At 58.4% G+C, this 47,539-nt stretch carries 39 protein-coding genes; 15 read left to right on the top strand and 24 right to left on the bottom strand.

The genetic code is table 11. The annotated features are described in order from the left end of the window. Window positions 1-1,248 (top strand): 3-phosphoshikimate 1-carboxyvinyltransferase (aroA, locus tag ABSG47_RS05960; RefSeq protein ID WP_424167694.1); only part of this gene is annotated, 1,248 nt, incomplete at its 5' end. Between the two features lie 64 nt (window positions 1,249-1,312). On the opposite strand, the gene ABSG47_RS05955 is transcribed toward aroA, so the two are convergent. Then, window positions 1,313-3,391 (bottom strand): TolC family protein, encoded by a 2,079-nt coding sequence (locus tag ABSG47_RS05955; protein ID WP_424167691.1) that lies wholly within the window; start codon window positions 3,389-3,391, stop codon window positions 1,313-1,315. 394 nt (window positions 3,392-3,785) lie between these two features. Between ABSG47_RS05955 and truA the strand changes: the two genes are divergently transcribed. Both truA and ABSG47_RS05945 read left to right on the top strand, forming a co-directional pair. Further along, complete coding sequence (gene truA / locus ABSG47_RS05950; RefSeq protein WP_424167688.1) at window positions 3,786-4,637, top strand: tRNA pseudouridine(38-40) synthase TruA; 852 nt, start codon at window positions 3,786-3,788, stop codon at window positions 4,635-4,637. Between the two features lie 32 nt (window positions 4,638-4,669). Then, a complete protein-coding gene (locus ABSG47_RS05945; protein WP_424167685.1) occupies window positions 4,670-5,944 on the top strand; it encodes a M20/M25/M40 family metallo-hydrolase in 1,275 nt (424 codons plus the stop codon). A gap of 31 nt (window positions 5,945-5,975) precedes the next feature. Here ABSG47_RS05945 and ABSG47_RS05940 read toward each other — a convergent pair whose 3' ends face one another. Continuing rightward, the gene (locus ABSG47_RS05940) at window positions 5,976-6,569 is read right to left on the bottom strand and encodes a TetR/AcrR family transcriptional regulator (protein ID WP_424167682.1); all 594 of its coding nucleotides are present in this window, start codon (window positions 6,567-6,569) and stop codon (window positions 5,976-5,978) included. Between the two features lie 74 nt (window positions 6,570-6,643). Here ABSG47_RS05940 and ABSG47_RS05935 point away from each other — a divergent pair, with 74 nt between their 5' ends. From ABSG47_RS05935 to ABSG47_RS05915, 5 genes are all read left to right on the top strand, one after another. Then, window positions 6,644-7,840, top strand: coding sequence for an FAD-dependent monooxygenase (locus tag ABSG47_RS05935; RefSeq protein ID WP_424167680.1), 1,197 nt, complete (start codon window positions 6,644-6,646; stop codon window positions 7,838-7,840). A 240-nt stretch (window positions 7,841-8,080) separates the two neighbouring features. Beyond that, window positions 8,081-8,875 carry a hypothetical protein gene (locus ABSG47_RS05930; RefSeq protein WP_424167677.1) on the top strand — a complete coding sequence of 265 codons (795 nt, stop codon included), beginning with the start codon at window positions 8,081-8,083 and terminating at the stop codon, window positions 8,873-8,875. Between the two features lie 18 nt (window positions 8,876-8,893). Beyond that, complete coding sequence (locus tag ABSG47_RS05925; protein ID WP_424167674.1) at window positions 8,894-9,400, top strand: hypothetical protein; 507 nt, start codon at window positions 8,894-8,896, stop codon at window positions 9,398-9,400. Between the two features lie 37 nt (window positions 9,401-9,437). Continuing rightward, window positions 9,438-11,180: an amidohydrolase gene (locus ABSG47_RS05920; RefSeq protein WP_424167672.1), complete on the top strand. Its 1,743-nt coding sequence runs from the start codon at window positions 9,438-9,440 to the stop codon at window positions 11,178-11,180. 217 nt (window positions 11,181-11,397) lie between these two features. After that, complete coding sequence (locus tag ABSG47_RS05915; protein WP_424167670.1) at window positions 11,398-12,309, top strand: DMT family transporter; 912 nt, start codon at window positions 11,398-11,400, stop codon at window positions 12,307-12,309. Between the two features lie 757 nt (window positions 12,310-13,066). Here ABSG47_RS05915 and ABSG47_RS05910 read toward each other — a convergent pair. From ABSG47_RS05910 to ABSG47_RS05870, 9 genes are all read right to left on the bottom strand, one after another. Further along, entirely contained in the window at window positions 13,067-13,951 is an 885-nt protein-coding gene (locus tag ABSG47_RS05910) for a uracil-DNA glycosylase (RefSeq protein WP_424167668.1), read from the bottom strand. Window positions 13,952-13,953: 2 nt separating this feature from the next. Continuing rightward, a complete protein-coding gene (coaBC, locus tag ABSG47_RS05905) occupies window positions 13,954-15,210 on the bottom strand; it encodes a bifunctional phosphopantothenoylcysteine decarboxylase/phosphopantothenate--cysteine ligase CoaBC (protein WP_424167665.1) in 1,257 nt (418 codons plus the stop codon). Between the two features lie 111 nt (window positions 15,211-15,321). Further along, complete coding sequence (gene rpoZ, locus ABSG47_RS05900; RefSeq protein WP_424167662.1) at window positions 15,322-15,549, bottom strand: DNA-directed RNA polymerase subunit omega; 228 nt, start codon at window positions 15,547-15,549, stop codon at window positions 15,322-15,324. Between the two features lie 10 nt (window positions 15,550-15,559). Further along, window positions 15,560-16,342 (bottom strand): guanylate kinase, encoded by a 783-nt coding sequence (gene gmk, locus ABSG47_RS05895; RefSeq protein ID WP_424167660.1) that lies wholly within the window; start codon window positions 16,340-16,342, stop codon window positions 15,560-15,562. Window positions 16,343-16,382: 40 nt separating this feature from the next. Beyond that, complete coding sequence (locus ABSG47_RS05890) at window positions 16,383-17,282, bottom strand: YicC/YloC family endoribonuclease (protein ID WP_424167657.1); 900 nt, start codon at window positions 17,280-17,282, stop codon at window positions 16,383-16,385. Window positions 17,283-17,304: 22 nt separating this feature from the next. Beyond that, a complete protein-coding gene (locus tag ABSG47_RS05885) occupies window positions 17,305-19,155 on the bottom strand; it encodes an ABC transporter ATP-binding protein (RefSeq protein WP_424167654.1) in 1,851 nt (616 codons plus the stop codon). 87 nt (window positions 19,156-19,242) lie between these two features. After that, the gene (locus ABSG47_RS05880; RefSeq protein WP_424167651.1) at window positions 19,243-21,417 is read right to left on the bottom strand and encodes an alpha-ketoacid dehydrogenase subunit alpha/beta; all 2,175 of its coding nucleotides are present in this window, start codon (window positions 21,415-21,417) and stop codon (window positions 19,243-19,245) included. 113 nt (window positions 21,418-21,530) lie between these two features. After that, window positions 21,531-21,974, bottom strand: a complete 444-nt coding sequence (locus tag ABSG47_RS05875) for a hypothetical protein (RefSeq protein ID WP_424167648.1) — start codon at window positions 21,972-21,974, stop codon at window positions 21,531-21,533. Between the two features lie 42 nt (window positions 21,975-22,016). Then, window positions 22,017-22,460 carry a hypothetical protein gene (locus ABSG47_RS05870; protein ID WP_424167645.1) on the bottom strand — a complete coding sequence of 148 codons (444 nt, stop codon included), beginning with the start codon at window positions 22,458-22,460 and terminating at the stop codon, window positions 22,017-22,019. A gap of 115 nt (window positions 22,461-22,575) precedes the next feature. Here ABSG47_RS05870 and ABSG47_RS05865 point away from each other — a divergent pair, with 115 nt between their 5' ends. The 4 genes from ABSG47_RS05865 (at window position 22,576) to ABSG47_RS05850 (ending at window position 29,347) form a co-directional block, all read left to right on the top strand. Further along, entirely contained in the window at window positions 22,576-23,601 is a 1,026-nt protein-coding gene (locus ABSG47_RS05865; RefSeq protein ID WP_424167642.1) for a mechanosensitive ion channel family protein, read from the top strand. Between the two features lie 92 nt (window positions 23,602-23,693). Beyond that, window positions 23,694-24,020, top strand: coding sequence for a PadR family transcriptional regulator (locus tag ABSG47_RS05860; protein WP_424167639.1), 327 nt, complete (start codon window positions 23,694-23,696; stop codon window positions 24,018-24,020). Between the two features lie 9 nt (window positions 24,021-24,029). Next, window positions 24,030-26,672, top strand: a complete 2,643-nt coding sequence (locus ABSG47_RS05855) for an ABC transporter permease (RefSeq protein WP_424167636.1) — start codon at window positions 24,030-24,032, stop codon at window positions 26,670-26,672. Between the two features lie 8 nt (window positions 26,673-26,680). Next, window positions 26,681-29,347: an ABC transporter permease gene (locus tag ABSG47_RS05850; protein ID WP_424167635.1), complete on the top strand. Its 2,667-nt coding sequence runs from the start codon at window positions 26,681-26,683 to the stop codon at window positions 29,345-29,347. A 6-nt stretch (window positions 29,348-29,353) separates the two neighbouring features. Here ABSG47_RS05850 and ABSG47_RS05845 read toward each other — a convergent pair whose 3' ends face one another. Continuing rightward, window positions 29,354-31,534: a thioredoxin domain-containing protein gene (locus ABSG47_RS05845; protein ID WP_424167632.1), complete on the bottom strand. Its 2,181-nt coding sequence runs from the start codon at window positions 31,532-31,534 to the stop codon at window positions 29,354-29,356. A gap of 276 nt (window positions 31,535-31,810) precedes the next feature. On the opposite strand from ABSG47_RS05845, the gene ABSG47_RS05840 reads away from it, so the two are divergent. Then, on the top strand, window positions 31,811-32,701 hold the full coding sequence (locus ABSG47_RS05840; RefSeq protein WP_424167630.1) for an FkbM family methyltransferase: 891 nt from the start codon (window positions 31,811-31,813) through the stop codon (window positions 32,699-32,701). Window positions 32,702-32,753: 52 nt separating this feature from the next. Here ABSG47_RS05840 and ABSG47_RS05835 read toward each other — a convergent pair whose 3' ends face one another. From ABSG47_RS05835 to ribD, 11 genes are all read right to left on the bottom strand, one after another. Further along, window positions 32,754-33,305: a glutathione peroxidase gene (locus ABSG47_RS05835; protein ID WP_424167627.1), complete on the bottom strand. Its 552-nt coding sequence runs from the start codon at window positions 33,303-33,305 to the stop codon at window positions 32,754-32,756. A gap of 250 nt (window positions 33,306-33,555) precedes the next feature. Next, window positions 33,556-33,807, bottom strand: a complete 252-nt coding sequence (locus tag ABSG47_RS05830) for a hypothetical protein (protein ID WP_424167624.1) — start codon at window positions 33,805-33,807, stop codon at window positions 33,556-33,558. A 614-nt stretch (window positions 33,808-34,421) separates the two neighbouring features. Next, a complete protein-coding gene (locus ABSG47_RS05825) occupies window positions 34,422-35,396 on the bottom strand; it encodes a hypothetical protein (protein WP_424167621.1) in 975 nt (324 codons plus the stop codon). 6 nt (window positions 35,397-35,402) lie between these two features. Continuing rightward, complete coding sequence (locus tag ABSG47_RS05820) at window positions 35,403-36,005, bottom strand: hypothetical protein (RefSeq protein WP_424167619.1); 603 nt, start codon at window positions 36,003-36,005, stop codon at window positions 35,403-35,405. Next, window positions 36,002-36,637, bottom strand: a complete 636-nt coding sequence (locus ABSG47_RS05815; RefSeq protein WP_424167616.1) for a hypothetical protein — start codon at window positions 36,635-36,637, stop codon at window positions 36,002-36,004. The genes ABSG47_RS05820 and ABSG47_RS05815 overlap by 4 nt, the downstream gene beginning before the upstream one ends. After that, entirely contained in the window at window positions 36,634-37,380 is a 747-nt protein-coding gene (locus ABSG47_RS05810; RefSeq protein WP_424167613.1) for a fimbrial assembly protein, read from the bottom strand. The genes ABSG47_RS05815 and ABSG47_RS05810 overlap by 4 nt, the downstream gene beginning before the upstream one ends. Beyond that, window positions 37,380-38,297: a hypothetical protein gene (locus tag ABSG47_RS05805; RefSeq protein WP_424167610.1), complete on the bottom strand. Its 918-nt coding sequence runs from the start codon at window positions 38,295-38,297 to the stop codon at window positions 37,380-37,382. Before ABSG47_RS05805 ends, ABSG47_RS05810 begins: the two co-directional genes overlap by 1 nt. Then, a complete protein-coding gene (locus ABSG47_RS05800) occupies window positions 38,297-39,931 on the bottom strand; it encodes a GspE/PulE family protein (RefSeq protein WP_424167607.1) in 1,635 nt (544 codons plus the stop codon). Before ABSG47_RS05800 ends, ABSG47_RS05805 begins: the two co-directional genes overlap by 1 nt. Before the next feature lie 4 nt (window positions 39,932-39,935). Continuing rightward, entirely contained in the window at window positions 39,936-41,126 is a 1,191-nt protein-coding gene (locus tag ABSG47_RS05795) for a type II secretion system F family protein (RefSeq protein ID WP_424167604.1), read from the bottom strand. A 124-nt stretch (window positions 41,127-41,250) separates the two neighbouring features. Continuing rightward, complete coding sequence (locus ABSG47_RS05790) at window positions 41,251-41,925, bottom strand: riboflavin synthase (protein WP_424167601.1); 675 nt, start codon at window positions 41,923-41,925, stop codon at window positions 41,251-41,253. A gap of 9 nt (window positions 41,926-41,934) precedes the next feature. After that, on the bottom strand, window positions 41,935-43,083 hold the full coding sequence (gene ribD / locus ABSG47_RS05785) for a bifunctional diaminohydroxyphosphoribosylaminopyrimidine deaminase/5-amino-6-(5-phosphoribosylamino)uracil reductase RibD (protein WP_424167598.1): 1,149 nt from the start codon (window positions 43,081-43,083) through the stop codon (window positions 41,935-41,937). A gap of 626 nt (window positions 43,084-43,709) precedes the next feature. Between ribD and ABSG47_RS05780 the strand changes: the two genes are divergently transcribed. Continuing rightward, window positions 43,710-44,051, top strand: a complete 342-nt coding sequence (locus ABSG47_RS05780) for a PadR family transcriptional regulator (RefSeq protein ID WP_424167595.1) — start codon at window positions 43,710-43,712, stop codon at window positions 44,049-44,051. Between the two features lie 2 nt (window positions 44,052-44,053). Beyond that, complete coding sequence (locus tag ABSG47_RS05775; RefSeq protein ID WP_424167592.1) at window positions 44,054-46,720, top strand: ABC transporter permease; 2,667 nt, start codon at window positions 44,054-44,056, stop codon at window positions 46,718-46,720. Window positions 46,721-46,741: 21 nt separating this feature from the next. On the opposite strand, the gene ABSG47_RS05770 is transcribed toward ABSG47_RS05775, so the two are convergent. After that, the coding region (locus tag ABSG47_RS05770) for an SGNH hydrolase domain-containing protein (RefSeq protein WP_424167590.1) at window positions 46,742-47,539 on the bottom strand (798 nt) is incomplete at its 5' end.

Below are 47,539 nucleotides of genomic sequence, written 5' to 3'. Positions count from 1 at the left end.
AGCCTGCGCCTGCCCGGCGACAAGTCCATCAGCCATCGTTACGGAATGCTTGCGGCGTTTGCCGAAGGCACCTCGCGCTTTACGAATTTTTCGACCGGTGCCGACTGCGCCTCCACGCTGGCGTGCATGCAGGCGCTGGGCGCGAAGGTGACTAAGCTCGGCGAAGGCGCAGTGGAAGTGACAGGCGTTGGCGGCCGCGTAACTCCCAGCAGTGAGCCTCTCGACTGCGGCAACTCCGGTTCCACTATGCGCATGATCTCAGGCCTGCTTGCCCCGCAGGAAGGCACGTTCACGCTCATCGGCGATGCTTCCCTTTCGCGCCGCCCCATGGAGCGCATTCGCAAGCCGCTGGCTGAGATGGGCGCCAGGCTCATGCTGACCGAAGGCCACGCACCGCTCGTGATTGAAGGCACGCGGCTCAACACCATTGACTACACAACTCCCGTGCCAAGCGCACAGGTAAAGAGCTGCATTCTGCTGGCGGGCCTGCAAACTGCGGGAACAACGACCGTGCGCGAGGCCATCCGCACGCGCGACCACAGCGAGCTGGCCCTGCGCGCCTTTGGAGCAGAGGTCAAGCGAGCCGCGGATAGCGTTTCGATCTCCGGGCCGCAGAAGCTGCATGCCATGGATGCAGCAGTGCCGGGAGATATTTCCTCGGCGGCATTTTTCCTTTGCGCGGCGGCGTTGTTTCCCGGCTCCAGCCTGGTACTGGATTCGCTGGGGCTGAATCCGACACGCGCCACGCTGCTTGACGTGCTGACCGCTCTCGGCGCGCACATTGCAGTTCTGAATCTCGAAGAGAAAAACGCGGAGCTGGTAGGCACGGTGCAGGTGACGGCTCCGCCAGACGGACTGCGCTCGACAACCGTCAGCGGCAGTCTCGCGGCTCAGCTCATCGACGAGCTTCCTGTGCTGGCGGCCATTGCGCCGTATACGAGCGGCGGCATCCGCATCCGCGATGCAAAAGAGCTGCGCGTGAAGGAGTCGGACCGAATCGCACTCGTCGCTCAGAACCTGCGTGCAATGGGCGCAGAGGTAGAAGAGTTCGAGGATGGTTTGGACATTCCCGGAGGCCAGACGTTGCACGGAGCCACAATTAACTCCGGCGGCGACCACCGCATTGCGATGGCATTTTCTGTTGCGGCGCTACGCGCGGAAGGCAACACGCTGATTCAAGGCGCGGAGTCAGCCGCCATCAGCTTCCCCGAGTTCTTCAACCTGCTGGATCACGTGGCGGAACGATAAGCACATTGCAAAGTAAGTAAAAAGCCCGGCGCAAGGCCGGGCTTTTTGTCGTGCTTCGGTTAGCTTATTGCGCTGCGCCGTTCGGCTTGACGGGTACAAGGCCGGGAATCACAGGAGCCGTGCCGATCTGGCCTGTAGCGGCATCCTGCAGGTTGATGCCGTAGTGGTCCAGCGTCGATGCCAGAATCTGGTAAAGCGCGGCGCGGTCCTCTGCGTAGGTAAGGTTTGCATTGATGAGGTTATATTCCGCTGTGGCCAGATTGTGCTGCTGCTGCAGAACGGTGGTCGTGGTGGAGGCGCCAAGGTGAAGTTTCTTCTGCTCGGCATCCAGGCTCTGGCGAGCGTAGTCCGTAGCAGCTTGCGACGCCAGCACCTGCGCGCGGTCATTGGTGAGAGCATACTTCCGCTGGATGACCTGCATACGAATCTGTGTGTAAAGCTGCTCCAGATGCATCTCAGCCTGACGATATTCAATCAGCGAGCGAGCCTGATCGGCCTGGGCCGTGCGGTTGCGGAGAGGAACATTGAAAGTAACTGCCACACCCTTATCGGGCGAACTGCTGTTGCCAAGATTCTGAAGAACATCTCCATAACCGATCGTCGGCACAGTTCCGGGCGCGCATGCAGAGTTGGTCCCGCTTGGAGCAAAAAGGTTAATGCAATCGGGGCTTTGTGCACCGCCATAAGCGCTGGCGCCGTAGAAGGCTTCGAGATTGAGAGTCGGCAAAAGCGCATTGCGGGCGCCTTTAAGCGTAATCTCATCTTTCTTGATGGAGAGCGCTGCCTGCTCAAGCTCCGGCCGGTGCGCGAAGGCCTGCTGTGCAAGATCCTCCGGCGTCATACCCTCCTCCGGCAGCACGTCCAGACTCACCCTGTCTGTGGGAATGATGGGCGCGGCAACGAGTGCAGGATCGCTGAGGCTGCGCGCAATGGCCTGTTTCAAAGTCAGCTGTTGATAATTGAGGTCATTCTGCGCGCTGACGAGTGCCTGTTTGTCAGTCGCAACAGTGGACTGTGCGTTGACCACATCGAGGGGCGCCATCGTGCCAATCTCAAGCTGCTTCTGCGTATCGTTCAACACCTGCGAACTATAGTCAAACTCGCGCTGTTTCGCCTGCACGTTCTCGTAGTCTGAGACCACTATCCAGTAGATATTCTCCACCTGGTTGACGGTGGCTAGAATCTGCTGGCGGAAGGTAGAGTCTGTGATGCTGCGATCAATCTTGGCCTCATAGATGAAGCGGTTATTGATCCACAGACCGGCACCCTGCAGAAGCGGCTGCGTCACCGTAGCCCGGAATTGAGAATAGAGCTCCGGGCTGTAGTAGTTGAAGTAGCTGTTGGAAGTGATGCGCTGGTTGTTCCAGGCAATTGCAAGCGTGGTGCCCGTCGAAAAGCCCTGATTGTAGGTGAAATTATATTGGTCAGTGTTGGTCGAGGCGGCTGGCTGCAGGTCGCTGACTGCCGGCGACTCCGCTCGTTCCAACTGGATGGTGCCTGCAACGATTGGATCACGATTTGTAGGCGTAGGCCCTGCACCGTCAGTGGTGAGAACAACGCCCGAAGGGCCAGCCGTGGCTCCCGAGACACTACCCGGCGCGCCCGAGGCGCTCAACGTTTGCGAGGTTCCACCAATGGTGTTCTGCAGCACCGTAGAGCCGACTCCGCGAAACTGCGCCCCGGACTTGGTGCGGGCAATGTCGATATCAGCGATATCGAGATAATAGCGGCCGATGGCGATGTCGTAGTTGTTCTCAAGCGCCAGGGCAATGGCATCCGAGAGACTGAGATAAATCTTACCGTCCCGCATCAGATCGTTCAGCCGCGGCGAGTTCGAAAAGTTGGCCTTTTCCACCGTGGTGGGCAAATACGGCTTGATGGGATTGCCCAGGATACCCGCGTACGGCTTGGTGAAATCGCGGTTGGAATGGCGCAGCCAGTTGGGCGCTGTGGGCACCGGAGGTGGTTCCTCCGGGAGCGCGGACCGTTGCTTGTCGGTGGGAGTCGTCTGTTGGACCTGAGCTGCCTGTTGAGCGTATCCACCGGGAATCCCGGAGGCAAGAGTCAGCATTATGAGAGCAAAAGCGCGCAGCCTGGCCTGGGGCTGACGACGTTCAGACACACCTGTACTGTGCAAATCCATGATTCCTCTCTACAAATCAGTTAGGCATGTGGGGTGCCATTCATCTAAAGATGGCTGAAGGGCGTCTCCAGCCGCAAAAAATCTCCTGCCTGAGCGCCAATGTGCGTTCTTGATAACGCTTCAGCGCCACATCCGGCCCGCCGTCCGAGTATGACTTCCCTCATCCATACGCGCCGCGCCCGCGATTCGTTCCCGGAAATTCGCGGCCTGCCAGCCAAAAGATGCGGATAGTTGAGTATACCGTAGGGTGAATCGGACTCCATGCGAACTCGGGGCAGGGCCATTTTTCCTCAGTTCGCGGAGTGGGGAGCGACACATACCCGGATATATACGAGCGACAAACGGCAAAGAGATGACGAAAAAGGGCGTTGCCCCTGTCGGATAACCTGTAAAAGTGACTCCTGGCACACAAAACTGGAAGCTCATCGTGGCCTATGACGGCACCGATTTTCGTGGCTGGCAGGTGCAGCCCGGGCAGATGACCGTCCAAGGCGAGTTGCAGGCCGCCCTGGGCCGGGTCACGGGTGAAAATCCGCTGCCGCAGGGCTCCGGACGCACGGATGCCGGAGTACACGCGCTGGCGCAGGCAGCCAGCTTCGCACTCCAGGCCGGCATTCCCCCGGAAAACCTGCTTCTGGCGCTCAACCGCACGCTGCCTGACTCCATCCGCGTGGTCTCAGCCGTGCATGTCCCGGCGGATTTCCACGCCAGGCACTCCACCATAGCCAAGACCTACGAGTATCGCGTCTTTGTGGAGCGGCGCGCTGGCGAACCTCGACGGATCTGCCCGCCGTTTCTGGCACGCTACGTTTACTCCTACCCCTGGCCGCTCTCACTGGCCGCGCTCAACGATGCCGCACAGCGCTTCGTCGGCACGCATGATTTTCTGAGCTTTGCCGCCACGGACCCCGACGCATCGAGCCGGGATCAATCTACGCGTAGCGAAGAGTCCGCTATAGAGGACGAAGACGGCGAGCCGCAGAAGAACACCATTCGCACCATCTGGGGCTCCGGCTGGCATGAGCAGCAGACGCCGGACGGCAATCTGCTCGTTTATCGCGTGCGCGGCAGCGGTTTCCTGCACCACATGGTCCGAAACCTGGTAGGCACCATGCTCGACGCAGGCCGCGGCTACACGCCAGCCGAAGCGATTCCAGAAATGATTGCGGCCCGCGCCCGAGCCGCTGCCGGACCAACCGCTCCCGCGCGCGGGCTGTTTCTGCATTCCGTCGAGTATCCGGAGTGAGCAACCGCTCCTGCTAACCTTCCAACAGGACCATGCCTTCCTCTCCCGCAACTTCGGCCTTTGCGCGCGTTACCGCGCTGGCCGCGGTGCGCGCCGTGCACAGCGCTTTCACCTGGCTTCACGCCAATCCCAAAACCATCCTCGATTGGCAAGCTCAAATCTGCGAGGTTCCCGCACCTCCTTTTGCCGAGCAGGAGCGCGCCGCATGGCTTGCCCAGCGCTTCACGGAGATCGGGCTCGACGCAATTCAAACCGACGAGATCGGCAACGTGCTGGCATTCCTTCCCGCGCCGCACCTTGACCCAGCCAGCAGCGGCGCTATCGTGGTTCTCTCGGCGCATCTTGACACTGTCTTCCCTGCCGGAACTCCGCTCCACGCCGTACTCACCCGCGTCGATGATCAGGATCGCCTGGAAGTACCCGGAGCAGGAGATAACGGCGCGGGCCTAGCAGGATTGCTCGCATTAGCCGCAGCTCTCGTACACTCCGGCGTGCAGCCGCCCGCACCGCTTTTGTTTCTCTGCAACGTAGGCGAGGAGGGCGAAGGCGATCTGCGCGGCGTGCGCCACTTTTATGCGCACAACCCACTGGCCCAGCGCGTCGCCGCCCATATCGTGCTCGATGGCGCAGGTGCGGATGGCGCGGTGACGCAGGCCCTGGGCAGCAGGCGCTTCCGCGCTACGGTTACAGGTCCCGGCGGCCACAGCTTCACGGATGTGGGCACGCCGAATCCCATCGTCGCGCTGGCCGAGGCGCTCACCGAACTCTCCCGCACACCTACAGGAGATGCAGGCAAACCGGGAGCGCCGCGCACCACATTGAACATTGGAACCATGCATGGCGGCACCAGCGTCAACTCCATTCCGGAAAACGCTGAGGCGACAGTCGATTTCCGCTCCACCAGCGCGGACGAGTTGCTGCGGCTGGAGGTGGCCCTCCATCGCGCCGTGGAAGACGCCATAGACCGCACCAACCGCAACCGGCGCTCACCGAGCGGAAAGCTCTCCTTCGCGATCGCAAAGATCGGCGACCGCCCCGCCGCGCGCTTGCCGGAACAAAGCGCACTCCTCGACACATTGCACGCCGTGGATCGCCATCTGGGGTTGATGACCACGCCGCGACTTGGATCGACAGACGCAAATCTGCCGCTATCGCTCGGCATTCCCGCGCTTTCCCTCGGCGCAGGCGGCGAAAGCGGCGGCGCGCACACGCTGGCGGAGTGGTACTCGCCTCGCAACCGCGAAACCGGCCTCAAACGCATCCTCCTGCTCATGCTGGCCATGACCGATTGGGCCGCAGACCAGTAAGCAAACACCTTCATCGGCTTCCGGCGTTCCTCTATGAGCTCAGCAGTTTGTCCAGAATGATCCGCACCAGTCCTCTCACAAAATCCCATTGCTGCAGTTCCTTCGGAATCTGCGACATGGAGTGAACAGCGGCATTGATCGCCGATATGGCAATCCAGGTCAAGATGGGATCGAGTTCTGGAACAAACGCAGTGCCCTTTGCTTGAATTTTTCGAGTCGCGCTCTGCGCCGGACCCAGCAATTTCAGGCGTTCCAGGTTTTGGTAGACGACGCCTCGCACCTGGGCATCCTCTCGATGAACTGTCATGAGCGCTTCCACAAGTTCATTTACCAGGACACTGTTCTTCTGACGCTTGCGGGAGGAGTCTTCAAATATCTGTCCAAAAAGTTCCGCATCCCGCTGCATGAACATCAGAGAAAGATCAGCCAGGATCGCATCCTTGTTCGGATAGTACTTATATAGCGTTCCAATGCTGATTCCAGTCTTCCTCGCGATATGATTCGTAGGCACTTCGCCAAATGGCTTCCGGTTCAAAAGGTGAGCAGTTGCCACAAGAATGTCTTCTCTCGTCTGCCGGGAACGTGCCTGTTGCGGCGTCTTTCGCGGTCGAATCGTTTTCTTCATGCTGTCTCTCAGGTCAATTTAAAAGCGAGCAGACAAAGCGAGCTATTACTCGCTATTCTTCTTAGAATTAAAACATGAACATAGCGACACCCCAGTCGGAATCAAAAACATATTGCGATGTACTGATCCAGGGTGCAGGCATCGGCGGCCTGACCCTTGCCATCGCCCTGGAGCAGCGGGGCTACAAGGTCAAGCTCATAGAGCGATCAAGCGGGCTCGCAGAAGTAGGAGCCGGCATCTGGATGGCCGCGAATCCCATGCAGGTATTCGATCGGCTTGGTTTCGCACAGCAGGTTGTCGAAGCAGGATGGCCTGTAAAGCGGCTGCGGTTGCAGGACTCGAAATCAGGCGACATTCAAACTACGGATATGTCCGCTATCGCTCAGCAGTACGGCTTCGAGACAATCGCCCTGCATCGCGCTGTCTTGCAGCACCTGTTGTACGAGCAGCTCCATGCGAACTCGGTTCGCTTCGGCTGCGAAATCCATGCGTTAAACCAGACCAGCGATCGAGTCCTGGTGAACTTGTCAGACGGCTCTTTGTGCGAAGCCACGGTGCTCGTGGGCGCCGATGGATTCAACTCGCAGATACGCCGGATGGCGGGCCTTGGCGGCGAGAAGCGATATTCCGGCTCCTCTACGTATCGCGCCATAGCGCGCGGCGCTCACATTCTGCCACCGGAGGCAGAGCATGACGCCTATGAGATTTGGGCAAAGGGGTGCCGGGTCGGCTTCTCCAAAATCAATGCTCGCGACTACTACTGGTACATGACCTTCGATGCGCCCGCCGAAGAAACATCCACAGCAAGCGAGATGAGGACGCATGCGGAGACATTGTTCCGCACCTTCTTCCCGCAGTGGATTGGACTATTGCAGAGCACCCGAACCGAGGACATCGTGAGAACAGACATCAGTGATTTAAAACCGCTTCCGCAATGGTCTTCCGGGCGTATTGGATTGATTGGCGATGCGGCGCATGCGACTACGCCGAATCTCGGACAAGGGGGCGCAATGGCCGTCGAGGATGCTCTCGCGCTAGCGGATTCGCTCCAGAAATGCGGCTTGAACCAGGCGGCATGGAAGCGCTACGAGCAGCTCCGGCGTAAGAAGGTGGATTGGACTGTATCGACCTCGCAGTCCATCGGCAAGCTCTGCCATATAGGAAATCCGGTCTTTCGCTTTCTCCGCAACGTTGCGCTGAAAAGCACCCCGGACCGTGTGACACAAAAACAGATCCAACGGCTGTACAGTCTCCAGTCAACTTCAGATTGAAAACGATAAATAAGAAATTGCTTGACGCCCCCGCGAAAGAGGCGCAGCATACTTCTGTCGCGCGCTTCCCCGTTCCCTGTCGCTGAGTCGGAAATCATTTCCCCGCTCACTCGATTCAGCGACAACCCGCCCGCAAAGCGCTCCCCATCGCCATCGAGGGCGTCTCTCGAAACAGACGACCCTCCGATTCGTCATCATCTCCGGCGACCAATCGAACACGTACGCCGGTTGGAGGACACAGTGACAATAAGGAACGCAAAGTCTGGCCGCATAACAAGGCTCTGGCACGCCGCGGCAATCTTCCTTTTCCTTCTCTGGACAGTCAAGCCGCTTCACGCCAGCAACTACTCGTGTGGAAACCCCAGCGTCGGCCATTGCTACGCCGATGCCGTCTGGCAGGAGAAGCCTCAATACTTTGGCGCTTTCTCCAGCATTCTTCAGATCGGCATGAACTGTCCGGGCAACTGCGGCGGCTTCATCAACAATGAAATGTGGCTTAGCGATTACCAATCCCGCGACTGCGTCTCCAACGCCTTTCAGGCCTGTTGGGTTGAGGCCGGCTATCATGCCTTTTCTGGCGAGGGTAACCCCTATTACTTCTGGGCAGACAGTCGACCGCTCACCTCTAATACCTACAACAATCATTTCCTCAATCAGGCCGACGCCGCCGACTTCACTCACTTCATGATCATCCAGGATGCGCGCGGAGCAGCCGGCACCTACCAGGTCTGGATTTACAACGACTCCCAGAGCGTGCTCTTCAACGGCACCTCTACCAGCAACACCATGAGCGCGAACGCGGTCATCATCGGCACCGAGCTCGCCGGAACCACCGGCGCCTCGGCCCTTCCCTCGCAGTTTCAGATGAACATCTGGGCCGTCAAACCCCTCGGTTCCGACTACACCTTCTGGTACAACACCCAGGTGGATAAAGGTTCTGACACCAGCCAGTCACCGCCCACCGGTTCCTGGCTTATCGATCCATCCCTCTCCGGATCCAACGGCGGAATCTTTACCACCAACTGCTGCGGCTAAGCAGAAAGGAGAACACCCATGCGCATGATCACTTACCCAGCCCTTCTTCTCGCCGCTGCAACCTGCTTCCTCTCCGGCTGCTCCGGCTGTTTTCATAATCCTGGAGAGCAGCAGCCCGTCGCCATGACGTTGCCGCAGGGCACGCCCAAACATCCGCACGGAATCCCCGCCCTCACCGTCAAGCCCGGCCCGCAGCCCTTCACCCAGGCCGATGTCGCCACGTACTTCTCCACTCACAACCTTCCTCTCAACGGAGGAGATGCCTCTCAAATTCACGTCGCGAATCTCGAATTCATCACCGCCAAACAGGCTCAGGATCGCCTTCAGGGCGAACCCACCGGCCTCGATGACAATGAGCAAGTAGGCTTTGTCACTCTTACCGGAACCTTCGTCTTCTCCGGACCGCCAAAAGCCAAGGCGGCCACCTTCACCAGCGCCTACGCAATCTTTGCGGCCTCCACCGGATCGCTCCTCATGGACGGCAGCCTGGACAGCGGAAGGGGCAATCCCAACAATCCAAAATGAGGGAATCAGGCAGCGTTTCGGCTGGTACTCTACGCACATGCGTTCCATCCGAGTCCTGCTTGCCTGCTCCGCGCTCTGTGTTTCGTTTGCCGCAGCTCAGTCCACACCGCCGCCCGATGACATCTACTTCAACGGCCGCATCTACACCGGCGCGGGCTTCGACAAGGACAAGCCACAGGTCGTGGAAGCCATCGCCATCAGCGGCGGCAAGGTGCTGGCCATCGGCTCAAACGACGAAGTAAAACGCCTCGCAGGCCCCAAAACGCATCTCCACGCGCTAGACAGCACACGCACCGGCGTCACAATCTTCCCCGGCATCAACGACGCGCACACGCACCTCGGCTCCGCGGGCCAGACCAAGCTGAATGTCGATCTGACCGGCGTGAAATCGCTCGCGGAAATGCTCGCAGTCGTGCAGAAATTTGCGCAGGCCGCGCCCGCAGGCCACTGGCTCACCGGCGGCAACTGGGATCACACCTTCTGGACGCCCGCCACGCTGCCCACACGGCAGGATCTCGATAAGGTCACCGGCAATCACCCCACGTGGCTGGTGCGCATCGATGGCCATATAGCCCTCGCCAATACTGCAGCGCTCAAGGCCGCAGGCATCACCGGCAAGACCGCCGCACCGCAAGGCGGCGCAATCGACCTTGATGCCGCAGGCGCGCCAACCGGCATCCTGCGGGAGTCCGCGCAGAGCCTGGTGGAAAAGATCACTCCCCCGCCCACCCCGGCAGAGCACCTGCGCGGAGACAAGCTGGCCATCGCCGATGCGCTCTCCCACGGCGTCACCAGCGTGCAGGACTTCTCCGATTGGGAAGACTTTCTCACCTTTGAGCAGCTTGAAAAACAGGGCCAACTGCATCTGCGCATCTATGAATGGCTGCCCTTCATCGCCCCGCTCGACAAACTCAAACAGATGCGCGCGCACCACGACGCCAACGATCCCCTGCTCCGCACCGGCATGCTGAAAGGCTTCATGGACGGCTCGCTCGGCTCCCGCACAGCGGCCATGAAGCAGCCCTTCACAGACGACCCAAAGAACAGCGGCCTCCCGCAATTCACACAGGATCAACTGAACAAGATGGCCGTAGAACGCGCCCAGGCAGGCTTTCAGCTAGGCTTTCACGCCATCGGTGACAAAGCCACATCCATGGCGCTCGAAGCATTCTCGCAGCCTACAGATCATTGTCCCGATCTTCGCAAAGAAGATAAAGCAAAGTCGAAGGATGTGTGTTTTGAGCCGGCTGCGATTGGCGGACGTTTTCGCATCGAACACGCCCAGGTCGTCGATCCCGCAGACATTCCCCGCTTTAAGCAGCTCGGCGTAATCGCATCCATGCAGCCCAACCATCTACTGACAGACATGAACTGGGCAGAGAGCCGCCTCGGCCCGCAGCGCGCAGCGTACTCCTACGCATGGAAGGCATTTCTCGATGCAGGCGTACCGCTCGCCTTCGGCACAGACTATCCCGTCGAGCCAATCACACCCTTCCGCGGCCTCTATGCAGCGGTAACCCGCATGAACGAAGCCGGAACAAAAATCTATTTCCCGGAGAACAAGCTCACTCGCGGCCAGGCGCTGTACGCATACACCCAGGGCTCCGCCTACGCCGAGTTCGCCGAGAAGCGCAAAGGCAAGCTGCTGCCCGGCTACGACGCCGACCTAGTCGTGCTCGACCGCGACCTCTACACCTGCCCCGCGCCAGCCATTCTCAAAACCCGCGTGCTCACCACCATAGTGGCTGGCAAGCAGGCCTACCAGGCCCCTGCCCGATAAGCCTCCAAAGAAATTCCGTACTTGAGTTTTCTTTGCCATCTTCCCCGCTAACTTGCTAACTCGCTACCGCGCAAAGCGCGGCTGACCAGCTAAAAATCAAACCAGATGCCCAAGCTGTCTTCCGAAACGCAGTCTTCGCGCCCAAAGATCTTCAGGGAACTCTGTATATAAATCCGCTTCCACAAGCGCTCTGCCTTAATCCAAGAATGAACTTGATATGAAAGCCCGCGCCTACCTGCTGATGACCCTCGTAGTCGCCGTCTGGGGATCGACCTTCGTGCTGGTTAAATCCGCACTGGCCGATGCCTCGCCCGCGGCCTTCAACCTCGCGCGCATGACTTTGGCATTTGCCGTTCTGCTGGCCGCATACGGGCGTTCCCTGCGTAAAATTCAGCCGTGGCAGGTAGCCGCCGGAGCCGTAGTTGGCCTTTGCCTCGCAGCCGGATATCAGTTCCAGACCGTCGGCCTGCTCTACACAACGCCCTCTCGTTCTGCGTTCATCACCGGTCTCGTCGTCGTGCTCGTTCCGCTCTTCTGCATCGTTCCCGGTCTCCGCCCGCCGGGGGTCCATAGGCCACGATGGAATGCCTTTCTCGGCGCGGCGCTGGCCTTTCTAGGAATCGTATTGCTCACCACTCCGTCAGAAGCCGGCTCCCTGATGCCCGACTGGTCAGCCATCAATCGCGGCGACCTCATCACCTTCGGCTGCTCCGTTGGCTTCGCGCTGCACTGCCTGGCGCTCGGCCACGTCTCACCACGCGTGGATTTCCGTCCACTGGCACTTCTGCAAATCGGCTTCTGTGCAGTTTTCATGGCCGCAAGCCTGCCATTTTTAGGGCAGCCACATCTGCACCTGACACCGCGGCTGATCGGCGCGCTGCTCATCACTGCGGTCCTGGCCACGGCGGCGGCATTTGCCATCCAGAGCTGGGCACAATCCATTCTGCCGCCCTCGCACACCGCCCTCCTGATCACGCTGGAGCCGGTCTTCGCATGGATCACATCATTCCTGGTGCTGGGCGAGCGCCTCACCCGCAGGCCCGCCGCCGGAGCCGTATTGATCCTTATCGGGATCGCAGTGACGGAACTAATCCCGCAACCGCACCCCGCCACAGCACACGAAGGCTAAGGCGGAAATGACGTCTCCCTGGCCCACGATCCTTTCGTACCAAATTTCTTCAAAATAGTTTGCACAAGATTACCCTCATTTGTGCCACACTCATGTTGCAGTCAAAAAAAGGCCCGGTCCTAGTCGACCGGGCCTTCGTATTTTCTGCCGCAAATATGTCGCCGATACGCAAGGGGCAGCCAATAAGCCAATACACAAAGGGTAGGCCGGGGATTCATCCCCGGCAATAAGCCCAGCAAAATGAGTGGGGCCTTTAGGCAATGTCTGACGAATCGATTTCTGCCTGTTTTGTAACAGGGCACGACTTCAGTCGTGCCGAAAATGGCCCAAAAATGATGGGGCTTTAGCCCCTGATGGATGCTTTTTACGGTGGAATGCACTCGAAAAGAATTCGTCAGACACTGCCTAAGCCCTGAGGTATGCTTCTGCGGCTTTTGTGCGTCGGAGACGTAAGAGTATCTTCTGCCACAAAGAAACTTTTCGGGCAGCACTTTAGCAAAATCAGCACAAAAAGTGCCTCTTAAACCAGGCTTGGATGCCGCTTATACACTCTTTTTACAGTAAAATTCATCTTGCAAACAATTGATAATAAATGACTTGAATCACACCATGGCACAGAAAATGCACGGATTCGCCCCATACAACTTCTGTAAATCTGTAAGTATGCAATCATGAAATCGCCATAAACTACTTAAAAAGAACAACATAGCATCAAATTCCGCATATTCTTCCTCACAGATTCCGTAATTCTGTACGTTCAGTCCTGGCTCTTTGCCGGAGCCGTCAAACCCAGCTCCCGCATGGCAATCTGCAGGTCGGCCCACGCTTCTTTTTTCTGCCGCGGATCGCGCAGCAGAAAAGCCGGGTGATACGTGACGATCAGCTTCGACCCGCGGTAGGCGTGTACCCTGCCGCGCAAACCAGCAAGTGGCTGCCGCTGGCCAAGCAGGTATGTGGCCGCGGTGGCTCCAAGCGCAACAATCACCTCCGGCCTCACCACATCAATCTGCCGAAACAGAAACGGCGAGCAGGTATTAGCCTCTTCCAGCTCCGGCGTGCGATTACCCGGCGGACGGCACTTCACCACGTTGCAGATATAGACTTCCTCGCGCTTGAGGCCCATAGCCCCAATCATGTTGTTCAGCAACTGGCCGGCCTTGCCCACAAACGGCAGTCCCTGCGCGTCCTCATCCGCGCCCGGTCCCTCGCCCACAAAAAGCAACCGCGCATCGGGCGAGCCATCCGCAAAGACAATCTTGTTGCGGCCCGTGTGAAGCGCGCAGCGGGTGCAGTCGCCAATGTCTTCTCGAATGGCATGGAGGGCAGCGGCGCGGGCAGCAGGCGCTACAGGCGGAGCAATTTCAGGCTGACCAGCAATAGGCTTGCGGGGTGGAATGGCGGTCTCCTCCAGATTGTACGAATCCAGGTCGTGCTCAACGGGGATAGGTATAACGGTCTGCGCTTCATGCAGCACTTCAACTTCCGGCTTGGATACGGCAGATTGTAAAAGATTTTTAAGCAGAACCGGATCTACCGGACGACGATACAGTTCAGTCAAGCCGAGGTCGCGGTAAAAGCGCATCCGAGCGGCCAGCGCCTGCCTTGTGGCTAAGTCGAGATTGGCATTCGGAGGAGCGGCCACGGCTACTCCACAATGACCGGGCGGCGGCGAACGGCGAACTCTTCGAGCCCAGTGGAGTCTTCCAGTTCCATCACCATCTGCCTGGGGCGGCGCAGGCTGAGAATCTCATCGATGATGCGGTCAGCAAGCTTACGCTTAGGCATCTCCGGCATTTCTATCGCGGTCGAAAGCGTGAGAAAAGTCACCGCATTCACATCGGAATCGATGCCGGCCTGATCTCCCGATACATCGTTGACCACGATCGCGTCGGCGCCTTTGCGAAGCAGCTTGGCGCGGCCATTTTCAGCGAGATTCTCGGTTTCCGCCGCAAATCCCACGATTAACTGGCCTGGATGGCGGCGGCGGACGACCTCCGCCAGAATGTCTTCCGTGGGCGCAAGCTCCACCGTCATGGGGCCGGTGCGCTTGAGTTTCTGCTCGGAAACCACGATGGGGCGGTAATCGGCCACGGCAGCGGCCTTCACAACGATAGAAGCCTCATCCATGCGGCTCAGCACAGCCTCACGCATCTGCTCGGCGGTGGTCACCTGCACGGTCTCGCATCCGGCTGGCGGATAAAGCGCAGAAGGGCCGCTGATGAGGACGACTTTTGCGCCACGGGCGTGCGCGGCTTCTGCCAGTGCGTAGCCCATCTTGCCGCTGGAGCGGTTGCCGAGGAAGCGCACCGGGTCGAGCGCCTCACGAGTGCCTCCGGCCGTAATCAGAACCATTTCCCCGGCAAGATCGTGGCGATGGCCGAGCATATTCAACACCGCTTCAGCAATCACCTCAGGCTCCGCCATGCGGCCCGCGCCCACCATGCCACAGGCCAGGTCGCCCGAGCCGGGCTCAATGACGCGCACGCTGCGCTGGCGCAGGATTTCGAGGTTTGCCTGCGTAGCCGCATGCTCCCACATGTTCACGTTCATGGCCGGAGCAACCAGCACAGGCGCGCGCGTGGCCAGATGCATCGTGGTGAGGAAATCGTCCGCAATACCATGAGCGAATTTCGCGAGGATGTTCGCCGTGGCCGGAGCTACGACGAGCGCCTCTGTCCACAAGGCCTCGTCGATGTGCTCCATCGGCGCGCCCTGCTGATCCCAAAGGCTGGTAATGACGCGGCTGCCGGAAAGAGCTTGAAACGTAAGCGGTTGGACGAAGCGTGTAGCCGCCTCCGTCATCACGACATGGACCTCAAGCGCCTGACGCTGCAGCGCACGCACCAGTTCTGCGGCTTTATAAGAGGCAATGCCGCCGGAGACGCCGACTGTGACTCGCATAGATAGATTGTAACGAAAGACCGGGACTAAGGGACTAAAGGGACTCAGGGGACTGAGAATCGAAGAAGGTTTTAGTCCCTTAGTCCCTTGAGCCCCCCCAGTCCCTGGCTTCTAAACTATGATCGGCAGGCCCGACTCATCGACCGGCGGCTTCATTACGGGAATGTCCCTCTTGATGTAAGAGATCTTGCCAGCTTCGATCTCATCCTGGGCGATGCGGCAGAACTTGGTTGAGTCGCTGTTGACAAGCGCATGCATCCCGCTCTGCAACTGACGCGCCCGGCGGGCCGCCACAAGCACTTTGCGATAGTTGGAATCGAACTCGGTTTCAATCCGCATGGGAACTCTCCTAGTCGTCATCTTCGTCCTCATCCAGACCATCCTTTGCGGGATCATTCGGACTTGGGCCCACATCAAAGTTCAATTGCTGCTGGCCGTTGGGATTGAGAATCCCGAAGGCCTCAAGCACTGGTTTCAGTCGTTCGGTGGAGTTGGCCATCCGGCAAGCCGCCGCCACCTCCAGCACTCTACTTGCACGGAGTGCAATGGGTTCGCTGTTGCGATAATACCGCTCGGCCTGCACAATGGCTTCCAATTGGGCTACCGCGCGGTCCAGGATGTCGTTGACGAGAATATATCCGTATTCGCGGTAATTCTCAATCTCTTTGCTGGCCTCCGAGAGACGGCGGTAAAGATCGGCCTCATTCACCTGGCCTTCGGCGCGGAAACGGTTGCGGAGGCGCGTACGCAGAACCTTGGGGTTAGGCGGCATGATGAAGATGCTGACCGCCTCCGGCATGGATCTGCGAACCTGCAGCGCACCTTGCACGTCAATGTCGAGAAGCAGATCGTGGCCCTGGTGCCGCGCAGCATCGAGCGACCCTCGGCTTGTGCCGTAGTAGTTACCAAAAACTTCGGCATGCTCCATAAACTCACCCGCCGCAATCATGCGCTCAAAGGTGGCCCGGTCTGTGAAATGGTATTCGCGGCCATCCTGCTCTGAGCCACGGGGAGGGCGCGTTGTCCATGAGATGGAAAAGTCCACGCCGCCGACCTGCTTGCGAAGCTCGCTGACGAGCGTGCTCTTGCCGGAGCCTGAGGGAGCGGAAATGATGAATAAAATGCCTGCCACGATGAGTCCTTGCCGGTTCCTTTCCTGAATTCTGCCGAGATTACTCCACGTTCTGAATCTGCTCGCGAGCCTTTTCAATCTCCGCCTTCATGGCGAGTCCCAGTTCCGTGATCCGCGTGCCTTTGCCGCCCACGCCACCAGTCTTTGAGAGCAGCGTGTTGGCCTCGCGGTTCATCTCCTGCAGCAGAAAATCGAGCTTCTTGCCCGTTTCCCCGCCGGATACGAGAAGCTCGCGGAAATGGCCGATATGCGTCGTCATGCGCGCCAGTTCTTCCGCAATGTCGCTGCGATCGACGAGTACGGCTACCTCTTCCAGTACGCGCTGACGGCTGAACTCCGAGCCGGCAGCCGCGCTGAGTCTCTGCGTCAACCGTTCCTGATAACGCTGCTCCACCTCCGGGCGAAGTTGCGCCACGCCTTCCACTGCTTGCGCAAGCCGGTCCAGCGAGCCGTGCAGAATGGCCGCGAGCGATTCGCCCTCGCGCGCACGCATGGCCTTCAACTGTTGGAGCAGCGCACCAATTTGTGCACTGACGCTTACGGTAAGCGCCTCGGATTCGTCCTCGCCTGAGTTGCGATGATTGGATTCAAGAGCTCCCGGCATGCGGAGAATCGTATTCAGATCGGGATCGCCGGTAAGCGAGAACTCCTGCTGCGCAGCGCGAAAGGCATCGACATAAGCAGCAACAACTTCGCGATTAAAGCCGGAAGTCTGCTGTGCTGTGCGTTCCACGGAGAGCGTCAGTTCCACGTGACCACGCACAAGATGTTCCTTGAGGGCACGGCGCAGTTCCATCTCCAGCGCGTCCAGGCCGTTCGGAAGCCGAAGCTGCACGTCCAGAAAGCGATGATTCACGCTTTTCACGCTGAGTGTATAGCCAAGCTGATCGTTCACCCGCGCCTGTGCGCGTGCATATCCGGTCATCGAATAAAGCGGCATCCCGTAATTCCTTTCAGTCCTGTCAAAGCGCGTGCTCCATCTGGTCGGGCTTTGATTCCGGCATATCCATAAACTGCAGTTGGTACAAGCGGCGATACGTGGGCGAAGCATCCAGCAACGCCTCATGCGTGCCAATGGCCGTAATGCGGCCTTCTTCCAACACCGCAATGCGGTTGGCGCGACGCACAGTGCCAAGCCGATGCGCGATGACCACGACAGTGCGGTTCTGCATGAGGTTAGCCAACGCCACCTGCACCAGGGACTCGCTTTCGGCGTCGAGCGCTGACGTGGCCTCGTCAAGAATCAGAATCGGCGCGTTCTTCAAGATGGCGCGCGCAATCGCGATACGCTGCCGCTCGCCACCGGAGAGGCGAAAGCCCTTCTCTCCAATCACCGTGTCATAGCCCTGCGGCATCTTGAGGATGAAATCGTGTGCGAACGAGTTACGCGCCGCCTGCTCCACCACTTCGGGCTTCGCATCCAGCTGGCCGTAGGCGATGTTGTTGCGCACCGTGTCATTAAAGAGGATCGTCTCCTGCGTCACCTGCGCCACCTGCTTGCGCAACGAAGAAAGCGTTAGATCTCGCAGATCGTGGTCATCGATAAGAATGCGTCCGGAAGTTACATCGAAGAATCGCGGAATAAGATTCACCAGGGTGGACTTGCCCGCACCGCTGGGACCGACCAGGGCCAGCATCTCGCCGGCCTGTACTGTGAGATCCACGTTATGCAGAATCTGGTGCTCGCCCTCTTCACTCGAATAGGAGAAACCCACATCCTCAAAGCGAATCGACTGCCTGAACTGCCGCAGCGTGACTGCGCGGGGACGTTCCCTCACTTCATCCTTGGTATCGAAGAAGGCGAAAATCGACGTGGACGCGCCAAGCGCCTGCTGAAAGCTGTTGTAGTAAGAGGCAAAGCGCCGCACAGGATCGTAGAGTTTGAAGAGCGCGACGATAAATGGAATGAAAACCTCCGCGCTCATGTGCCCGTGACTGATTTCGTTACGGCCAATCAAGAGCAGCAGCGCGATGGCGATGGCGCCGATGGTATCCATCAATGGTGAGCTGATGGACTGAACGCGAACGCTGTGAAGGTTGGCTCGCAACAGGCGCATGGCCGCATTCTCAAAGCGCAGAACCTCCTGCAGCTCCGTATTGAAGGCCTTCACGATGCGGTGGCCAGTTATGGTCTCATGCAGAATGTTCTGGATCTCGGCGAGCTTGTCCTGCCCGGTGCGCGTACGCGTGCGCACAGAGCGGCCGATGCGCCGCGCCGAGGTGATAACCACTGGCACAAAAAGAAGAAGCAGCCAACTCAGCCGGCCACCGAGCGCAATCACCAGGCCGGCGGTAAAGAGAAACGTGAAGAACTGCTGCAGAAAATCGCCCAGCACAGTACTGACAGCGGTCTGCACCTTGTCTACGTCATTGATAAGCGTAGAGAGAATGGTCCCAGTGGGGTGCTTCTGGAAGAAGCTGGCCGAGCGGCGCAGAGTCACTTCGTAAAGCTTGTTACGGAGGTCAGTAATGGTGCCAAAGCCCGCGTAATTCACCAGATATGTGCCGCTGTAATCGCACAGGCCCTTCAAAATCGTGGAACCGATGAGCGCGAAAGCCACAACCGCCCAGTCATTGTGCATTCGCTGAGGAACAAACTTGTGGATGTCGAACTGCCACCCCGGAGGAGCAAAGGGGAAGAGCGCTAATGAATTGGACCCATTTTTCGGCTTGAGCACCGCACCCAGAATGGGCACAAACAACGCCACGCGCAGCGTATCGAGCAGACCCACTGCTGCAAGCAGCACTACGCCCGGCAACCAATAAAAGGTATATGGCAGACCGAAGCGCAGGAGTCGCAAAAATGACTTCATGCGGCCGGAACCGCCTTCCGTCGCAGTGCCTGGTGCGTATGCTGAGCCATCCCAGTATTGTAGCTGCGCAACTTGATTGGCGTAGAGCTAATAGGCACGCAAATCCACGATAGCCCGGAGAATCTTCTCCGGCTGCGGCAGGATCACGTCCTCCAGAATTGGCTGGTAGGCCACAAAGGTGTCCATGCCGGCCACGCGCTTAACCGGCGCGTCCAGGTCCTCAAAGAGCTCATCCGCGATCCGCGCCGCTATCTCCGCCCCAAAGCCCCAGCTCTGCATGTCCTCATGCGCCACAATTACGCGGCTGGTCTTGCGAACCGACTCCGCAATCGCCTCCCAGTCATAGGGGTTCAGCGAGCGCAAGTCGATCAGCTCGACATCGATGTTGTGCTCGCGCTTCGCCCTCTCGGCAGCCTGCAAAGCGCGCGGCACCACAGCACCGTACGTCACAATCGTCATATCTTTGCCGGGGCGCACCGTGCGTGCCTTACCGAACGGAATGGCAAAATCCGGCCCCGGATACGGCGCGCGGCCATAAGTTTCGCGGTAAAGCCGCTTGTGTTCCAGAAAGAGAACCGGATCGTCGCAACGGATGGCCGTGCGCAGCAGGCCATTCGCGTCCAATGCGTTCGATGGAAAAATGACTCTCAGGCCGGGAATGTGCGTAAAGATGCTCTCGCCGGACTGCGAGTGATAAATAGCTCCGCCGGTAAGATAGCCGCCGATCGGCACTCGAATCACCGCAGGCGCTGCAAATGTGCCATTCGAGCGCCACCGCATCACAGCCAACTCGTTGTGAATCTGGTGCATGGCTGGCCAGATATAGTCGAAGAACTGAATCTCGACCACAGGCTTCATGCCACGCACGGCATAGCCCACAGCCCGGCCCACGATGTTCGCTTCAGCCAGCGGCGAATTAAAGACGCGCTCCGAGCCAAAAGTCTTCTGTAATCCCGCGGTCAACTTGAAGACGCCGCCCTTGCCCTTGGCTTCCTTCAATGCCTCTTCCCTGCTTGCATCGGCCACATCTTCGCCGTAGACGATGATGCGCTCATCGCGCGCCATCTCATCATGCAGACAGGCATTGATCAGGTCGGCCATCGTACGCGGAGTCTTCTTCTCTGTGTCTTCCAGCGGCTGCTCTGTAGCAAAGGCAGCGCGAGTAGGATCGAGATTCTCCGAGTACACGTGCTTCGTGATGCTCTCGATCTCCGGCAGTGGCGCGACCAGCGCACGCTCGGCGGCCTCGGCCACTTCTGCATCCAGTCGATGCTCCAGTTCCGTGATCTGCTCCGCAGTCAGAACGCCCTCACGCAGCAGGCGCATCTGCATCCGAGCCAGCGGATCGCGCAGCGCGTCCGCCTCACGTTCCTCAGCGGAGCGGTACAGCTTGTCATCGTCTGAGAGCGAGTGCGAGTACGGCCGAATAACGTGTCCATGCACCAGCGCAGGACCTTTGCCCGCACGGCAGTGTTCAGCCGCAGCCTGAAAGGCGCGCAGCGTCACTTCGGGATCGGTGCCATCCACTTCCGCAAAGTAAAAGTTCGGGAAGTTCGCAACCAGCCGCGAGATATTGCCGCCGGGAGTATTTACCTCCACCGGTACGCTGATGGCATAACCGTTGTCTTCCACACAGAAGATGACGGGGAGCTTCTTGTTGGAGGCAGTATTCAGTGCCTCCCAGAACTCGCCCTGAGAAGTGGAACCCTCGCCCACACAGGCCAGCGCAATCTCATCGCCATGGAATGTAACGTCGGCAAACTCGCGGTAATCGCCGGGGACTTTTTCCGCGGCCTCAGGATGACGGCTGAAATAACGGCCGGCCTCAGCGCAGCCCACGGCATGCAGTAGCTGTGTAGTGGTAGAGGATGAAGTGCTGACAAGGTTAAGCTTGCGGTCGCCCCAGTGCGTCGGCATCTGCCGTCCGCCGCTGGCCGGGTCTGTCGCCGCACCCACCGCCTGCAGAAACATTTCTTCGGGCGTTACGCCCAGCGTCAGGCATAGAGCACGGTCACGGTAGTACGGAAAGAACCAGTCGTATCCGGAGCGCAAGGCCAGCGCGGCACCTATTTGCAGTGCCTCATGCCCGGCGCCTGATATCTGAAAAAAGATTTTCTGCTGGCGCTTCAGGAGAATCTCGCGGTCGTCTATGCGGCGGGAGAGATACATCAGCCGATAGATATCCACAAGGATCTCTGGAGCGAGGCTGCCGGAATCCGAAATTGCTTCGGACAGGCGGATACCGGAAACTGCAAGTCCCATTCCCTTTTACTCTCCCATTACAGATCGAACCATCGGCTTGTCGCCGAATCAGGCAAAGCCACACATGATTGTACTATCGGGCGCAAATTTCCGCCCGGGATGCCTCCTGTGGATTATTGCGGCCAGAAATTCGAAGAGGGACGTAGCGGCTGGACCGGAGAGGAGCTCCCGGGCACATAACTCATCTTGTCCCTTATGCTGTGCGCCAGTTTTTCAATATCCGCCGCCATCTTCATCCTCTGCTCGGCTGAAAGCGCGTTGCCGCCCGCACCCACACCGGCGTTCAACTCTCGGGCCAGCGCCAGCAGCTTTTCGGCGTCGGAAACCATGGATTTTTGCCGCGCAACATTCAGCATGCGCATCCGGCGCATTTCCTGTGTCATGTCCTCCCGATCAGGAGGGATCATCCTGGCCGGAAATTGCGTGCTCGTCTGCGAGGGATCGAGCGCGCCAGTGCCCGGCGATACCTGTGCCCTACATGCAAGCGCCGTGATGACCAGCAGTAACAGCGCCAGTGCATGCTCAGCCTTCCGTCCGGGTGATCGACTGCAATTCATCGCGCCTGCCTCCTGTCATATTTCGAATTACCAGACCGCCCGTCAGTTCGCCCCACCGTTTGCTCTATATCTATCCTTCATCCCGCGCGCCACGCGTTCAATCTCGTCCGCCTTGCGGACAACAGTCAATGACAGCGTGTCCTTGGTGCTCTTATCCACCTCGGACTTCAGCTCTGTAGCCAGTTTCAGCAGATCGGCGCGCTCCTTCTGCTCCTGCTGGTTGACTGGAGTCTGCGCCGGAGCCTGTGTCGAATCGGCAGGCTTCGGCACAGCCGGATTCTGTGACTCGCTCTGCTGGCTCTGGCCGCAGGGCAACGCGCCAGCCGCAAGCAGAACCGCTATCGTGGCAACAGATTTCCATCGAGTGCGTGAAACAATTGATCTGGAATCTGAGTCAAAATTTGAGCCCGATATGCGATGGATATTGGAGCGCACAGCAACCTCCCGCTCAAGGCGTGCCGCGCGAAAACCGCCGACCGGTTCCATGCATCGGAGAGAATAGCAGCGCACACCTTCTCTTATTTTGTACACCTGCGCAGCCCCTGTTCGCGTGAGTCTTTGCAGCAGCCTGAAAATAGATTCGATAAGGAGAACTTTCTTCATGCCCGATCTTGCTTTTTTATTTCTTCGTTACGGAATTTTCGCCGAAGGCCGCTTTATGGGTCGCGTTATCGATGAATGGATAAACGACGCACAGGAATTCGTTCATCGGAAGCTGCCTCACCTGATTGTCATGGCGATCATCTCCTTTGTCTTGATTCGCTTGCTCGGCTTCATTACTGCACGCACTGTACGCATGGCAGAAAAGCGCCCCAATCCGGCGCGCCTGGCGCAGGTTCGCACGCTCTCCGGCATCATTCGAGCCACAGGCATGGCATTTATCCTTGGCTTCCTGGCCCTGCAGATTTTGGCTTCTATCGGCATCGACCTCGGCCCGCTGCTCACCTCTGCCGGCATCGCCGGAGTGGCCCTTGGCCTGGCCGCACAAAGCATCGTGAAGGATGTGCTCAACGGCACGCTCATCCTTGTCGAAGATCAATTTAGCGTGGGCAATGTGGTTACGGTAGCCGGACTCAGCGGTACCGTGGAGTCCATGACGCTGCGTAAGACCAGCGTGCGCGGCGGTGACGGCACGCTCTACGTGATTCCGAACTCGCTCATCACCACCGTAGCCAATCAAAGCGCCGAATTCTCCGTCGCCACCATATCCGTCAGCGTGGATTTCTCCGCCGATCCCGGCAAGGTCATGGAGATCCTGAATACAATCGCCGCCGACGTGCGAAATGATGCGCAATTCAAGAGTCTCTTCCTCGCCGATCCGCAGATTCTCGGCGTGGATTCTATGAAAGGCTCGCAGCTCATCTTTCCCGTAGTCTTCAAAACCAAGGCGCAGCAACAATACGGTCCCGTGCGCGAATTCCAGCGCCGTGTCCGCGTCGCTCTTGAAGAAAATAGAATGCTCCCCGGAGATCCCAATCGCGTCTTTCAGGCCTTCGGAGGGGGAGATAGCAACACTTCGGGCGGCACCGCTCCGATGCAACATCCAGAGCCGGAAGCAGCTGCGCATCCCGATCCCACCACTCTCAAGCCAAAGGAGGTAAATCCGTTTACGGGCGAGGGGGTCTGAAAATGCGGAAAAATACAGCCGCAACAATCTCTTGACAACCCTTTACTTCTAGGTATACCGTATCTTCATACCTAGACGTAAAGGGGTGCATCATGGCAAGAAACGATCTGCAGGGAAGCCTGGACCTGCTGGTGCTCAAGACACTGGCGCAGCGTGGCAAGCTGCACGGCTACGGCGTTGTGCAGCATATCCAAATTGCCTCCGACGAACTGCTGCAGGTGGAAGAGGGATCGATCTATCCGGCTTTGCACCGTATGGAACAGAGCGGATGGATCGGCTCCGAGTGGGCCATGACCGAAACCAACCGCAAGGCAAAGTACTACCGGCTCACCATCGCAGGCCGCAAACAACTCAAGGAAGCCGAAGAAAGCTTTGAGTTGCTGGTCAAAGGCGTGCGCGCCATGCTGCGCTACGCATAAGGAGGCGTCATGGGACTATTCCGTCGAATCGGCAATCTCTTCCACCGCTCACGCATGGAAAGCGAGTTGGACGCGGAGCTTGCAGCACACATCACCATGCGGACTGAAGACAACATCGCCCACGGCATGACGCCACAAGAAGCCCGCCGCGACGCACTCGTCCGCTTCGGAAATCCTGTAGTGATGAAAGAACGGACTGCAGGCGCGGATATGGCGCTCAGCATCGACGGCCTCTGGCGCGACGTGCGCTATGCGCTGCGGCAGCTGCGCCGCTCACCCGGCTTCGCATTGACAGCAATTATCACTCTAACGGTAGCTATCGGTGCGAATGCCGTAGTCTTCAGCATCCTGAACGCACTGGTACTCAAGCCGCTGGACCTGCCCGGCGCGCGAAGTCTCTATACGATCGAGCAGCGCGGCTTCCCCATGAACTCTTACCCCGATTACCTCGACCTTCGCCAGCGCAGTCGCAGCTTTGAGGATATTGCTGTTTACATAATCGGCGAGGGGGCGATCAATACCGCTGGCGAGCTCAGCCACGTCTGGATGTACCAGGCGAGCGGAAATTATTTTGATGTGCTGGGCGTACAGCCTTACCTGGGACGGTTCTTTCATTCCTCCGACGAGCATGGGCTGGATACCATTCCGTACATTGTGCTGAGCTACGATTACTGGAACACGCGTTTTCACAGTGATGCGGCTGTGGTGGGAAAGACAGTCGAACTAAACCGGCACTCCTACACGATTTTAGGTGTGGCTCCGCCAAAGTTTCACGGCTCGGAGCTGATGTTTGTGCCGGATTTCTGGGTTCCCGTGGTAGATACGCCTCTGATTGCAATGGATGACGATCTGAAGAGCCGCGGTGACCGCAGCCTGGAGATGATCGGCCGTCTCAAGCCGGAGGTTACCGTGGCACAGGCAACCGGCGAGCTGAATGCCATTGCCGCCGCCCTTCAGAAAACCTATCCAAAGGATGATGACGGATTGCAATTCGCACTGGCGCAGCCGGGGCTGATGGGCAACATGCTGGGCGGCCCTATACGCGCTTTTGTGAGCGGGCTGATGCTGCTGGCCGGGCTGATTCTGCTGGCCGCATGCGCCAATCTCGGCAGCCTCTTTTCAGCGCGGGCGGCGGATCGTGCGAGAGAGATTGCCATGCGCGTAGCGCTGGGCTCAACGCGAACCCGCATTCTGCGCCAGATCTTGACTGAGGCGCTTGTGATCGCGCTCGTTGGCGGAGCTGCAGGAATCGCGGCAAGCTCCGTCCTTCTGCGCGGCCTGAGCGTGTGGCAGCCGATGCCTAACTTCCCCGTCCTAGTACAGGTCAATCCGGATGCCGGAACTTACACGGTCGCGGTTCTGCTGGCGCTGGTGAGCGGCCTGCTCTGCGGCCTGGCTCCCATTCGGCAAATCTTCGGCACCGCTCCGTGGGAAGTGGTCAAGACCGGCGCTGCCCTTACGCGCCGTAAGCGCCTGCCCGGGTTGCGCGATGTACTTCTGATCGTGCAGGTCGCAGTCTGCGCAGTGCTGATGACCTCGTCGCTTGTCGCCGTGCGCGGCCTTGAGCGCTCCATGCATTCGAACTTCGGCTTTCAGCCTGATCATGCCCTGCTGGTGAATACAGAACTGCGCATGGCCGGTTACGAAGGTGATCGCATTGCAGCCATGCAGCACCGGATACTGGATAAAGCCGCTACAGTTTCAGGCGTACAATCCGCCGGGCTCATCAGCAATATTCCACTCGGTCTCGGATTTAGCGAAACTGCCATCTTTGCGGACGGCGCAACCGACTTCCGCGCATCGAATGAAGTGGCAGAGCCAGTGCAATACTCCGTGTCTCCCGGGTACTTTCAGTCCGCGGGCACCACGCTGCTGGCCGGGCGCGACATTACCTGGCACGACGGCAACAATGCGCCTGCTGTGGCCGTGGTCAATCGCACATTTGCGCAGAAGCTCTTCGGCTCGGTTGACAAGGCCATTGGCAAACATTTTCTGCACGACTCGGGAAAGCAGCGCTTTGAAGTCGTCGGCGTAGTAGAAGACGGAAAGTACATCACACTAACGGAAGAAACAAAGCCCGCATTCTTCCAGGCGCTGGCCCAGTCACCTACCAGCTCCATCTGGCTGGTGGCCCGCACTGCCGGCGCCCCGCAGAGCAAAGCAGCAGCCCTGCGCGCAGCCATTCACGGTCTGGACGACGGCCTTCTCTTCACACTCACCACGTGGAATCAGTCGCTGAACAGCGCATTATTTGCGGCGCGTGCCGCCGCGGTTTCGCTCGGTGTACTGGGCCTTCTCGGCACTGTCCTTGCCATTACCGGCATCTTCGGCATGGCTAGCTACTCCGTAAGCAAGCGATTTAAAGAGATGGGCATTCGCATTGCACTCGGTGCAGACCGTAAGCAGGTGCTGGGCGCTGCTCTGGGCGGAGCCTTTCGATTGCTGGCCATTGGATCAGTGGCCGGCCTACTGCTCGGCATGGCAGCTACGCGGGTACTCGCGTTCATCGTCTATCAGGCCACGCCGCTTGATCCCGTGGTCCTGTGCGGCACAGTTCTTGTCATGCTGCTGGTTGGGTTTATAGCAACCTGGGCCCCCGCACAGCGTGCGCTTCATATACACCCATCGCGGCTGCTCCGCGAAGACTGGTAAGGAAATCGATGGGGCTCTTACGCCGCATGGGCAATCTCTTCCGCCGCCCGCTGATGGAGCGCGAGACAAACGCCGAGTTTGAAGCGCACATCGCTCTGCGCACGGAAGATAACATCGCCCGTGGCATGACGCCGCAGGAAGCGCGCCGCGATGCGCTCGTTCGCTTCGGAAATCCTGCCGTGATGAAAGAACGCACCGCACGCGCAGATGCTGCACTCGGCATCGATGGCCTCTGGCGCGACGTGCGCTATGCGCTGCGGCAGATGCGCCGCTCGCCCGGCTTCGCGCTCACAGCAATCGTCACACTCGCGCTTGGTATCGGAGCTAACATCGTTGTCTTTGGTGTGCTCAACGCCATCATCCTGGACCCACTGCACGTAGCCGACCCGGATAGCCTCTACCAGATCAACCACAAGGAATGGATGGCCAGCGGGCAGTCGTTTCCGGCCTATCAGGACTACAAGCTGCGTAACACCACCTTCGCCGATATGGCTGCGGTATACGGCATGTCAGGTGTAGGGCTTCGCTGGCAGAATGCCGTGCGCAGCATCTCCGGCTACGACGTAACGGGAAATTATTTCGACATGCTCGGCGTTCAGCCGGAGCTGGGGCGCTTTTTTCACGCAGCCGATGAGCATGGACCAAACTCCGCACCCTACATCGTGCTCAGCGACCGGCTCTGGCGCAATGTCTTTAACTCAAATCCGCAGATGCTCGGAGCAGTCGTCGAAGTAAACAAGCATCCCTTCACCGTGATCGGCATAGCTCCACCGGAGTTTCAAGGCACAGAACGTTTTTACTGGCCTGATTATTGGATTCCAATGGCCAATGAGGAACAAGCCGAGGGCTGGGATTTCCATCATGACCGCCTCGCAGATCCAATTTCTGTCATCGGCCGCCTCAAACCCGGAATCCCTGCGCGTCAGGCCACTGACGATCTGAGCCGCATCGCCGCCGATCTCCAGCGCGAATACCCTGACACGGATAAAGACCAGTCCGCACGGCTGGTAAGGCCGGGCCTCGAAGGCGATGAGTCGGAAATGATCTACAAGTTTCTCTTCGGCATCATGGCTCTCGCCGGAATGGTTCTGCTCGCGGCATGCATCAATCTCGCAAGCCTCTTTGCTGCGCGAGCCAGTGACCGCACACGCGAGCTGGCTCTGCGCGCAGCACTCGGCTCAAGTCGTGGCAGACTGCTGCGCCAGTTGCTAACAGAGTCTGTGCTGGTGGGTTTAATCGGCGGAGCCGCAGGGATGGGCGGAGCTGGACTGCTGCTGCATTTGCTCAACCGTTTCGATCCCCTCTACGGAGGCGACGCTACCGAAACACTGCCCACCATCACGCTGGATTGGAAAATTTATGCCGTCGCGGCTGGTTTGTCGATTGCCAGCGGGCTGCTCTTCGGGCTCATTCCGGCCCGGCATGCGTGGAGCGCAGAACCGATGCGCTCGATAAAGAATACTCCAATGGAAGGCTCAGGGCTGCGCCGTTTTGCTATCCGCGACCTGCTGCTCGGCGCACAGATTGGCATCTGCACTCTGCTGGTGGCTTCCTCATTGATTGCTGCGCGATCGATGCAACAACTTTTGGCCGTGCCGCTCGGCATTGATCCCAAAGGTGCCACGCTGGCAACACAGGACCTGAGCATGACGGGCATCGACGGCAACGACGCGCTGCTGAAACAGAAAGCGATGATCGACGCAGCGATGCAAATTCCCGGAGTTACAGCGGTGGGCACCGTATTCTTTGCGCCGCTGGCCGGCGGAGGAATGCAGGGAATTCCGATTTATCGACCGGACACCCCTGACAAACACCTGGGCAATGAAGTGTTCTCCACGCGTATCTATCCCATCTCCCCCGGATACTTTGCTGCAGCCGGCACGCGGCTACTCTCCGGACGCAGCTTCACCTGGGCCGACGACGCCATGCGCAAACCCCTCACTGCAATTGTGAACCAGACCTTCGCGCGAAAGATGTTCAACAGCGCTCCCGCAGTCGGACAGACGTTTTCCATGTTCGGCGATCTCTACATCGTGGTCGGCGTCTCCGAGGACGGCAAATACGGCGGCCTGCGGCACGCAAACCTCGGCGAAGGACCGGAGCCTGCTTTGTATACCTCATCGGCGCAGATGGTTCGCAGCCTTACATCCCTGGTGGTCCGCTCGCATCTTCCGCAAAACGAAATCGCAACGGCACTGCAGCGCACACTGGGTGGCATAGTACCGGGCGTGCCCGTGCAAATCATCCCGTGGCAGTACCCCGTCAACAACGTCATGTTTCCAGCCCGCACCGCCACCGAAGCCCTCGGCATCATGGGCATGCTCGCAGCAATGCTCGCCATCACCGGGATCTTCGGTATGGCAGCCTACAGCGTAAGCAAGCGGATGAAAGAACTGGGAATCCGGGTAGCGCTTGGCGCACGCCGTACGCAGTTGTTGCGCTCCGCAGTCGGCAGGCCACTGGTACTGCTCGCAATCGGTTCGGTACTTGGAATCCTGGCTACGCTGACGGCTACGCCGCTTTTAAGCCGCATCGTCGTGAAAGCCAACTCGCATGATCCATTGGTGCTCATCGGAGTTGTCGCCACCATGATTCTGCTCGGCGGCGTTGCCACCTGCATTCCGGCCCGCCGTGCGCTCGGCGTTAACCCGTCCACGCTGATGCGCGAGGATTGACCGGACCTAAATCCCGGTGCCACCCTCAAGGCGCGTCTCTCGAATTCTGTCCTCCGACAGCACCTTCAGCAGCTCCTCGGGGTCCGTAATCGACGGAAGACAGGTGCGGCCTCGGCAGACCATTGCCCATACGGAGGCGTTTTCTGGCGCAGGCACATTCAGCAGCATCTCGGCCAATGCATCTGGAATACCACCCGGCGTAAGCCGCCACGGGCCGATGCGTGTAACCGTCTTGTTCACGGCGTAGCGCGCGACGGCCATCGCCTCAAGCAGAGCAGCCTCTGAGCCCGATCCCACTACGACGACTTCGAACGGATCAAGCAGCAGGCGCTCCAGCGCAAGCCCATAGCTGCCGGCATACAAACCAAAATGCTCCACAATGCCTGCAAATGAGGACAGGGTGTCCTCCGCAACATCGCGGTATTGCTCCTTGCCGGAGAGCGATTCCAATCGCAGCAGCGCGGAAGCTGCGGTGGGATTGCCGGCAGGCGTGGGCGAATCCTGCAACGGCTTGCGGCGAGCCGACAATGCGCCCAGCGGGACAGTTCCCTTCTCCGGCTCAGCGGCGTCATAAAATGCTCCGCCGGTCTGGTCATAGAAGCGCTCAATCATCGCATCAGCCAGCTTGACCGCTGCATGGTAGAACTCCATGCGTCCGCTGGCAAACCATCCATCGATGCAGGCATGAATGGTAAAGGCATAATCATCCAGCGTTCCGGCGATGCGCTCCGCGGGCGCACCATCCGGATAAGCGATTACATGCGCCAGCTCAGTGTTCTCATCCCATGCTTCGGCCAGCAGGCGGCGCAGCGTCAGCAACGCAAAGTCACGCGCCGCATCCAGCCGCAACACGCGCGCAGCCTCCAGATATGCGGTCACGGCCATTGCATTCCACGCGGTGTAAAGCGTGCGATCGATAAACGGCGTCGGGCGCAGCTTGCGTGCTGCCAGCAGCTTGGCCTTTGCGGAGGCAATCAGCTTCGTCACCTCGGCCTCGGCTTTGCCCGTCTGCTTCGCCACCTGCTCCAGCGTCAGCTTGATGTGCAGCACATTTTTGGCCGGGTTGTGATGCATGTCGCCCAGCTCGCCAATGTCGAACCAGGCCGCGGCTACTGCCAGCTCGTCAGCGTCCAGTTGCGCGCGAGCCTCATCCAGCGTCCAGGTAAAGTAATCGCCGTCGTCATCGAGATCGATGTCAGCATCCTGCGAGGCATAAAAGCCGCCACGCTCGCGGTCCGTCATTGTGGAGTCCAGCCAGCCCACAATCTCAAGCGCTGTCTGGCGAAAATCCTCACGCACAAAGCTCTGGAAGCCATGCGCATAGTTCCGCAACAGCTCCGTGTTGTCATAGAGCATCTTCTCGAAGTGCGGAACCACCCAGCGCTCGTCCACGCTGTAACGATGAAAGCCGCCTGCCAGATGATCGTAGACGCCGCCCTTGGCCATCTTCTCGAGCGTCACCAGAAATGCCTGCCGCGCGTCCTCATTGTCGCGGCTCATCGCAATCTCAAGCAGCAGGTCCAGCGCCGCAGGGTGCGGAAACTTGGGCTGCGAGCCGAAGCCGCCATTGCGTGAATCAAACTTCGCCAGCACAGAACCGGCAATCTTATCCACCAGCGCCAGCGTGAGCTGTCCTGTTCCACGGCCTGAAAAGCTCTCATTATGCTCAATCGCAGCCATCACACTTGAGGCAGACTCCAGAGCTTCATCGCGACGGTCCTTCCACACCTGCGCAATGGTCAGCAGCACGCGGCCAAAACCTGGCCTCCCATAGCGGTCGTCGCGAGGAAAATACGTGCCTCCGAAATACGGTCGTCCGTCCGGCGTGAGAAATGCGGTCAGCGGCCATCCGCCCTGCCCGCTGATGGCTGAAACCGCGGCCTGGTAGCGCGCGTCCACATCCGGGCGCTCGTCGCGATCCACCTTCACCGCGATGTAATGCTCATTAATAATCGTCGCCAGTTCGGAATCCTCGTAGGATTCGCGGTCCATCACATGGCACCAGTGGCACCACACCGCGCCAATGTCGAGCAGGATCGGTTTGTTCTCCGCCTGCGCACGATCAAACGCCTCTTGTCCCCACGCGTGCCACTGCACAGGCTGGTGCTGTGCGGAGCGCAGGTAAGAGGAGCTTGCATGCTGCAGCGAATTTTTCAGCTCCGTAGATGGAGAGGTGTCGTCAAGCATAGGTTGAGAATAACCGCGGTAGCCTGCGATTGCCAGAGGACGCGCAAGATTCTGCGCTGTTAAAAGCTCTCCAGAATGATTGAACTGTAAAAGATTTGTTAGTATATGGAGCAGTTATTGGAATTAAAAAATTTCACTTGCAAGTTGTAGTTGATTATTTCTTGCCCACGGCTGCTCCGTTACCCCTCTTCGCATTTATATCTTTAAAGGCCTGTACTTACTACTTTCTCTCTCTGCGGAATCTCACCTACTCCGACCGCATAGGAAGGGCACTGCATGTCGCTTCTCCGCACGTTGGGATACATTACGAGTCACCCGATGAACAAGGACCGCAAGGCGGAAGCCATACTGCGGTATTTCCATTGGCAGATCGGAACCCGCATACTAGGCAGGCCCGTCGTGTATGAATGGCTACCCGGCGTAAGGGTCGTTCTCCGGCAAGGAGAGAAGGGTATGACCCAGAATCTCTACTGCGGACTGCACGATTTCTCCGACATGGCGTTTGTGCTGCACACCATGACGCCGAACGATCTGTTCATCGATATAGGGGCAAACTCCGGCGCCTATACCGTGCTGGCCTGCGGGTTCATCGGATCACGAGGATATTGTTTCGAGCCGGTTCCCTCCACATACAGCCGGCTGCTCGACAATCTTTCCATCAACCAGCTTCAATCACGCGTAACAGCCCTCAATCTGGGACTCGCCGATCAGGAGGGAGAGATTCTTTTCTCACGTGACCACGATGCCGGAAATCACATTCTTGCAGAACATGAAACGGGACTGGCTTCCATCAGCGTTCCTGTCCGCACGCTGGATTCCGTTTTGTCCTCCGAATCCCCATCCATGATGAAGATTGACGTCGAGGGATATGAGACAAAGGTCCTCGCGGGCGCGAAGGAGACACTGGCCAAGCCGTCGCTTCATTCCATCATCATGGAGCTGAATGGCTCAGGAAACCGCTATGGCTTCGACGAAGGGAAAATTCTCGAAACAATGCGAGACTACGGCTTCCTGACCTATCAGTACGATCCGATCCGCAGAGAACTGCATGCTCTTGAGGGAAAGAACAATTCCGACGGCAACACACTCTTCATTCGCAATGTGGATGCAGTCCAGGAAAAGCTCGCGCGTGCCCCTCGCATGACCATAGGCCAGACCGAGTTCTGATTTGAAAGCATCCTTGCGTGGCGCGAGCTGCAACCTTTCGCCACGCATGATATTAAGCGGCAAGTTCCGCTTCAATGGCCGTCGTCACCGTCGGATTCAGCGGATCGGTATCCGGCGCGTAGCGGCTCACCACCTCGCCAGTCTTGCTCACCAGAAACTTCTCAAAGTTCCACAAAATCTCGGGCGCCGGCGCCGTCTCAATTCCATAGCCTGCCAGCCGTTCACGGAATGGCTTCTCGCCCAGGCTCAGCGCCTCGGGCTTCGCAGCGATCAGCGCAGCATACAGCGGATGCTTTTCCGGCCCCACCACGGGAATCTTCTCGAAGATGGGAAAATCCACACCGTAGTTCAGCGTGCAGAAATTGCGAATCTCGTCGTTCGTCCCCGGTTCCTGCTCCTTAAAGTCATTGGAGGGAAATGCGGCAATCTCAAAGCCCTTGTCCTTGAAATCCTTGTAGAGTTTCTCCAGCCCTTCGTACTGCGGCGTCAGGCCGCACTTCGATGCCACATTAACGATCAGCACTACCTTGCCCTTGAACTGGGCAAGAGACGTATCCGCTCCCTCAAGGGTGCGGACCGGAATGTCATAAATCGATGAAGACATGTGTTTCTCCTGTCAGCATCCATCATACGAAACCGGCCCGCTCCAGCTAGCTCAGGGTTTTGCAGCAAGAACCGGTGACAAACGTGAAGCGATCTGCCAGCCCAAACTAGCCCACGATCGCGCGCGTTACGTCGATCACGCCAGGCCAGTCCACGGCGGTCACCGTCACATTGGGCGTGCTCTGCGCCTGCGCAATTCCCCACACGCCTGAGCCGGCTACAAGATCGAGAACGCTGGCAGTTCCTTCGCGCTAGGCCCATGCAAAATGCGCCGCCAGATCCTGCGCAGCCGAATAACTGAGTGGGAAAATATCCGGAACCAATATCTCAAAGAACTCTGTCCCGGTTCCCTGCTGATTCCCCGCCGCCGCAGGCTTGCCGGTTTTCACAACCTCGCTCAACTCAAGCCAGTTCGGAATCAGATGTGCGCTCGTGTGCCGCAAAAGTCCGGCCTGAAAACTGGGCTTGGCGCTCACCAGAAACGCCGCGCTCTCCGTGGTCAAGCTATATTTCCCATCTGCGCCTTTGGCCAGAACACCTGATGTTGCGGCCTGGGACGGCAGCGTCTGAGGATTTTGCTGGAACAACTTTCGCTTTTTGTTTTCCCTGCAAGGCTGTTTTTAGAGGGGTGAAGAATTATGCCGCTATCTGATTGCTTTTGTGTAATTTACCGATGATTTACGGTGTTTACTAATTGATTATCATGAGCGGTTACTTTGGTGAGATACCCCCCGAAAAAAAAATTTCTGGGCTGCCTTGAAAGAGCTACGGCCCGAATCCTTTTTGGGATTCGGGCCGTAGCTCTTTCTTCTGCTGATTTTGAGTAAAGCATAAATGGGGTTAATTGCATGCAAAGTTTCTGAAGGAGGTGGGGTTACGAAAGGGTGGTGGACTTTGGTAATGGGGAAAGAAAGGGAAAAGAGACAAGGGAAAAGAGCAGTTCTCCTCTTGCTGTGGAGCGATCCCAGCCTGGCCGCAAAAACAAATACGCGGCCAGGCTGGGGCGCCCGAACTTTATATCTTCGGGAGAGATGCTTGAGCTGTACGTATTCTCCAGGCAGAAGGCCCGCTCGATTGAGCGGGCCTTCTGCTTTGGCGCAAACTTGTTTTTCATTGCTTATTGCGGCTGCGGCTGACTGCCAGATCCACTAGATCCATTATTGTTACCGCCGCCGGTGCTGCCATTGCTGTTGGTGTTGCTGCCGCTATTGCCGTTATTACTATTACTGAAACCAAAACCACTATTGGTCTGCGTTCCGCTTCCGTTCGTTCCAGTCGTCGGCAGGCCGGTGGTTCCACCTGCCATGCCAGGCATATCCGAGAGCGGACTGTAAAGGAATTCCCACTCGTTGTAGTGATTCTTGGTTTTGTATACAAAGATCGACTGTTTCGAACTCGCGGGCGAAACCCCGATCATCGGTCCGCCCACCGTCATGCCCGAGCCGCCAAAACCGCTTGAAGAGCTGCTGGAATCTCCTGACCCAGTACCGCCAGTGCTCGATCCTGTACTACCAGTGCCTGATCCTGTGCCGCCAATGCCTGATCCTGAACTACCTGTACCGGTATTGCCAAAACTGGAACTGCCAAAGCCGGAGTTCGGTTGCTGACCGGAGCCGAAGGTCGACTGCCCCGTCGAGCTCGATCCAGCCGGTGTCCCGATCGTCGAGCCAACTCCACCCGGCCCGGTTCCGGCGATAACATTGCCTCCGGTTCCGCCGAGCGGCTGCCCGAAAAAGCCCATCGCCATGGGCGTTTTGTTTTGCCCAATATAGATTGGCTTCCAATCGTCCTTGCCTGTAGTTGGATCAATATACCGCTTCCGCAAAAAACGGATCTCCTGCGTCTTCACCAGAGCATCGACATTGGGCGGGTACGCATTAAATTTTTTGTAATAAAGCTTAATCGCGCGGATGTACTGCTTGCCGCGGCGCATTGTTTCAAGATCGTGGTCTCGCTGAATCTGCTTGGCCACCTTTGGAGCAGCCACCGCCATTGCAACCACAAACAGCGCCAGCAGAATGATCACACCCAGCAGGACATAGCCCTCCTCACTGGATTTCTTCGCTCGTCGGATTGAAAGCCGATTTATCATAGTCCGTCAATTCGCAATCAGTGGCAGTGTCTGGGTATTGTTGTAGGACAAATCCGTGATCTGCACGCCACCCGGTGAAATCGTGCCCACCTTATATCGGTGGTCCACAACCTCGCCCATCCGCGCGATGAAGATGTCATCGCCATGCACAAAAAACGCCCGGATCGACTTGTCTCTTCCTTCCGAATAGCCGAAGTATTTCAAGTCAATCGGCGGTGGAGGCGGTGGCCCCGTAGGCACACGCGGCGCATTTACTTTCGCCAGATCGCGACCGGGGGCAAGTGGCTTGGGAATGTTTACCGGCTCGCTTGTCGCGGAGAAAATGTTGCGTCCCGTTCCCGCATATTCCACGTCTTCACTGGCGGCCAGCTTATCCAGATGAAGCGTTACATCTGTATCCGCATTCGAGGCAACATGCTGCGCCTCGGGCGCAGATGTCGGATTATGTGCATTGCCCGTATTGCGCGATGGAGAAGAAACGGTCGCGATCGGCTTGGAGGTTGTCGAGGAGAAGAAGCCTGACAGCTCCCACACTGCCAGCACCGCGATCACCACGCCCAGGCCAGCGAGGATCATTACTTTGCGTTTGTCTTCCGCCCTTGCTTTCATGGCTGCTGACCCTCCTTTCCAGCAGCAAGTCCCGAGTCCAGACTCTCCGTGCTTGGCAGTCCACGCGGAACATCCGCCGGCCGCAGCCATGTGGAAAGCCGAAGCCTCAGATTCACTTGCCCGCCCTGCTGGCTGGTGAGCGCCATTGCCCGAATGAGAAAGAAATTCTTATCCCGCTCCAGCGAGTTCACAAAGTGCATGATCTGCGAATAGTCACCGCTGATGCCCGCATCCATCGTAATCTCGGTGAGTCCGCTGTCCGGCTTGCCCTGCGTATATTGCAGCCGCGAGAGCCGCACTCCCGGCTTTACCTGGAGATCGATCATCCGCGATTCAATCGCCGAGTAGCTTGCAGGAATCCGCTTTGCGTAAAAGTCCTTGACCTGGTCTCGCGTCGCCGCAATGCGCTTGTCCATGCCGCGCATTGGAGCCGTCTGTATTTCCATGAGCTTCAACTGGGTCTGTTTGTTCGCCAACGCGTCGGTTGTGCTGCTGCTTATCGCATTCCAATCCATCGCAACTCGCGCGCCCAGTACAATGGCCAGAATGAGCAACACTCCGCATCCGGCAAAGTGCCACGTCAACGGCGAAGCCAACCGCTCGCGCCAAACAGAAGGAGTTATCTGGCTCATTGCTGTCCTCCCGGGTGCGGATGAGAAGCACCGGCGTATGGCGGTCTAAGAGCGCCTGGCCCGGCATGAAATGGTGCATGCTTCGACTCGTTCTGCTCAGAACCCGCAGATGCTGCCGCCTTCTTTGCGGCGGCCTTACGCTCTTCCGGAGTAGCTGGATTGTAATCCGCCAGCAGATCGAAGTTTACGCGGTTCTCAGCGCTTACCGGAACTACGCGTTCAGCCGGTCCGCTACCAGTCTCCGCGGTCTCATTCACAATGCGCGGCTGCACAAAGCGCCTCGAGTGTTCCAGGTTCTGCACCAGAGTCACCGCGTGGTCTCGTGGTCCCTGCACGCGCAGATGCAGCGTGATCGTACCATTCTTGTCGCGCACCGGCTCCAGGCTCACCACCTGCACGCCCGCAGGGAGAACCGTTTCGAGGTCTTCCATTGCCAGCGTCCAGGAAAAGGATTTTTCATCAAAGAGCCTGTTCAGCGAATTCGCTTGCGCCAGTACACCGGCGTTATCAGGTTGATGCAACTGGGTCTGGTAGCCCAGGCGTTCCTGGTTGAGCCGCGTTGCCGCTCCGTCCAGAACACGCTCTCGCTGCCGCGCCGCCTCAGCCTTACTGCCCAGCAGGTGGATCCCCAGCCAGAATGCACCGGAGAGCACAGCAAGAATCGCCATGCCGATTCGCAGCCGCTTCAGCGCAGGTCCCAGATCGGCAAAGGGCCGCGTGGCAAGATTGAGGGAAATCCGCATCAGGCAGCCCCCGTCAATGCGCCGGCAACACCGGCAATGCCAACCGGGCCCCTCGCTGTCATCACGCCCACTGTCGAAGCCGGAGCCAGCTCCACCACGGGCAGATGCATATCCGTTAACGCCCGCGCAAGATCCTCTGCATCAACGCTGCCCGCGAAATGGACTTGTGCCGGACGCGCGCCCAACCGGTCCTCGTAATACGCCGCTGCGACTGCTATGCCACGCTGTATCTCAACCAGACGAGACTCCGACTCCGTGGGCAGGTCGAGCGTGCGATACAGCAGCAGATCGTTGCCTGCGGCAATGGCAGTAGTGAGCGATGCGCCGGTCAGATTGACGGCCAGTATCGGCTCGACTACATTCGCTGCCGCCAGAACGGCCAGCGCAGAGGGCAGCACGGCGCCTGGCTCGTAGCCCGCTGCTCGCACCGCGCCTTCATATTCGTGCAGGTTCGTCGATGGCATAATGGTGGCGAGCACTTTCACCGAGTGCTTTTCCTGCGAGAGAACTTGATAACTCACTGCCGATTGATCCACATCAAACGGCGCCACCTTTCGCAGCCGGAAGCGCAGCACCAGAAGCGCCTCAGCAACTTTCGCGGGCAGCGAGTCGAAATCCAGCACGAAAACACGCGCCGACGAATCCGGAATGATTAGCGTTACGCTGCGAGAACGCGGGGAAACCTGATCGAGTGCGGAACGAAGCGCAACTGCCACAGCTTCAGGCGCGCGCAGGTTGGTTTCGGCAATGCCTGGAATGAGCGTCCCCGCAGGCAGAGCGACAAAGGCAGCCGCGGGAGCTGCGCCCGGCGAAGAAAGCGCTGCAGCCAGCACACCCTCCGGCGCTATCTCCACTGCAGCCGGAGGACGCCGGCCAAAGGGCGTCGCTCGCTGAGTAAATGTATCCAGAATGCCCACTATCTCGATGCCTCGATAAACGTTACCTTGTTGATCTCTTTCAGTGTCGTCAACCCGCGCCGTACGCGGTCAATCGCAGATTCACGCAGAAACGTCATTCCTTCTTTTTGCGCCAGCTTCCGGACCTCGCTGCTCGGCTTCTTTTCCAAAATCATCTCGCGGATTGGATCGGTCAAATCCAGCAATTCGTGGATAGCTGTCCTTCCCCGGTAACCTGTGCCGCCGCATTCGATGCATCCGGTGCCTTCACGAAAATCGAACTCGCGCCATTCCTCAAGGTCAAGTCCGGAAGATAAAAGCAGTCCATCGTCATAGCGCACGTTGCGGGCGCAATGGTCGCAGATCATTCGCACCAGCCGCTGAGCAAGGATGCAGTTCAGTGCCGAAACGAAGTTGTATGCTTCGACACCCATATTCAGAAAACGCCCCAGCACATCAACGACGTTGTTTGCATGCACGGTGGTGAAAACCAGGTGCCCGGTAAGCGCTGAGTTGATGGCAATCTGCGCTGTTTCCTGGTCGCGGATCTCGCCAACGAGAATCTTGTCGGGGTCGTGCCGCAGGATGGATCGCAGTCCGCGCGCAAAGGTCAGTCCCTTCTTTTCATTGACAGGAATCTGAGTGATACCGCGAATCTGGTACTCTACCGGGTCTTCAATGGTGATGATCTTGTCTTCGTCGCTCTTGATCTCGTTCAGCGCGGCATAGAGCGTGGTTGTTTTGCCCGAACCCGTTGGGCCTGTTACCAACACCATTCCGTAGGGCTCGCGGATATAGCGCCGGAATCGCCTCAAGTCAGACTCGGCGAAGCCCACCACGTCCAGCGTCAGGTTGCGGAACTTCTCGCTCATCGACTCCTTGTCGAGCACGCGCAGCACTGCGTTTTCACCATGCACTGTGGGCATGATGGAGACGCGGAAGTCGATCAAGCGCCCCTTGTAGCGCACGCGAAAACGCCCATCCTGCGGCACTCTGCGCTCTGCGATGTCGAGCTCGCTCATGATCTTGATGCGGCTCAGAATCGTCGAGTGGTGCTCGCGGGCAATCGGCGCCATCGCCAACTGCAGCACACCGTCAATACGGTACTTCACGATGACCGAATCGTCCTGCGTTTCAATATGAATGTCCGATGCCCGCCGCTCCAGCGCCGTAAAGACAGTTGTGTCCACCAGCCTGATGATCGGGCTGATATCTTCCTCGCGCGTGAGCTTCTCAATCGAAATATTTTCGTCGCTCGTATCCTCGCCGCTAAGCACATCGAAGGTCAGTCCTTCGCTTGCCTCATCCAGCACGCGCTGCGACTGCTCGGTCTTTTTAAGCAGGTCCGTAATCTGCGAGAGTGTGGCGACGCGGGCAATAATCCGGTGCCCCAGTAATCCTGCGACCTCATCCAGCACCATGAGCTGGGAAGGATCGGAGACAGCAATGATCAGCGCGTCCGCCTGCTGCTCAATGGGCACAAAGTTGTACCGGAACATGAGTTCTACGGGAACAGTCCGCAGCAGGTCGTGCTGAATCTTGAAGTTCTTCAGATCGACAAACTCGGCATGATAACGCGCGGCGGCTTGTTCAGCTACGGAGCGCTCGTCTTGAGGAGCCGCCAGAGGTATGGAAAGCAGGGTGGAATCGGCCATAGCGTTATTGTCCCGTTTGTCCGGCGCCCATCGAGAAGATAGGCAGGTACAGCGAAATGAGAATCAGTGCCACAACTACCGCCATGAACATCAGGATCACTGGCTCAATCAGGGACAGTGCGGCGGTAAGGGCGGTGGAAACATCTTCCTCGAAGAACTCCGCTACCGAATTCAACATTGCCGGGAGCGCGCCTGTCTGCTCGCCCACTGCGATCATTTCCGTAGCGAGACCGGGGAAGACTTTCGTTGCGGTCAACGAATCGGACAGTCCTTTGCCTTCCCGCACTGTTTCGATCGAAGTAATGACTCCCTTGGCAATCTTGCGCGAAGTGATGGACCGAGCCGCAGTCTCAAGCGCCGGCACGAGCGGAAGGCCGCCTGCAAGCAACGTGGAAAGGGTGCGTGAGAAGAGCGCAATCTGGTATTTGAGCCAGATATTGCCAATGAGGGGAAGCCGTATCCGCAGGCCATCCACGGCCTCACGTCCGCGTTCGCTGACGGAAAATCTCCAAAAACCTGCGCCGATTGCCAGTACTATCAGCGCCACCCATAGGAAGTTATGCCGCAGCCATGTACCAAAGTTCAGGAGCCAGGTGGTGAGCGGCGGCAGCTTATTGCCAAGCTGGTTATAAAGGTCGGCAAATTCAGGAATCACCACCGTGAAGAGGAAGACCATGACGGCGGTGACGAGAACCATGAGCACGCACGGATAAATCAGGGAGGCGACAAGCTTTTTGCGGAAAGAGAGTGAGACGCGCTGGAAGGCAACATAGCGCTCCAATACCTCCTGCAGATTGCCGGAGCGCTCACCGGCCAGCAGGGTGGTGGTGTACATCGGCGGATAACCGGCCTGCGCTTCAAATGCCGCCGAGAGCGAGTCGCCGTTCTTTACCCGTGCTGCTACATCATCCAGTTGCGCAGCAAAGTGCGAGTTCTTCTGCGCCTTACCCAGCATTTGAAGCGATCCGAGGATGGGCAAACCTGCTCGGATCAGCGTCAGAAATTGCTGGTTGAAGATGAGGAATGGTTCGAGCTTTGTCTTTCGCCTTGATGATCCGCCGCGAGTCTTGATGCTGAAGACGTGATAACCGGCGTGGGTAAAGCGCACGCGCAGTTCTTCAGCGGTAGCAGCGGTCTGCACCTGTTCCTGCACACGTCCGCGTTCATCGGCCAGCTTGATGACGAACTCTGCCATAACGTTCTAGCCGGCACCTCCGGCTGCCCGCAACCTTCTCCACTTTCAAGGGTAACAGCGCTTGTAACAGATAGACGCGGAGCGAGGCGGGAGCGTTCGCAACCGCAGTTCTGCCGGACAGGCTTCAGTATCCATTGGCGACGAGCCAGCTTTCAGACAGATCGAACTCCGGCTTCTGCTGCTCGAACTGGCGTTGCCAGGCCATCTTCACCAGCACGTCGGCCTCGATATTGAGCGGTGCGCCAGGTACGAGCGAATGCAGGTTTGTACGCCAGTAGGTCAGCGGCAGAACCGCGATCCGGATCACGTCGCCTTCAACTGCAGCTATGGTAAGACTGGTCCCTTCGATTGCGACAGAACCCTTAGAAATCATCCAGTTGCGGAGATATTCCGGAACTTGAACTTCAAGTATCCAATCTGTGGTTTCCTTGTGGAAATCAGAGCTGGTTGGATCGTTGACCGGTTTCAAAAGCGTTAGAACGCCGGTTCCGTCCACGTGACCCTGGACTATGTGGCCGCCGAGCGGGGAGCCTGCTGCTACCGGAAGCTCCAAGTTGACTTTGACGCCGGGAGCGAGCCTGCTGAGCGATGTTCTATCCAGCGTTTCCTGGGCCAGGTCAGCGTGGAAGTAAGTTGGATTGATGTCCAAGGCCGTGAGGCAGACTCCCGAGACAGAGAGCGAATCGCCCTCGCGGAGGCGCGAAGCGATTCCCGGAGCTTCAACCGTGATGCGCTGAATGCCGCCGCGGTCCTGGATGCCGATGAGGGTGCCGGTTTGCTCGATGATTCCTGTGAACATGGTTTCAGTTTACTGCGTAACGATCTGTTCTCGGCTCTGGGGCCAGGGATCGCGAAGCAAGGAGCAGAGGCCGAGGTCATTTCCATAGCGTTCGACCTCAACTGCTGCCATCTTGATCGGATTCGCCATGCCTTTGAAGGCGGGTACGGCGTCCGATCCCATGATCTGCGGGCTCACGAAGAGGTGGACGCGATCGACGAGACCGCCGGCTAGCAGGGCAGTGTTCAGGCGTGTGCCGGTCTCGGTGAGGAGCGTCAGGATGCCTTCAGAGCCGAGGCGATCAAGGACGGTTGGCAGGGAAACGCGACCCGCTTCAGCGGACAGGATTTCAACGCGGATACCGTGGTTGCGCAGTTCGGCGATGCGCTTTTCATCTGTGGAAATCGTATAGACCAGGACGTCTTTATGCGCGGTCTTAACTATCTTTGAATCCAATGGCATACGCAGCGTGGAATCAAGTATTACTCGAAGCAGCGAGCGGCGGCGGCGCAGGCCGCTGCGATCAGTGAGCAGCGGGTCGTCGGAGACGACTGTGTCGACGCCGGTGAGGGCGGCGTCGGCCTGCCAGCGTAACGGCTGGACGGCTTTTCTGGATTCCTCGGTGGTGATCCAGTAGGGCTCCCGCGCGGCGTGCCTGCCGGGCGGCGGAGCGATGCGGCCGTCGAGGGTCATGGCTACTTTCATGAGCACGTGCGGGCGCTTCGACTGGATCCAGTTGGCGAAGCCTTCATTGAGGCGACGGGCCTCTTTTTCGCAGACGCCGAGTACGGTTTCGATGCCGGCAGCCCGGAGGCGATCCATTCCGTGTCCGGCGACGTTCGGGTTTGGGTCGCCGGTGGCGGCGACGACGCGCTTGATGCCAGCGGCGATGAGTGCTTCCGTGCAGGGGCCGGTGCGGCCCATGTGATTGCAGGGCTCAAGGGTGACGTAAGCCGTGCCGCCGTGGAGACGTTCGCCTGCGTGCGCTTTGGCTTCGTTGAGGGCGACGACTTCGGCGTGGTCGAGCAGATCGTATTCGTGCCAGCCCTCACCGGCGACCTGACCGGCGCGGTCGAGGACGACGCAGCCGACGGCGGGGTTGGGAGAAGAAACCGCGATGCCGCGGGCGGCGAGTTCCAAAGCGCGCCGCATCCAGTAGATGTCCTGTTCTATAGTCATGACCGATTCCAGGAGTGAGTGTAAACCTCGGGAGTTACCCTGTGCAGGGCTGGATTTGAAGTGATTTGGTTTGTTAGGGTTGCGAGCGGTTCCACACTCCTTATTAGAATCTTTATGCGATCTTCATTGCATGACTGTGCAGATGCACAGTCATGAGGGACAAGGGAACAGGGACGAGGGACAAGGGTTATCGATAAAAGACGAGAAGCCATATATATCCTTGGCGTACCAGTTGAGGTTGAGTACGAACCATAAAAAGGCCCGAATCCATGATGGATTCGGGCCGTCTTTTTGCTGCTGATTCTTAGTAAAGCACAAATGAGGTTAATTTTATGCAAACTATCTGAAGGGTGGGACGTTACGAAAGGGTATTGGACGAAAGTAATGCCAGTTTATAGATGACAGTGGAGCAATTGTGCATCCCCGAGGCCGAACCGGAGGCACCCGATTGCGGGCCTTATTCGTGATGCTGAAGCCTCACGCTCCCTCCGGAAAAGCGATGATGGGGTTTTTCATCCGTCTGTCGGCACGGCTCAAGTCGCGCCTTGTTATAAAGCGGCCACCTGTCCACTCCTCTTGCTTACCGAGGGAAGTTGGGATTATCATCTCTCGGTAACCGTGAGGAGATGCCCGTGAGCAAACCGCCTGACCTGGTTCAGGGTACTTTGGATCTGTTGGTTCTCAAGATTCTTGCCCTTCAACCGCTTCACGGCTGGGCTCTCAGCCAGAGGCTCAAGCAGGTTTCCGGCGACGTGCTGCAGGTTAGCGATGGGTCGCTTTACCCGGCATTGCACAAGCTGGAACAGCAGGGTTGGATTCAGTCGGAGTGGAAACCGACCGAGAACAACCGCAGGGCGAAGTTTTACTCGCTCACGCGGCTGGGGAAGCGACATCTCGAACAAGAAGCAGCCAATTGGGAGCGTATCTCCACGGCTATTTCCGACGTGCTGCGGCTGAGGGAGGTCTGAAGATGCGCTTTCAGAATTGGCTGTTCACGATTCCCCTTCGGCTGCGCTCCGTGATTCGCCGCAACCGCATGAATGCGGATCTCAACGAAGAGCTGCGCGATCACATCGACCGGCAGATCGAAGAGAATTTAGCCCGCGGCATGAATAAGGAAGAGGCTCGCCTTGCCGCGCTGCGAACCTTTGGAAATCTAGTGGCGCTCCGCGAGCAGACCTACGAAACCTGGGCCTGGGCGCCAGTAGAGCGTCTCTGGCAGGACATTCTTTACGCTTTTCGCTCGCTACGGCGAGCTCCATTACCTTCCGCTGTGGCAATCGTTGCCCTGTCGCTCGGCATTGGGCTGAATACCGGTGTGTTCACCCTGTTGAACGCGATGTTCCTCAAGCCTCCAACGCTCAAAGACCCGCGCAGCTTTGTTCAGCTCTTTCCGCAGTACTCAGGCTGGTTCACCGGAGCGGATCAATATGCTTCTTTCACGAGCGAAGACTTTGACGCAATTCGCACTCACTCTCATGCTCTCGATGTTGCCGCATGGCAGCGGTTTCCAGTCCTGTTCGAGCAGGAAAATAGATCCATCTCCACAGTGCAGGTGACCTGCAATTACTTCCACGTTCTCGGAGCCGATCGAGCCCGGATGGGCCGGTTCTTTGCCGAGACCGAGTGTACCCACGGAGCGCATGTAACTGTGCTGAGCGAGCCGTTCTGGAAGAGCCAGCTTGGCGCCGATCCGCACATTGTCGGCAAGACGATTCAACTCAGCGGCATGCCTGTCGTTGTGATCGGCATTGCGCCTTCAGACGCCTTCATCGTCGGCGGAGTATTTCTCCCATACACGTTAGAGCCTCAATTCAATCACGCAAGAAATCTGCTCACCAGTCCTGATACACCGTGGCTTTCCATGATCGGGCGATTGCAGCCCGGATTCAGAAGAGCCGATGCCAAGGCTGAGCTGCTAACCATCATGAGCCGGCAGGACCGGGCATACGTTGAGCGCAAGGTAACTGCCTTCAATCGCAAAACCTCGCTCGTTTTAACCAACGGATCGTTCATCGAAAACCCCGCAGTTCGCACGAACATCATTGGCGTGATGGCGCTGATACTGGGACCGCTGTCGCTCATCCTTTTGCTGGCCTGCAGCAATGTGACAATGCTTTTTCTCTCGCGCACAATTGCGCGCAGCGGCGAAATCGCGATGCGTGTCGCGCTTGGCGCGGAGCGATTCCGGCTTGCCGGCATGCTGCTGGTGGAGAGCCTCTTTATCGTCTGCATTGGCGGTGCCCTCAGCGTCATCCTGGCGTATCGCGTGCCGCTGCTGATCATGAATATCGTCGATCCGAGCGAGGCGAACACGGTTGTGATTCGCCCCGATTGGCAGGTCTTCGGCTATCTCGCGGTGCTGATTGCGGCGGCCACGGTGATCTCCTCACTGATGCCAATTCGCGCCGCGTGGAAGCTCGACCTGGTGACGGCACTCAAGGGACGCGAAGGCGCTGCCACTGTTCGCTCCCGAACCACGAACGGCTTGATTGTGGTGCAGATCGCCCTGAGCTTCGTGCTGATTTGCGCAGCGGTTATGTTCGGCCGGATTCCCGGCCTCATCCGCGGCATGAATCCGGGATTTGAAATGCACCAGATCGTTGCCGTACCGCTGGATGTCGATACTTCTTCGAGCAATCGGGCCAAGGCTGCGGTTTTCTATCGGACGCTCGAAGCGAAGATCCTTGCGATTCCCGGCGCGCAGTCCCTGGCTTACGCCGGCCTTCAGCCTTTCAACCAGGACCCTCCCAGCGAGATTCGCCTGCCGGGGCAGGCCAAAGGAAGCGGGCAGCCAGCTTCAGTGGATGATGTATCAAGCAGTTTCTTTTCAGCTTTCGATATCCGTGCATTGCAGGGGCGGCTCTTTTTCGCAACGGATGCGAGTGCCACCCGTGCAGACTCCGCGGCTGTTATCTCGCAGGCTTTCGCAAGGCAGTTCTGGCCCGGCGGCGATCCGCTGGGCAAGACAATCGTGATGCCCGACGAGCGCCATCTCACCGTTGTGGGTGTTGTAGCGGATACGCGTTCGGAGCGGTTCGGCGTGCTGGATGGTCCGCGTATCTACACACTGCGCAGTCCGTCCGATGTGGGCGGCAATCTGTATGTGCGCTTTACGGGAAGCACAAAGCCGTTGGAAAATGCCATCCGAGATACTGTTAAAGGCTTGGATCCGACGCTGCTTGTGACGCCGGAAACCGTATGGGAGTCCCTTGAGGCAGGCGCCGAGTCGATGACTTCGCTTGCGAAAATCATCCTCATCATGGCCTCTATTGCTTTGCTGATGGCCGTCACGGGGGTCTACAGCGTCTTGTCGTTCTCGATGAATCAACGCAGGCGCGAGTTTGGAATCAAAATGGTGCTCGGCGCAAGCCGCGTGTCGATCTTTCGCTCAGTTTTGTTCCATACAACCAAAAACATCGGGATTGGCTTGATCTGTGGATTTGCGCTCGCCGAGCCGGCACTGTTGCTATTTAACCGGCTGCTCTCCCGCTCTCCGCTCCCGATCAACCGGTTCGATCCGACTGTGTTTGGTTCGTCCGCGCTTCTGCTGACGGCGGTTTCCCTGATAGCCCTGTACCTTCCGGCCTACCGCGCTACGCGCACCGACCCGATGCGGGTGCTGCGAACGGAATGATGCGCGGCGAAATCCAGCCGGTTATTTTGCCGGCTGGATGGCGAGGGCCTGATTCCATTGCCCGAGGTCGATGGTCCTTTGGATTGCGAACTGCGCGCCGAAGCGGTTGAGGTGATGGCTGTCGTCCATAAGCGGGATTCCCTGCTGTGCGTTGGCGAACTCGACGCATCTTCCGGCAGGGTCACAGAGGGCGTCATAGAGCGAGATGAATGGGAGATGCCACTTGTCCCGCACCAGGGCGCGCAGGTGCTGTTCGACTTGCGCATCCCGTCCGAGGCGGTGCCGACCGGGCAGCTCCGGCTTGTTCCACTGAACCGAATACGCCACGAGGCGGGCAAGGGGCGCGTCGTACTCCGGAACGCAGCCGACGACGATGACTGGGACCTGGTGCTGCCTGGCCCAGGCGAGCGTTTCATCGAGCGCGGGAAGCAGATTCATGAGCCAGTCCGCCTCAAGGATCAGGCCGTCAATGCGATTCGAGGGTAGATAGTTCTGAAAGATGTGGTCCATGACGGTCTTGCACGGGCCGGGCTCGTCATGACGGATGACGGGGGGGCAGGCGGCGACGTTGACCTGCATGACGTTTACGCCGGAGAAGGACGACTTGAGGGCAGGCCAGATGGCGGCGGCGTGGCTGTCGCCGAGAAGCAGGTAATTCTTCTGCGAGGGGTTCCGCACGAGGCAATGGTTGTAATCGAAGGACATGACGCCGAATGACGGCTCAAGAAAGCAGGAGCCGAGGCGCTGGGCCTGCTCGTCGCGCAGAAGCTCGGATTTATCGAGGAAGGAAGCAGGACGGAGCGTGGCCTGCGAGAAACG

It is taken from the genome of Occallatibacter sp. (assembly GCF_049510455.1).
GTDB lineage: Bacteria > Acidobacteriota > Terriglobia > Terriglobales > Acidobacteriaceae > Telmatobacter.
This window is presented reverse-complemented; position numbering and strand designations above follow the sequence as displayed.

Bases quoted from the DNA above. Each gene is read 5' to 3' on its own strand.
- ABSG47_RS05955 (WP_424167691.1), bottom strand. From the start codon at position 3,391: ATGGATTTGCACAGTACAGGTGTGTCTGAACGTCGTCAGCCCCAGGCC.
- ABSG47_RS05945 (WP_424167685.1), top strand. From the start codon at position 4,670: ATGCCTTCCTCTCCCGCAACTTCGGCCTTTGCGCGCGTTACCGCGCTG.
- ABSG47_RS05940 (WP_424167682.1), bottom strand. From the start codon at position 6,569: ATGAAGAAAACGATTCGACCGCGAAAGACGCCGCAACAGGCACGTTCC.
- ABSG47_RS05935 (WP_424167680.1), top strand. From the start codon at position 6,644: ATGAACATAGCGACACCCCAGTCGGAATCAAAAACATATTGCGATGTA.
- ABSG47_RS05925 (WP_424167674.1), top strand. From the start codon at position 8,894: ATGCGCATGATCACTTACCCAGCCCTTCTTCTCGCCGCTGCAACCTGC.
- ABSG47_RS05920 (WP_424167672.1), top strand. From the start codon at position 9,438: ATGCGTTCCATCCGAGTCCTGCTTGCCTGCTCCGCGCTCTGTGTTTCG.
- ABSG47_RS05915 (WP_424167670.1), top strand. From the start codon at position 11,398: ATGAAAGCCCGCGCCTACCTGCTGATGACCCTCGTAGTCGCCGTCTGG.
- coaBC (WP_424167665.1), bottom strand. From the start codon at position 15,210: ATGCGAGTCACAGTCGGCGTCTCCGGCGGCATTGCCTCTTATAAAGCC.
- rpoZ (WP_424167662.1), bottom strand. From the start codon at position 15,549: ATGCGGATTGAAACCGAGTTCGATTCCAACTATCGCAAAGTGCTTGTG.
- ABSG47_RS05890 (WP_424167657.1), bottom strand. From the start codon at position 17,282: ATGCCGCTTTATTCGATGACCGGATATGCACGCGCACAGGCGCGGGTG.
- ABSG47_RS05885 (WP_424167654.1), bottom strand. From the start codon at position 19,155: ATGAAGTCATTTTTGCGACTCCTGCGCTTCGGTCTGCCATATACCTTT.
- ABSG47_RS05880 (WP_424167651.1), bottom strand. From the start codon at position 21,417: ATGGGACTTGCAGTTTCCGGTATCCGCCTGTCCGAAGCAATTTCGGAT.
- ABSG47_RS05875 (WP_424167648.1), bottom strand. From the start codon at position 21,974: ATGAATTGCAGTCGATCACCCGGACGGAAGGCTGAGCATGCACTGGCG.
- ABSG47_RS05870 (WP_424167645.1), bottom strand. From the start codon at position 22,460: ATGGAACCGGTCGGCGGTTTTCGCGCGGCACGCCTTGAGCGGGAGGTT.
- ABSG47_RS05865 (WP_424167642.1), top strand. From the start codon at position 22,576: ATGCCCGATCTTGCTTTTTTATTTCTTCGTTACGGAATTTTCGCCGAA.
- ABSG47_RS05860 (WP_424167639.1), top strand. From the start codon at position 23,694: ATGGCAAGAAACGATCTGCAGGGAAGCCTGGACCTGCTGGTGCTCAAG.
- ABSG47_RS05855 (WP_424167636.1), top strand. From the start codon at position 24,030: ATGGGACTATTCCGTCGAATCGGCAATCTCTTCCACCGCTCACGCATG.
- ABSG47_RS05850 (WP_424167635.1), top strand. From the start codon at position 26,681: ATGGGGCTCTTACGCCGCATGGGCAATCTCTTCCGCCGCCCGCTGATG.
- ABSG47_RS05845 (WP_424167632.1), bottom strand. From the start codon at position 31,534: ATGCTTGACGACACCTCTCCATCTACGGAGCTGAAAAATTCGCTGCAG.
- ABSG47_RS05840 (WP_424167630.1), top strand. From the start codon at position 31,811: ATGTCGCTTCTCCGCACGTTGGGATACATTACGAGTCACCCGATGAAC.
- ABSG47_RS05835 (WP_424167627.1), bottom strand. From the start codon at position 33,305: ATGTCTTCATCGATTTATGACATTCCGGTCCGCACCCTTGAGGGAGCG.
- ABSG47_RS05825 (WP_424167621.1), bottom strand. From the start codon at position 35,396: ATGATAAATCGGCTTTCAATCCGACGAGCGAAGAAATCCAGTGAGGAG.
- ABSG47_RS05820 (WP_424167619.1), bottom strand. From the start codon at position 36,005: ATGAAAGCAAGGGCGGAAGACAAACGCAAAGTAATGATCCTCGCTGGC.
- ABSG47_RS05815 (WP_424167616.1), bottom strand. From the start codon at position 36,637: ATGAGCCAGATAACTCCTTCTGTTTGGCGCGAGCGGTTGGCTTCGCCG.
- ABSG47_RS05810 (WP_424167613.1), bottom strand. From the start codon at position 37,380: ATGCGGATTTCCCTCAATCTTGCCACGCGGCCCTTTGCCGATCTGGGA.
- ABSG47_RS05800 (WP_424167607.1), bottom strand. From the start codon at position 39,931: ATGGCCGATTCCACCCTGCTTTCCATACCTCTGGCGGCTCCTCAAGAC.
- ABSG47_RS05795 (WP_424167604.1), bottom strand. From the start codon at position 41,126: ATGGCAGAGTTCGTCATCAAGCTGGCCGATGAACGCGGACGTGTGCAG.
- ABSG47_RS05790 (WP_424167601.1), bottom strand. From the start codon at position 41,925: ATGTTCACAGGAATCATCGAGCAAACCGGCACCCTCATCGGCATCCAG.
- ribD (WP_424167598.1), bottom strand. From the start codon at position 43,083: ATGACTATAGAACAGGACATCTACTGGATGCGGCGCGCTTTGGAACTC.
- ABSG47_RS05780 (WP_424167595.1), top strand. From the start codon at position 43,710: ATGCCCGTGAGCAAACCGCCTGACCTGGTTCAGGGTACTTTGGATCTG.
- ABSG47_RS05775 (WP_424167592.1), top strand. From the start codon at position 44,054: ATGCGCTTTCAGAATTGGCTGTTCACGATTCCCCTTCGGCTGCGCTCC.